This is a genomic window from Sulfidibacter corallicola, assembly GCF_017498545.1.
Lineage (GTDB): Bacteria > Acidobacteriota > Holophagae > Acanthopleuribacterales > Acanthopleuribacteraceae > Sulfidibacter > Sulfidibacter corallicola.
Map to the genome: position 1 here is coordinate 10,867,079 of NZ_CP071793.1, position 57,671 is coordinate 10,924,749.

The following is a 57,671-nucleotide window of genomic DNA, read 5'->3' on the forward strand; positions in this document are numbered from 1 at the left end:
GGGCGGCTCCGCCGCGGGGGGCAGCATTTGGCCGTAGTTGAGGTCCACCGGCGTGAAGTGATCGGTCCGCGCACGCCAGACACTGGTGCCGGCGGCGTAGAGTTCGCCCAGGTGGCGCCGCTCTTCGTCGCCGATGCCCAGTTCCTTCAGGGCGGCGGCATCGGCGGCCTGGCCGCTGCCGTCCAGATCCACCTGAGCCAAACCGCTGTCGGCATCGGTGCTCAGGATCTCGATGATGCGGCCGTTGTCCATCGCGATCCAGGCCTGGCGCTCGCGGTCGAAATAGCCGACCGGCACCAGGATCCCGGTGGGCAGATCCAAGAAGTTGTCTACATAGAAGGTGACGTCGCGATCGAAGCGAACCGTCTTGGCGTCTTGTTGGACCGCCTCGTCCACGCTCAGCTCGACACAGTAGGTGTAGGCACTGGCGGGCGGCAGGTTGGCGGGCATCGCCTTGGGACCGTCGGGTCCGACGGTGTACTCGGTGGCCCGCACCGAAAGCGAAGAGAGCGCCCGGGTGCTTCCGTCCGGCAGTACCATTTCGGCTTTGGTTTGGGGTGCGAACAGCAAGGTCGCCTGGCGCGGACCGTCGCTGTCCTCGACACGGCTGCCGCGAGCGACCTGGTAGCTGTCCGAAGTCAGGTCGATCTGCGTCACCCGCGTGTCGAACGCGGTCATCACCACGTCTTCCAACCACTGGAAATCGTTGGCGGGGGGGCTGATTTTGCGAAAGACGGGAATGTACCCCGGTTTCTCGAAACGAAGCGAAAGAAGGTCTCCGGCGTTGATTACCAGATCGAAGACACCGTCGGCGCGCGAACGGGTCTGTCCGTAATCGGGCTGACCCTGCACGCGAACCACGACGCCTGGCAATGGATTGCCGGCCGCGTCGCGCACGGTCCCGCGCATGACCGCCATGTAGCGGGCATCGAGCGCACCTTCGGCGACGCCGGTCTGCACGGCCTGCGGACCGGAGAACAAAAAGCTCACGGAAGACGCGAAGGGCGTGATGATGGTGGGATCATTGGGCGTGGCGATGCTGGCCGGATCGATCGGGAGGTAGCCGTCTCCCCGCTCGATGGCGGCGATGACACACACGATGTCGGCCACCGTGACCGAGCCGTCGCCGTTGCAATCGGCATCGCCGACGGCACTGGCATTCCCCTGAATGATGTCGTTCAGCAAGCTGACGTCCTGCATGTCGAGCCGGTCGTCGCCATTGGCGTCGCCGGGCTCGGCCCACAGGGCTGGAGCCGCTAACAGCATAAGAAATAGAGAGATACGTAATGTCGAGATCATCATGGACAAAACCTTCCTTTGAATTCCTCTCGAGATGGAATGAATGGGGGTGATCGCTTTCGGATCGTTCGATTTTCGGCAGGTACGCCCCCGAAACGGGATGGGAGACGCACCGCCCTAGGCATCCGGGCACACCATGGCCGGACCTCGACGGGGCCGGCACTGCGCATGACGTCGGTCACCGTAGGCACACCCGATCGGGTCGAGCGCAGGCGGAACGCGGCCAGGCGCAACGATGTCGGACGCTCGGCGTCACGAAGGTTCAGACCGTCGCGGGAATCTCGGACGGCCGAAGGATCGGTGGGAGCGGATGCGAAGCTGTGTGGAGCACGTGGTGGGTTGGCTGATCTGGCAGGTCCATGCCAGGAAAATGGGAAAACCAGGCCGCGGGATTGGGTCTAAAAACCAAGAAAGGACTGAGTCATTAAAAACACTTCAGTCACGAAAATGAACAAAATTGAATTAATGCAAGATTTTTGAAAACCTATTTTTTGAGATACGGGCTCATTCAGAATAAAATCGCACCCCAAAGCGGGGACAACTCTAGCATCGGAGTCGATCAAAACCAATAGGGTTTCGTCTAAAAAACGTCTCGGCGCGCCAAGGAGGACCCCAACACAATGATTTTAAATGAGTTAAAAATGAACAACGAACCAGAAGACGATCGCGGTGTGACGGGAATCACCGGGATTCGCTTTTTATGTATCTCTACACCGCCCGGTTTCATCGTAGACAAATCCAGGTTGGCGGCCCGCTCCTTCAACGCCTCATTTCGGAAAGTAAGTGCTGCATGATGCCCGAATCGCGATGCTTCGAAACATCGCACCCGTTTGTAGAAATCTTCACGGCGCGGCATATTGCTTTTCCCATCGAACTGATCGACAATTCAATGTAAAGCAAGCGATTTGTGCGCATGGGATGCGCCGTGGATTTGAAGCGCGATGGTTCGGGGCACGTGGCGCCACGTCACCGCCCGGGCGAGCCGGAACGCCCGATCCGGTGCCGAGGTCTCGACCACAAATCGCCTCGGTCGACGTCACACGTGCTACCGAACTCTTCGCGATCCATCCGCCGGCGCAGCCCGAGCCGTTCGGGACACGCCGATGCGCCGCGTTTCGATCGCGACGTCGCATGTTCGTCGCCAGGACCATCGATACCATGGAGGATGTCATGCCCAAAAAGCCCAGAATCTACGGCGGCACCAGCAAAGCGAACGCAGGTCTCAAGAAGGCAAAGAAAATCAGCGCGCGCGAAAACCTAGGGACCCTGATGCGCAAGCACCGGGATCTGGAAGACCTGCTCTACAGTTATTCGTCGCGGGCCGACCTGGTCTACGAGGACATGGATTTTTCCATCGAAGAATTCTCGGACATCACCGGCGCCGACCTGGAAGAACTGCTCGAAGAAATCAACGAAATCGTCAAGCGCCGCTGAGCAGGGTTCATGATCGGCATCCATCACGACAACGTCATTCACCTGGATCACACGGCCTCCACCAACGACGACGCGTTCGCGGTCCTGGGCCAGGCGTCGAGTTGCCTGGTCTGGACGACCGACCAGCGGGCGGGTCGCGGTAGTCGCGGACGCGAATGGCTGACGCCGCGAGATCACGGCCTGGCCCTATCGCTCGGTTTGCACAGCGAAGCGGTTCCCTCGCCCGGGACCTGGTGCTATCCCCTGTTCGCCGGGGTGCTGCTCTTCGACGCGTTGGCCTCGCTTCGGCCCGAGGCGTCGCTTTCGCTGAAGTGGCCCAACGACGTGCTCTTCGAGAACCGCAAACTGGCCGGGATTCTCTGCGAGTCTCGCTGGTCCGGGTCCCTGCCCTCGATCGTGCTGGGCATGGGCGTCAACCTAAAGCATCACCAGGCCATGGACGACCTGCCCAAATCCTACGCGGCGCTGTCGGAATGGCCCGAACCGCCGAGCCCGCTCCAGGTGGTCGATGCGATCAAGGTCCACCTCGGCGAAGTCATGTCGCGCTACACCGACGCCGAGGCGCTCAACGCGGCTTGGCTGTCCCGATCGGCGCTTTCGCCGGGCCAGGGTCTGCGACTCCACGCCATGGAGCGCGACTACACGGGCACGTTCGTGGGATTGGACGCCTTCGGTTGCCTGCTGTTGCGCGACGCCACCGGCACGGTGCACCAGATCCAGCAAAGCTGCGACGACTTCCAGTTCTTGGGGTGACAGACTCCCCCGCGGCGCCCGCATCCACAGAGAGGCGCATGCCGGCAGTACCCGCATGCAGAGAGAGGCGTCGTCGCGGTAGGTTGGCCGGCCCGGCCGACATTTCGGAGTCAAGAACCTGCGCAGTACCCGCATCCCAAGAGAGACGTGATGCCGCTATCCTCGATAGTGATTTAAGTTTGCAGTGCCAGCATCCCAAGAGGGGCGATTAGCCTGTAGGTGGAGCAGCTTGCTCCACCAATCGAAGCAACTTATGTCCCATGAGAAGCTTAGGCTAAAGAGCGGAGCGGAACACCAAGAAAATACGAATGCTCGGTGGTTCAGTAAATCCACGAGGAATGTCGCGCCAAGTATGATCATCAGGAGCCTTAAGCCCCCCGATGAACACTTCGAAATGATCCATGCAAGGGGTGCCCGCGAATTCACGAAAAATGCCGCGCCTGTAGGAGGAGCCATCAGCTCGGGCAATCGAAGCAACAAGCTGAAAATAAACGTACTATCTTGTGAGCTGAGCCCTTTCGTTGGCCTTTTCTCCACCATCGCACGTGACTCCCATGTCACGAGAGAATCGTCGTGCCGGTCGACTTTGATGGGAGGGTAGTTGCAACGCATTCGGTTCGCCTGCAAGCGTTACTTGGTTCTTTCCTTCGATTTATGGTTCTGGAAAGGGCTTCGCTTCGCTCTTTGGCGCAATCCACTCCCGTTGCTTGAGTTACTTCGATTAGTTGAGCTGGCAGCTCAACCTACAGGCTTAACGCCTCTCTCGGGATGCTGGCACTGCGAAGAGAAATCACTTTGAGGATAGCGGCATCACGTCTCTCCTGGGACGCGGGCACTGCGTGGCGACATCACTTCGTTGGGGAATCGAGCAGGGCTTCCACGATCCGGGCGTTCTCCGACAGGTGCGGCGGGGCCAGCATCATGGAGTGCGGTCCCGCGCCGTCGACGACGCGCAGGCCAGCTCCCGCCAGGTCGCGCCACAGCGCCAGGGCGCCGTCGCCCTCGGGCAGGTCCTCGGCGGCGATGAAGGTGATTCGGGCGGCCAACGGCTCGCGCGGCACGCGATGGTAGTAAAACCGCAGATACCCCCGCAGGCGATGCACCACCGTGTCGCGGATGAAGGCGTCGCGCATCAGCTCGGCCACTTGTGCATCCTCACGGCAAAGCGCCAAGTGATCGGCCACATCGGCCTCGATCCGGCGGCGCAGCGCATTGGGGTCGTCGTGCAGCTCCCGGTCGGGGCGGCGACAGTCCAGCAGGATCAAATCCGCCACGTCCCGCCCTCGTTTCTCCAGGTGCGCGGCCAACGCATAGGCCAGAAAACCACCCGCGGAAAAGCCCAGCAGGCGAACCGGCCCCGAGGGTTGCAGCCGTGTCATCTGCACCGCGTAGCGCTCCAGGCGGTCCTCCTCCTCGATGTAGTCGAAGGCGTGCACCACGCGCCCGGGCATCGCCTCCGCCAATCCGGCGTAGACGGCGCCAAACCCCAGGACCGGCGGCAACGCGAACAACGGCGCCGCATCCGATTCGCCGAAGGTCAACACCCGCTCTGCGCCGATCAGGGTGCGGTAACGCGTCAGGGTTTCCAGGCCCGCGGCGAGCGCACGGACGGTCGGTGCTTGGAACACCAACATCAAGGGTACTTCCAGACCCAGTTGGGCCCTGATTCGGGCGACGACCTTGACCGCCAGCAGGCTCGTCCCGCCCAGCGCGAAGAAATCGGCGTCGGGCGCGACGGGCTCGACCCGCAAGACTTCGCGCCAAATGGCGGCCAAGGCTTCGACCAGCGGGCTGTCGATCGCAGGCGCATCGCCCCCTTCGGCATTCCCCGTTTCCGGTACCGACACCAGACGTTCGGTCGCCAACGCCGTGAGCGCACATCGATCGAGTTTGCCGGTAGCCAGGCGGGGCAGCGAGGGCTCACACCAAATTCGGTCGGGCAACAGGTAATCGGGTAGTTCGCGCGCAAGACCTTCCCGCAATGCACGTTCCCGATCCGATTCACCGGCGACGAAGGCCACCAGCCGCGGTCGGGTGTCGCGGTCGACCGTGACCACGGCCACCTGGGTCGTGCCGGTGGCCCGAGCCAGGACGGCCTCCACTTCGCCGGGCTCGACGCGGTAGCCGCGAATTTTGACCTGATCGTCCATGCGACCCAGAAACCGAAAGCGATCGTCGAAGTCGAGCATGCAGCGATCGCCGGTGTGGTAGGCGCGCTCACCCTCCCGGAAGGGGTGTGGTCGAAAGCGATCGGCGGTCAGGCCCGGTCGATTCAGGTAACCCAGGGCCAGGTGGTCCCCCGCCAGCACCAGCTCGCCGGAAACGCCTCGCGGGCAGAGCGCGCCGAATCGATCGACGATCCACATGCCGCAACCGGGCAAGGGCTCGCCCAGAGGCGGCAGCGCCTCGTCGGTCGAGTCACCTGGCGCAAGGGTCCAAGCGGAAACCACGTGGGTTTCCGAGGGGCCGTACTGGTTGTGGAACGCCAGGTTGGGGTGCCGCGCGAGAAAGGCGCACAGATCGGCATCCATGCGCGGTTGCTCGCCCGACGTGATCAAGTGGCGCAGCTCCGGCAGAAAGGCGTCGCCGGCTCCCTCGAGGAACAACCGCAAGGCGGAATAGGGCATGGCGAGCACGGCGATGCGCTGGACCTTCAATCGCCGGCACAGGGTTGCGAGTTCCAGGCGATCGCGGTCCGACAGCGCGACCAGGGTGCCGCCGCCGACCAGGGCCGCCAGCATCTCCTGGACCGAGACATCGAAACTGGGCGAAGCGTACTGGGCCCAGGTCAGGCCCGGGCCCAAGGTGCGGATCGACCAATGGGACAGGTTGGCCAGGCAGCGATGGGTTCCCCACACGGCCTTCGGCTCGCCGGTCGACCCGGAGGTGAACACCAGATAGGCGGGCGCCGACGGATCGGGTACGGGCAGGCCGCGAGGGACGACCTGCTCCTCCAGCCAGGGTGTTCGACCCACGTCGACCCAGTTGGTTTGCGGCGCGAGCGTATCATCCGGGTCCGTCAGGACCAGCGCCGGATCCGCAGTGCGAAGCAATTGTTCTTGGCGGCGTTCGGGCATCTGGGGATCGAGGTAGAAGTAGACGGCGCCGGCTTTCAATATGGCCAGCAGGTAGAGCGGCAGGGTAGCGGTTCGCGGCAATCGCACCGCCACGACCTGACCCACCCGGACGTCTCGGTGATCGCGTAGCCAGGTGGCCAACATCTCGACTTCGCGGGCGAGCCCGGCGTAGGTCCAGGACGCCGTGGGCTCCACCCATGCGGTTCTGGTCGGATTCCACCGGGCCTGTTCCTCGAAACGCGCCACGATGTTGGCCTCGATCCGCGCCGGATGCCCCGTGCCGCGCGCGGTCCATGCGCGGGCCCGCGCATCCGGAACCATGGCCAGGTTTCGGATGCGGCGCTTGCCCGAACGCGGCCATTGCGCCAACACAGCCTCCACCTGTTGGAGCAGATCCTCGATACGAGACGGCAGGAACAGGTCGGCGCCGTACTCCAGCTCCAGCATCAAGCCCGACTCGACCGCGGCGAAATTGAACAGCAGATCGAACTTGGCGGTGCGTCGTGGGATCGGGAACGCATCCATCGCCAGCTCGCCGAGGTCGAGCCGGCCACCGTCGCTGTCCTGAAGGACCACCATCACGTCGAACAGCGGTTGGCGCCCCGGTTCCCGGGCCAGGTCGAGCTCGTCGATCAACTGGTCCAGCGGCATCATTTGGTGAACCAGGGCCTCGCGAACGGTCTGCGCCACGCGGGCGAACCAGGCCTCCAGCGTGAGGTCGGGGTCCAACGAGTCCCGCAAGACCAGGGTGTTGGCAAAAAAACCGACCTGATCTTCCAGATTCGGGTGGGGTCGCCCCGCCACCGGCGAACCCACGATCAGGTCGCGTTGATCGGCCATCCGACCCAACACCAGCTTGACGGCCGCAACCAGGAGCGCGAACAGACTGCCGCCTTGCGCGCGGGCAAAGCCTTCCAGGGCGGCCAGCAAGGGTCTGGAAAGCTGGATGTGGGCGGTCGCACCTCGAAACGAGGCGACGCCGGGGCGCGGGAAATCCAGCGGAAGATCCAGTCGCGGTAGCGGGCCTTCGAGTTTGCGGTGCCAATAGGCGCGCAGGTCCCGCCACAGGTCCGGTCGCTCTCCCAACCAGACCGCATAATCGCGGTACTGCATGGGTAACGCCGGAAGATCCGACGCCAAACCCGCGTGGTGGTGGCGATAGTATTGACCGAAATCGCGAGCCAGAATGCCGGTGGACCAGCCGTCACCCACGATATGGTGCTGGTTGACGAAGAGTAGATGGTCCGCATCGCCGAGACGGACGACGTGCACGCGCAACAGCGGTGCGCAGGTGAGGTCGAAGGCAGTCTCCGCGTCGTCGGCGAGAAGCTCGCGCGCGGCGTCTTCGGGCCGCTCGGCCTCGCGAAGATCGGTCCACCGGATGGGCACCTCGACCGAGGGCTCGACGATCTGCCAGGGTTCGCCATGGAGGGCGACGAACCGCGTCCGCAGGCTCTCGTGCCGTTCGGCGAGGTCCGCGAAGGCGGATTGGAGCGCTCCCTCGTTCAAGGAGCCTTGCAGCCGCAGCACCATGGGCATGTTGTAGGCCACCGACTCCCGTTCCAAGGCGCACAGCACCCAGAGGCGCCGCTGCCCGGGCGACAGCGGCCAGTGGTTTTCGGGCCAGCCGGCGCGCGGCGCCGCACGGGGGATTTGCGAGAAGCGGTCACGCGCCAATTCGGCGATGCGCGCGGCCTGGGTGGCGATGGTCGGGTTCTCGAACACCACGGCGAGATCCACCGGTCGCTCGAAGCAGGCGCGCAGCCGGGCCACCAGCCGCGTCGCACGCAGGCTGTGCCCGCCGATGGTGAAGAAATCGTCGGTGACGCCAAAATCCCGGAACCCCAGGATGTCGACCCAAATGTCGTGAAGCCGTCGTTCGAGCGGGAACCGCGGGGCCACCCGCGTCGCCTCGCCGTCGGTGGTAAAAACCGGTTCGGGCAACGCGCCGAACTCGACTTTCCCGTTGGCGTTCAGAGGGAATCGGTCCACCTGGACGAACCGTTCGGGCACCATGACGTCCAGCAGACGGGTGGACAATTGCCGGCGCAGGTCGGCGGGGTCAAGGGAGCCCGAGCCCACCACATAGGCGCACAGACGCGGCTCGCCGGCGCAATCGAATTTGAGCAGGACCACGGCGTCCTCGACCCGGCCCAGCTCGCGCAACACGGCCCCGATCTCATCCAGTTCAATGCGGTTCCCGCGAATCTTGACCTGTCGGTCCAACCGGCCCAGATACACCAGATCGCCGTCGTCGCACCACCTGGCCCGATCGCCAGTGCGGTACATGCACCGGCCGGAGGCCAGCGGATGCGGCACGAACTTCTCCTCGGTTTTGCCGGCATCGTTCCAGTACCCGCGAGCCACCCCATCGCCGGCGATGCACAGTTCGCCCGCGACGCCCCGCGGTACGGGATTGCCGAACAGGTCCAACACCAGCACCTCGGTGTTGGCGATCGGAAGGCCGATACTCAAGGAGCCGCCTTCGAGGGCCCTCGGTTCCAGGCCGATCTCGGCCATGGTGCACCCGACCGTGGTTTCGGTGGGCCCGTATTCGTTGAAAATGCGCATCGCGGGGTTCAACCCGCGCAGGCAGGTGACGTGTGCCGGTGTGAGGGCCTCGCCGCCCAGGATCAATCCCTCCACGGCCACCGCGGGCAAGGCCAGATCGGCCAACAGGCTCACGTGGGAGGGCGTGAGCTTGACGAAATGGGGCACCGGCCGCTCGGTGAATACGGCCGTCAGCACCTGGCCCGGGTCGCGCTCCGGAAACACCGCCACGGCACCGCCGCACAGAAGCGGGGCGAACAGCGAGGTGATGGTCAAGTCGAATCCGATGGAGGTGCAGAGCGCCATGTCGCGCGGTCGCTTGTCGAAATAGGTTTCCACGGCCCAAGCCAGGTAATTCATGAGGTTGCGATGGCTGATGGGTACGCCCTTCTGGCGTCCCGTGGTGCCCGAAGTGTAGATCAGGTAACAGGGATCCTCGTGGGTCGCCGAGCCGTCGATGCTACAGAAGGGTCCCACCGCATCGTGCTCCAGAAGGTGACGGCGTTCCCACAGGCATTTGAGAGGAGATCCCTCCCCCGCCCCGCCGGCAGTCTCCCGATCCAGTCGCAGGAGCGCATCGAAACGGTAGTCGGTCAATTCGTTGCGCAGGTCGCCCCGCTTCTCGGTGCAGGTGACCTGGGCGATTTCGGGGAACAGGTGGGGCAAATGTTCCAGGCACGTGCGGCTGAGAAACAGTTCCTGGGACCAATCGGTCTTGATGGTCGCATCCGGCCCGGCCGCTCGCTGGGCCGCACACAGATCGCGTTCCAGGGCTTCTTTGCGATCGAGATCCATCACATCGCCGATGAAGACGTGTCCGCCTGACGTGAGCAGGGCCATGGCCTTTTCGAGCACCGCATAAAAGGTGTTGAGGCCCGCAAAGCTCTGCACGACGCTGTTGATGACGATCAGGTCGAAGGGACCGCGGTCCGCCAGCCGGTCGATCTCCTCGGCGGCGAGACATTCGAGCTGCACGTGGTCCCATCTTTTTCGTTGCACCATCTCCCCGGTTTTTTTGAGAATGGGGGCCGAGAAATCGATGCCCAGGTAACTGCCCACCTCGGGCGCCAGCCGCAGCATGGTAATGCCGGAAGCGCAGCCGATTTCCAGGACGCGTGTGTTCGGCGTGAGCAGGGCCGCCACTTTGGCGTGGGCGTTGTCGGCGTATTCGCGCATTTCTTCTTTGGAAAAGGGTTCACCGGTGAAGCTGCTGGTCCAGCCGCCACCCTGAATGTCGTCCTCGGCGCGGGCACCGATGAATTCCCACAACTCGCGTTTGGCCAACTCGCTGGGTGGATCGGGGAGGAGACGTACCCGGTCCACTTCGGGACAGATCAAATGGCGAAGCTCGGTGCACGACCAATGGAACCGATTGGCGAGGTGGGTGTGGCGGGCGGAGAAGACCAGCGCCCGCGCGCCCGAATCGCGCAGCATGTGGGCCAGGCGGGGTTCGGGAAGATTCGGTTCCAAAGGGACCCACACACAGCCGGCTCGGGCGATGCCGATCAGCCAGGCGGGGAGATCGAGGGTTCGGTCGTAGAGCACGCCGATGCGATCTCCCCGTTCCAGACCCAATCGTCCCAACAGCGCGGCCAGGCGATCGGCGTTGTGATCCGCGTCGGCGTAGGTGCATACCTTTTTGCCGCATCGAACCGCCACCGCGCGGGGCGTTCGACGCGCCTGGTCGGCCATGGCGCGATCGAGCGTGGTCGTGGGATAGGGCCGCTTGGGACCGGTCACGGTGGGCGTGGACGAAGGATCGGCATCGATCAACTTGAAGCTCGAAAGTTTCATGGCGTCACTCGCGGGGAGAGCAGGTTTTCAGGGCGTGGATGATTGATTCTAATCCCAGCACCGCGCTTTTTCCCCTAAATTGTCCACTAAAAACACGAAAAAACACGAAAACCATGCTCCCTGTTCCGACCTTCAACCCGGCATGGCTTCGAGTCGGTGTTGGGGACATAGCGGGGACAGGCACGCACAATCACTTCTATGAACACGAAAAGCCACGAAAAATCTCCCCTGCGAACTCGGGAGTAACTTCCTGGTTTTCAGAGGTTACCTACTGAGAAACAACAGATCAGACTCCTGACACCCATCGAATAAGCGATCTCTTCACTGGGCAGGCAATGCCTGGCGTATCCTGTTCGTGTTTTTTCGTGTTTTTCGTGGACAAAAAAAGCCCCCCGAGGGTTCGGGGGGCGGTACGAAGGGCTTCTTCGAGGTAGAGCCAAGGAGTGCTTCGTGGAAAAAAGGGTGCGGCGCCGTTGGCGCGACGCCGCACGTGAGGGGGGCTTCAGTAAACGTAGATGCGACGGCCGCACCAGCTAGAGTTGTTGTTGCCGACGCTGTCGGAGCTCATGCCGATCCAGGCGCCGATGTAGTACCAACCGGTCGGCGTGGAGGCGGGAATGGTCAGGGTCCGTGAGGTCAACCAGTAGCTGTTGCTGCTGAGCGACGAGTGGGTGGTGGCGCCCACGTAGCGCGCACTGCCCCAGGAGTTGATGTTGGGTACGAGGTACCACCGTACCTGCGGCGAGGAGATGGTGGTGGTGCCCACGTTTTCCAGCATGAAGTTGCTGATGGTGACGGTGGAACCCTTGGGCACGAAGGTGGCGCTCAAGGTGGAGTCACTGTAGTTCTGGTAGCCGTTGGCGTAGTAAAGGGCCACGCCCAGGTCGGTGCGGGATACGGACTTGCTGCTGAAGGCGGCGCGGACGGCCATGGTGTCGTCACCGGAAAGAACGGTGTAGGCGCGGTATTTGTGCGGTGCGTAGTTCATGACCGACAAGGCGTTGAACTGGTGGTTGAGACCCCAGGCGTGACCGATTTCGTGGAGCAGGGTGCGGTCGGCGTTGTAGAGGCTGCTGTTGCTATAGGTGTCGTAGTCGTTCACGGTCCAACTGAAGGCGGGGTTCATGGCGATGTCGGCCTCGATGCTGAAACCGGAAGAATCCCAGCGCAACCAGCAGACGGCGAGCGTGGAGGAACCCCAGCCGGAACCGAACTGGCTGATCATGGTCGCGTTGTTCACGAAACCGGCGATGTCGTAACGGTTGTTTTTCCATGCCCAGGAACCGGTGGAACTCATGACGCGGAAGATGTCGGCGTAGGTGTTCCAGTAAGACATTTGGTATTGGTCGTGAGAACCGATCAGGCCACCGGAGGGCAGCGGGTTGAACACGATGGGCACGTTCTTGGCGCGGTGAGAGTAGGACCACTCGTGCGTTGGCAGATCCGCCTGACGGCCGTGCTGGTCGAGGCCCATCTGGCTGTCGACGCCGTTGATGCGACGGGCGCCGAGGCTCAAGGGACCGGCCAGGTCTTCGGCAGATGCGGGGTGATCGGCGTCGCGGGCATCGGGGGTCAGTTCATAGACCGAATCGGGATCGTAGGCCTGGACCGGCAGGTCACGCAACACCAGGTGCTCCAAGTCCGCGGGGACTTCGCGGCGGGGCAGCGGCTTGGCCTTGGCCTCGGGGATCTCGCGACGCACCCGCTCGACGAAGGCGTCGAACGGGACCTTCTCGCCTTTTTCGACGACCAGGTGGCCCTCGCCGTCGAGCACCAAGGCGGCACCGTTCTCTTCGATTTGAGATGCCACATAGCTGCCCTGATACATGCCCGTGACCGGGCTCAGCAGCGGATTGCGGGTGTCTTCAACCATCAACAGGACGCGTTCTCCGACGAAATACTCGGGCACCTCGGAAACGGATTGTCCCTCTTCCGCCAACTGCCCGCCGGCGAAGGTCAGGGTGACTTCACCCTTGATATTGCCGAAAAGGACATCGGAAGACGTGAACACATAGTCCGTGACAATCATGTTCCCTTGATCGTTCCAGCGCACGTTCTTCTTGGCGACGGTCGCCACGAAGATGGCCTCCGAACGCTGAATCACTTCTTCGCGATCCATGGGCACGACAGCGGCCACGAGGCTTTGTGCACTGAACAGGCAAAGCAGGGCACATAGGTAAATCATCTGGGTCAAACGGCGTTCCATCGTTGATACGGTTCTCATTCGAAATGCTCCTAAAGATAGTGTTCTTCAAGGTGATCTCATAGTGTGTGACATATCGCGGCACACGCCTACGGATCACCGCTCGATAACGGGGTTTCTCGTTATAATCCGGTCACGGCGAATCCGGGCACACGATTGTGACTCCCCCGGACATCCGTCCCCTATCGGGACGGCCTGCCTATAAGCACTGCCGGAGGATGGGTTCGGCACCCGATCCGTTGAAGGAACCGTAACGCGGTGGTGAGGTGAATGGTCGTCGCTTCGTCGAGTAACAGCGTTCCACCACTCACGTGTGTAGTATAGAAGTCCTATATGATACGAGACACATGCCAAGCCTATACATCATTATCGATTGCCCATAGACAATAAGCGATGGTGATCCAAATCGTGAGATACGTTTCGCGCATGAGGTAGCACGAGACGACGACGGCTCTTCGTTCAAGGTTTTTCTCAGTTTCTTGCTTTGTCGTCGTCTTTCGCTTGGTTAGTGATGATCGTTTTTGTCAGGTTTCGATTTTTTTGTGATTTTCTCAAATCGAATATTGCATATTAACAGGGGACAAAAAAAACACAAGCCGGTCGCCGCATAGCGCAGGCGGTGAATAAATATTCCCGGCTTGTGGTTTAGTACCGTTCCACGGAGTTCGGTGCTGGAACATCCAAGCAGCTCCGGATCGTTCGATGGTGCTTTCGGCTCCGTCCCGGGCTTCACGGGAGCGAGGAGCGTCCGCACCGTTCGGCTGAGTGCGGGGCCGAACGGAACGATGGGAGCTGTCGAGCATGTCGAGGTGATTTCCAACCCGTTCCAGGCACTAAGGCGGCAAAACGCGAAAAAAGGGGCCAACAAAAAATTAAAAAAAGACCGCTTCGCGAAATTTCGTTGAACGCCGGGCATGCGGGGTCCACGAACCCGGGAGGGCACTGCATTCGAGAAGGGTCCAGGAATCACAGGAACCACACGAATCCTCGAGTTAGACGGGAGCCCAAAAGGCGGTTCCCCATCCCGACAAACGGGGACTGCAAAGTCTAAATCGCTCTAAAAAAGGGAGAAACACTCGGGGGTTTCTCGTGACGGGACCATTTTGTCCACGGATCACACGAATTGACACGAATCAATACAGTTCCGTGGATGGGTTCCCCCAGTACCATCGGTCATTCAAAAAATCTGGAACGCGGGGCCCGAAGTTTCGTTTTCGTGTTTTTTCGTGTTTTTAGTGGACAGTTTTTGGTGGACACGCTTTTGGTGGATCAGCGAGTTCGCGTGATGATCACCACCACCTGGGGCTGATCCGCGCACCACATCCCCTGGCGCGGGCCCGGTTCGTCGTCCCGCCGCAGGCCCACCTCGGCGCCGTGGCGACTGAGGAACTCACCGGCCGCGACCAACTTGTCCAACTCGAAGGGTTCGTCATCGGCGCCGATCAACTCGCCGACCAGGGACATCGCCGCCAAATCGGCCAAGGTCTTGCCGTAAAACATCGAGGGCAGGCGGTGGACCTCGATTTCGGCCGGCCGATCGGGATACTGAATCGCCAATTCGGGCACGATCCCGCCATCGGCCAACAACGAGTTCCGCGCACGATAGATGCGGGCCAGGTCGCGAGCGAGCGAAGGGTCCTTGGCCCAACGCGTTCGATAGAAATACAGGCCGACCAAGCCCGCGAGTGCGCGCGTCTGATCGGCGTAGACCAAAAAGAGCCGGCCCCCCGGACGGAGCAGCCCATAGGAAAAGCCGACCATGGTGCGCAGGTCCTCGGCCGGGTCGGCGCTGGCACAACGCCAGTCGGTGAGGTGGTAGACCATGTGGATCGCCAAAACCAAATCCTGCTCGGCCGGCAAATCGAGGTGGTACATGCTCTGTACGTCGCCGGGAAACACCTCTCCGAGCTGCAACCGCTGGGACCGTTCGATGCGATGAACGTAGCGCTGCATCAAATTGGGGTTGGGCTCCTCGATGGAAACACGCGTACCCATGGGTGCCCGTTCATCGAGAACCAGGTCGACGATCTCGCCCTTGCCCGCGCCCAAATCGAAAATGCGACGGGTGGGGCCGTCTTCCCGCAGGGAGGACACCATGTCGACGAGATGCGGCAGAAAGTCGCGCCGCTGGGTATTGCCCAAAAAGGGATCCTCGAAATCGGGATCGGGATTGAGCAACAAAACGCGATCCGTAAAGGCCCGCAGAAAGGCCTCGTTATTGGTGAGCCCGGAAAATTCCTCGATAAGTCCATCCATGTCAATCATCGTCGCCGATCCTCAATCGTGGTTGGCCGAATTCGAGCCACACAGCATAAATATTTTGGTCACAGATAGTTGAAGATCAAGAACGGCAGTGAGAATCCTGATCGAATCCATCGCGATTCGCACACGATGGGAGTGCTGCAACACATTGTCTCTCCAAATGACTTCGGCCTGGGTCATTCCTAGAATAGGTCATCGGCCAAACGATGGAAGGATATGAAAATTTGATGTGGTGGGAGATCCGCTTCGACAACTCCTCACGGCACGGTGGTCCCCATTCGGGTTAAAATGCCGGGGATCGAATCCAGGACGAACCCAACCGAATTCGAATCCGGCACCTCGCGGCAATCGGTCACCACGAGGCGATCGGCGGAAGTCGGTTCGGCCAAGGGTTCGGGCTCCCGCCCCGATCCATCGGCGACCGCTCCCCAGAATCGCCTGGCCCCGTCCTTCCGGCCCGGTTCGCGTGCTCGAACGATCTCTCGATTATATTTAAAGGAAGAAACCATGAAGCAAATCGCTTTGTTCGGCCTCGGCCTTCTGATCCTCATGTCGGCTCCCTCGAAGAGCCACGCCAAAACCGACGGCGCGTCTCTCCACCCCAAAGGCGGTACCTTGCAAAACGGGACATTCTCCTTCGAACACGACGATGTCACCACCCATTACGCCATCTACGGCAAGGGCCCGGTGTGCATGGTGATGACCAATGCCTGGGGCATCACCCACCAAGGATTGCGGGAGCTGTTCCGTCCGCTGGAGAAACACCTGACGCTGGTGTATTTCGATACGCGCGGCATGGGCTCCTCGGGTCCGATCCACAAACCGGAGGATCACTCGATGGCGACCGTTCGCGGCGACTTGGAAGCCCTGCGCCGCCATTTGGGCCTGGAAAAGGCGGTCTTCTTGGGCTGGTCCAACGGCGCCATGAACCTGCTGGTCTACGCGGCCGAGCACCCGCAGGTCATCGACAAGGCAATCTTCATTTCGGGACTCGACCGCAACCGGGAAGAGGACATGGCCAAATTCGTGGAACAGTACCCGGAATTGACGACCCAGTTCGGTACCTTCACCCAGGAGATGGCCCAGGGTAAGGCCAGCGAAACGGCCAAGAACGCGCGGACCAAGGATTTCATCATGCGAGTCTGGTTCCCCTACCTGTTCGCCGATCGCGAGGCGGGCAACGGGCACCTGAAAAAATTGTTCGATGGTGCGGATTTCAGTTGGGCCCACCTGTCCTACAACCTGACCGCGGACGGTCCCGCCTTCAACGCCGAGCCGTTGCTGCCCAAAATCGACGTGCCTTCGCTCGTGTTGGCCGGCGCCCATGACCTGTTGCCGCCGAAGCGCATCGGGGACATGGCCAAACGCATGCCCAACGCCGAATTCGTGGTGTTCGAACGAAGCGGCCATTTCTGCCAGGTGGAGGAAACCGAAAAGTTCGTCAAAACCGTCACAACCTTCCTGAAGCGCTAACGTCCCGACATGGTTTTCCATCAATCCAAGCACCGCGCGGGCGGCGACGCGAAGCCCCCGCCGGGTGATCGTCGTCAGTTTTTCGGGGTCTATCAGTACAGTGGCCGCGCCCTGGCCCTGGTCTGGCAAACCAGTCGCGGGCTGACGATCACCCTGGGCCTATTGACCCTGACCGCGGGCATCCTGCCCGCGGCGGTCGCCTACGTGGGCAAACTGATCGTGGACAGCGTGGTGCTGGCGATCCAGAACGGCAGCGAAACCGAGTTGCAGCGTCTCCTGGGCTGGGTGGCCCTGGAGGGATTGATCGTGGCCTTGCTGGCCGGCGCCCAACGCGGGATCGAGATGTGCCAATCCCTGCTGCGGGCACTGCTGGGCCAAAAAGTGAACGTGATGATCCTGGAAAAGGCGCTGACCCTGGAGCTGGCCCAGTTCGAGGACAGCGAGTTCTACGACTCCATGACGCGTGCCCGTCGCGACGCCTCGAGCCGCCCGCTGAGCCTGGTGACCCGCACCTTCTCCCTGATCCAGAACGGCATTTCGCTGATCACCTACGGCGGCCTGTTGATCCAATTCTCGCCCCTGGCGGTGCTGGTCCTGTTCGCGGCCGGGATTCCGGCGTTCATCGCCGAGACCAAATTCTCCGGCGAGGCCTTCCGCCTGTTTCGCTGGCGGGCCCCGGAGACACGGCGGCGGGCCTACCTCGAAATGGTGTTGGCCCGCGAGGATTACGCCAAGGAAGTGCAACTCTACGATCTGGGGCCCCTGCTGTTGGATCGATACAAACACATTTTCGAGAGTCTGTATCGCGAGGATCGCAACCTGACCCTCAAGCGTGGATTCTGGGGTTACGGCCTGGGGCTGTTGAGCACGCTGGCCTTTTACGGCGCCTATGCATGGATCGCCTGGGAGGCGGCGACCGGTGTGATCAGCCTGGGCGACATGACCATGTACCTGTTGATCTTCAAGCAGGGCCAATCGGCGTTCAGCGCCGCCATGTCGGCCATCGGCCAAATGTACGAGGACAACCTGTACCTCTCGAATCTCTACGAGTTCCTGGAATACCCGTCGCAGGCGAGGACCGGCATCGAGACCACGGGTTCCCGACCCGGGGATGGCGTTCGCTTCGAAAACGTGACCTTTACCTACCCCGGTTCCGGCGAGCCGGCCATCCAGAACATTTCGTTTCACCTGGAGCCCGGCCGCAAATTGGCCCTCGTGGGCGAAAACGGAAGCGGCAAGACGACCATCATCAAGTTGCTGACGCGCCTCTACGAACCCGAATCGGGACGCATCCTGCTGGACGGGCGCGACATTCGGGAATGGGACCGCGACGTGTTGCGCAACCGAATCGGCGTGATCTTCCAGGATTTCGCCCGGTACCAGATGTCGATCGGTGAAAACATCGGCAGCGGCGACGTGCGCGCCTTCGAGGATCGCGACCGCTGGTCCGTCGCCGCCGAACGGGGGATGGCGCACGACATGGTCGAACGGCTGCCCGATCGCTTCGATACCCAACTGGGCCGATGGTTCGAGAACGGCCGCGAGCTATCGGGCGGTCAGTGGCAAAAAGTGGCGCTGGCCCGGGCCTTCATGCGCGAGGACGCCGACATCCTGGTTCTCGACGAGCCCACGGCGGCCATGGATGCCGCGGCAGAAGCCCGGATTTTCCAGCACTTTCACGAAATGACCACCAATCGGATGGCGATCCTGATCAGTCATCGCTTCTCGACGGTACGCATGGCCGACACCATCGCCGTGCTGGAAGCGGGCCGAATCGTGGAGCTGGGCGATCACGAATCCTTGATGGCCGAACAGGGCACGTACGCCTATCTGTTCCAACTCCAGGCGCGCGGTTATCGCTGAGCAGAAACCCGACGATCGGGTCTCCTGAAGGGGGTGCGCGCCACGCGGGGAAGCCGACACTTTCGTCGTTGCGCGCCTTTTGCCAACCCGACACCGATTTCCACCAAAATTTTCATTCGCAAAAGTCGCCTTTTTTCACTATGATAGACCAAGATCTCAACTTGTTTCGTCTAGGATCGTAGGATCGGATCCCGATCCCCGAGGTTTCGCTTACCGCGCTTGGGGATTCGGCCGAGACGCGACGAAGGTCCGATCCCTTCCCCTCGTCCTTTCCCCGTCAGCGCCGAGAAGCAGGGGTCGAGACTGGTTTGCGATCACCGAATTGGCCTTCCTTCGAAGATGTCGCAGGTTCCTTCGTTCATCTGTGACGAACCGTGACCACGCCGATGAGGAGCTCGATGACGCAAGAGCCCAAGGGAATCCTAATCGTTGACGACGACCAGGATATGCGCGAACTGCTCGAACGGCGGTTGCGACGCTGGGACCTGGACGTCGTCTCGGCCGAGAACGGCGTCGATGCGCTCGAAGTCCTGGAGCGCGAAGGTATTCAGTTGATGATCACCGACTGGATGATGCCGGAGATGGACGGCCTGGAGCTGTGCCGCGCCATTCGTTCGCGTGCCTTCTCGCGCTACATCTACATCATCCTGTTGACCGGCAAGGCCGAGCGCCACGAATTGGTGGAGGGCATCGAGGCCGGTGCCGACGATTTCATCGTCAAGCCCTTCAAGAAAGAGGAACTGCACGTGCGTATCCGCGCCGGCATGCGCATGATTCAGTTCGAGCGCCAGAAGGAAACGGCCATCCAGGCCCTGCGCAAGAAAAACCTCGAATTGGAGCAGGCGGGCGCCACGATTCGCGCCCACCTGGAAGCCGCGGGCAAGCTGCAGCAAGCCATGTTGCCACTGGACGTGGAGCATCTGGGCGGTGTCCACTTCGAGTCGCTGTTCGTGCCCTGCGAATACGTGGCCGGCGACATGTTCAATTACTTCGAACTGAGCGACACCAAGATCGCCTTCTTCCTGCTGGACGTGGCCGGACACGGCGTACCGGCCGCCATGCAGTCGGTCACCATCAGCAAGGTCATGAATCCGCTCACCTTGCGGGCACGCAAGGCGCCGACCGAGTCGAGCGGGGAGGTCAAGACACGCCTCCTGAATTTCCAGGATCCGGCCGAGCTGGCCGCGAGCCTGAACCGCATGTTCATGGGCCCCAAAACCGGAACGCAGTACTTCACCATGATCTACGGCGTCATCGACACCGAGAAGAACCGCGTCCAATTCGTTCAGGCCGGCCATCCTTCGCTGATCTTGCTCAAGAGCGACGGCGAGCTGAAGGCGATCGGCGAGGGCGGATACCCGATCGGCCTGTTGCCGAAGGCCACCTATTTCGCGATCGAGCTCGACGTGGCACCTGGCGACCGCATCTTCATCCATTCGGACGGCATCACCGACTGCCGGGACGCCAACCGCAAATCGTTCGGCTTCGAGCGCCTGCACGAGATTCTGTCGGCCAAGCGGCAATGTTCGATGCGGGAAACCCTGGAAACGATCCACCGCGAGCTGATTAGCTGGACGGAATCGGCGACTCTGGAAGACGATCTCTCCATCGTGGCCATGGAATTCAAGTGAGTGCCGAAGCACGCAAACCCTCGGCTTGCGCGCCTCGGTAGAAAAGCAGGCGTCAGGGGTTGAAGGCCCCGCCGTTGATCAAGCTGACCAGGTCCAGCACATCGATAATGCCGTCCTCCACCTGATCCGGCACATCGCCGCCGGCGAGCTGGTTCCAATGCGCCACGTAGGCACCCCACTGGGGCGGCGTCTCCACCGCGATCCCGATGATTTCGGCCATGGCGGCCACGTTCATCTTGAGAGTTTCGCCACCCATGTCCAAATCGACGTTGTCGATAAGATCGTTGGTGCGGTGGTAGCCCGGATAGGAGTCCCAATCGTTTTCGATCGTCAACAGGGCCGGAAGCCCCGCGTTCAGGTAAGGCATGTGATCGGAGCCGAAGGGATTGAAGCTGGTCACCGACCGCAGGGTCGTGTAGTCGGTGGCCGCCGCCGCAAAGATATCGACCATCCACGAGACGCTGCTGGACGTTTCCAAAAGGACGTCCAGGTCGGCATCCCCGGTGTAGCCGATCATGTCCATGTTCAACATCGCCTTGATCTTACTGGCGTGGCCGTCGGCCTGTAGGCGCTCCACGTGGTCGCGGCTCCCCCACAATCCCTGTTCCTCGCCTGAGAAACAAATGAAAATGACGGTGCCCTGCGGTCTGGCGGGCACCAGGATCCGCGCCATCTCCAGAACCCCGGCACTGCCGGACCCGTTGTCTTCGGCGCCGGGCGCGGCGCTGGACGGACTCTGGGAGGTACTGTCGTAATGACCCCCGATGATGTACCAATCGTTCGGACGGGTGGTGCCCTCGATCCGGGCCACGACGTTGTGCAGGGTCGAATCGCCCAGTTGGAATTCTTCGATGGACACCTGGAGTCCGGCGATCTTCTGAAACTCGGAAACGAGCCAATCGCGGGCCTGGGCAATCTCACTTCCATAGGAATAGCGGTTGAAACCGGCCAGGGTGTCCACGTCGTTGTGCCAACGCTGCTTGTCGACCCCATCGACCAGGGCCTGAATGGCGGGATCGGCGCCGCGCTTGCGCGGGATCCGGTGGTTTTCCATCTGGGCCGCCAAGATTTCGTTGGCGCGAAAACCCTCGAAGACCAGGCGATGGGTATGGGCCCCGTGACTGTGGTACTTGGGCGGGGCACTTCTCATTTGCAACAAGGCGTAGCGGCCGCCGCGCGCCAGCACCCAGCCGTCGATGCGATCCAATTCGCGAAAATGATCCATTCTCAAAAAGTAGAGACTGGACGGATCCACCGGCACGTCGTACAGCACCTCGACCCGATGGGTGCGACCCAGGTCGGCCAGGATGTCGGCGTCGGCCAGGACGACCAGCGTGGCATCCATTTCCACCCACCAGGCCAGGTCTTTCGTCTGTTTCAACTGGGCCAGCCGCGCCGGCCCGATTCGATGGATGTCCACCCGAGCGTAATGCGAGTCAGCGGCCCATACAGGCATCGCGATCAAGGTCAATGCAGACCATAAAACGAAGTGCCGGCGAGAAACAGTTCGCGTCAGCAACTTCAAACCAAAAACCATGGGGCTCATGGTTCCTCCCAAAGTGTTCATAAAAGAATGTAGACCGAGGCCGGAATCCAATCCACAGATACGCGCCCCATCCGGCCAGCCCCTACCGGGAACGGATGTGACGGACACGTAGACGCGGCAGCACGCCGCGCGGGCATTGAAGGAAAACCGGCGCGCCCGCCCTGCCGACAACGTGGGATCGAAAGATCCTGCATCCATGCCATGAGATCCATAAAAAAGAGAAGGGCGCGGAAAAAGGCGGGACAACCATTCAAAAACTATTAACAACCTAACAGATTTGGGCCCAAAGAGACAGGGCTGGATAAAGGGAAGTGACTGGGATTAACAATTTTGGAAGGAAGATGTCGCGAGCGGTCGCATCAGAAGTGATGTAAAGAGAGGGTAAAGGAGGAGATGGGCGGGAGGCGACGGAAGGGAGAAGGACGGGAAGAAAAAAGGTGGAGGGACGGGGCGGAACAAAAAAGGGATTGTCAAGCAAGGAAAAGAAATGCAAAATAAAACACCACTGATATATCAATTAATTATTACGCCTCTACCTACTTTGCTTAGGAGTCGTCTACATGAGCCCTTCCCCTACTTTGCTGCTCGTCTTTCTACTTTTCCCTCATTTGGCTTTTTCACAAATCGACGGTCCCCAACCGCTGCCCTCTCCCACACCGGCACCACCCTGTGCCCTCAAACTCCAGCAACCCGACGCCCGGAAACTCCGGCCGCTGTTCCCCTCACCCGCCGCGCCGCACCACCTCGAACAGGCTCGCGGCAAGGGCGGCAGCCCCTGCACCCCCGAGGAGTTCGCGGCCCTATCCGGCAGTGACTTCGCCAACGCCGTCGCCGAGGCCAGCGATAGCTGCCTCTATCCGTTGTGGACCTATGGCTCGACCGTGAGACAGGTTCTCGACGGGGACCGAATCACGGCGGTCCTGGACTTGATGGATCAGCAGAACACCGATCCGGTGACCAACGCGTCCACGCTCAAACAAATGCTATATTTCCTGCAGATCGCCTTCTACCACGAGTGGTACCAGACCGACCTGAACTACAGCGGCACCCTCTCCGAGCGGGCCGCGACATCGGTGGCGGGCGTGGGCAACGCCACCGGTTTCGACACGGAATCCGGTGCCATGAACGAACTGCGCTACCAGTGGTCGATCACCATCGACAGTACCGCCGGCACCCACCTGGCGACCAACATCATTTTCGTGCTGATCGAGCGGTTCCATCGCAATCCGGCCTTGGCGGCGGACTGGTACGAACGCGCGGCGGCCTTCAACTACTTTTTCACCCTGTCCCGCCAGGTGGCGATCGGCAACGGTCTGGGCGCCAACAATCCCTGGCTGAACCTCATCACCCCCGAGCAGTTGGCACTGGTCCGCGAGATCGCCACCTACACCGAATACGACGAGAACACCGAGTCCATCGTCAACAACGCCATCTACGCGCTGGGCAACTTCAGCGTGCTGGACGAAGCCACGGCCACGGCCGCCCACGAGGCGATCAGCGCCGCCTACAACACCCAGACCCGCTACACCGGTCCCTGGTTCCGCGCGCTCCAGGACATCGACAACTACTACAACGGCATGCTGGCCGACGGAACCGAACTGGACATGGAAACCGTGCGCGCGGAAGCCAAAGCCTTCGCCCTGCCCAATCGCTACGTGTTCGACGACGGCAAACTGATCTTCGAGACCGCCATCTCGCGCGAAAAGGCAGAGCTGCTCTACGATGCCATGCAGGAAGTGGAGGCCCAGTTCTTCCGCAAGACCACCTTCCTGGACCCCACCCCGGGTGACGACAACGCCATCCTGACCCTGGTCGTCTACGGCAGTCCGGCCGACTACGAAACCTTCCAGCCGTTTCTCTACAACCTGAGCACCGACAACGGCGGCATCTTCATCGAATCCTGGGCGACCCTGTTCACCTACGACCGTACGCCCCAGGACAGCTACCTGAGCCTCGAGGAATTGCTGCGACACGAGTATGTCCACTACCTGGACGGCCGCCACGTGGTGGTCCCCGAATTCGGCGACGGCTCCATGTACCAGAACGGGCGCCTGGACTGGTACGCCGAAGGCCTGGCCGAGTTCCTCGCCGGTGCCACGCGCACCGAAGGCGTTCTGCCGCGCCGCATCTACGTGGACATCATCGGAACCGACAGCCAACGCATGACGGTCAGCGAAATCGTGTACGCGACCTACAGCACGGGCTGGAAGTTCTATCGCTACGGCGGTCTGCTCTTCAATTATATGGATGCCGAGCGCCCCGAACTGCTGGTGGAGCTCTTCAACAGCATCCGGGCCAACGACCCGGGCCCGGTGGACGCGCTATACGCCCAAATGGCCAACGACAGCGCCATGCAAACGGCCTATGACGCCTTTCTGGACACCCAAGTCGCGGGCCTGAACGACGGCGAAACGGTCTTCGCCGAAGACGTGCCCACCAGCAGAACCCCGACCGACCTGCCGTTGAACAACGCCGACCAGATCCGAGAAACCCTGGAAACCGAGGTCACGGTCGATATCCTGGATTTCACGGTCTGGACCGGCCGCTACCAGGCCAGCTTCGAAACGAGCATGCCGACCAACGGCGACGACGAAGCCACGATTCGCGACCGCTTCGAAGCGCACATGGACCAGATCCTGGCCGACCTGGCCGACAACGGGCTGAACTTCACCACGGCGGCGTCCTGGTTCGGAAATCTCGACACGGCGGGCGACACGGTCACGGCATCTTGCCGCATCGAAGGGCCCTTCGCCGAGGAGTCCGAATTCGCACCGCCCATCATTTCGCCCGCTTCCATCGCCCAGGGCCTGCGACCGGTGACCTTGAGGGCCATCATGCCGAACGTGCCCAGTTGGACCTGGAGCTGGTACATGATCGACGGCAGTGGTCAGCCCATGGGCCAAGACGAGCTGGAAATCACCTTCGACACCCTGTTCGAGGAATCGACCTGGGTGGAACTGGTGGTCAGCGACACCCAAAGCGGGGCGGAATACCGCGCGCGGGCCATCGTACTGGTGCCGATGGACGATCGCTACGTGGACGCGAACGGCGACGGCTGCAACACGATGGCCGACCTGCACAGCCTGCTTCCCGAATGGGGCCTGACCGGACCCGACCCCAACGGGAACAACCTGATGGAAATCCTGGATTACCTGTACATCAACACCCAAGACACCGTTTGTCCGTAACCCAAGCGTTCCGTCATCACCCGACAGGGCGTTGCGCATCGGCGCAGCGCCCTTTTTTCGTAGTATGCCAGGCAGAAGGCAGCCAGGTGGGCCGACAGGGGCACATCGTGGAAGGGGCCGACAGCGGCCTGACGGCTTGACTAAATTATGCCGGCTGGCGTTCCTCGCCGGCCGTTTCATTTTCCGGTTCGGCGGCGGTCTCATCCGATTCCAAAGACACCGTCAAAAGTGAAGGCGAGGCTTCGTCTTCGACCGGTTCGGGCTCCGCCAAAATGGCGGCGGGGGTCGCTTCCTCCGCCTCGGACGCCTGCGGCTCCGGCGGGGTCAGCCGAGGTTCTTCCGTCACGACACCGAGCACGGCGGCTTCCGTCCCCTCTGCATCGGCTTCGACGGCGACGCCTGATCCCGCTTCGGGCTCATCGGACTCGGAGGCCGACGCGCGCGCTTCCTCTTCCGTCTCGAGCTCGGCCCGATCGCTTTCCTGCTCGGCCAAAATACGGGCAAGGTCACTGATGACGACCGAATCGAGTACGCTCTGGGCTTCCTCACCGTCCTCCCCAACTTTGGCCGTGGGGGGCAGTGGTTTGAAAACCTCACGCAGCAACTGAATAGGGTTGGAATCGACTTTCAATGCAGGCTCCCTAGAATGCGGTCAATTGCTGAAAATGTTTGTTCGTGGCTCGGGAAAAGAAGCGGATCCGAGAAAAATAGAATCCGGGTGTCGGTCGTTAACTGGAAATTCTAACACAGGTTGCCAGCCTGAATGTTTCACATGTCTACACTTCTCGGCAAAATCAACAAGTTCTAAACATAACGTGTCATTTTTCACATTTCCCAGATAGCATCGGGCCATTGACCGAGTGACAATGGGTTTTGCCGGAGTTCTTTGGGCGCATACGACGGAAGTCGTTTTAACGGATGCTTTACGACCCTTTAATCTACCTTTGACTTTCGCGGGTGCCTTGCCTTAAGATCGGGCCAACTACTTCGGCGAATTGCAATAGATTGCTGCCTTGCGTCAATTTTACGTCTTTGGCCGATGCACATGGCTCCGTCGTAGCTGATTCTCCCCAGGACCACCATCACCGTTTGCTTCGAACACACAGGTACCGTCAACCGAGGTATTTTCATCGATCGCTTAGAGCTTGCACCTTACATACCGTCAAGTACCTGGTTGGAAACCTGTTGCATAGAGGCCCCGCCCAAAGCCTCCCTTCATCTCTCCTTTTCTACCGGATTGACACGAGAAGGCGGGTTTACTCCATATCGGGTCCGGCTACCCATGGGCCGCCCTTCGGCGTCCAAAGCTCGAATCCCCGATGCCGCGTGATGGCTCTTGCGGGTGGAATGTCATTTCACTAGAGGAGGACCTCTTTGGTTCAGTTTCTCAAGCCTTTGACGTCTCGTTGGGTGTACTGTCTGCTTGCTGCCTTTCTCACTGTCACAACGGCCACGGCCGGTTCGGTCGCGCCCCATCAAGCCAGCAGTACCTTTCACAAAGACCACCGACAAACCGCGAAACTGTTGATCAACCCCAGCTTCCAGGCGCCCCGAGGCAAGGTCGGCGAAGCGCTCGCCCGAACCTACCTCAGCCAGGAAGCCCCGCGATTCGGTTTTTCATCCGACCTGGCCGATCTGGTTCTGGTCAAGGTGCAATCCAGTCTGCTCGGCAAGCACTACCGCTTTCAACAATTCCTGAACGGCGTGGAAGTCGAAGGCGGCCAGATCGTCGTTTCCGTCTCTCACGCGGAAAACGAAATATACCGCGTCTACAACAACACCTACCCGGTCATCTACGACCAAAACCAGCCCAAGGTGATCCTTTCCGAAGACGACGCCTTTGAAATCGCCTGGCAGAACCTCAAGGTTCACGGGCCGCTCTTCGATCCCCCCCAAGCCAAACTGGTGTATCAGCCGGTGGGTGATCGCTTACAACTCGTTTACGTTACCAACCTTCCCGTCAACGCGCCTTACGGCTATTGGGTGAGCCGCGTCGACGCGGTGACCGGCAAGGTCATCTCCATCAAAGACGACCGCATCACCCGCAAGGGACTGCCTGCCGCGGCACCCGCGCCCTACGACGGTCCGGTCAACGACCGCCTGACCGAATTCGAGAATTTCCGCGCCTATCTCGCCGAGCGCGAAGCCGAGGCCTTCAAGGCCGGCAAACGCGCCGACGGGACCGCCATCGTCTTCGATCCGGACCCGCGCACGACCCTGAACGACGGCAGCCTGGTGGACACCAGCCCCGCCGCTGCCTTCACCGACGCCTATATGCAGCGCAACCTGCTGGGCCTGACCCTGGACGGTGCCAATTACACACTCACCGGTCCCTACGTCAACCTGGAGGACTGGGACAGCCCCAGCAACACGATTTCCACCACCACCGACGGCAACTGGACCGCAAACCGCGGCGACGGTGCCTTCAACGACGCCATGACCTATTTCCACCTCGACCAGAACCAGCGCTACATGCAGTCGCTGGGCTTCGTGGGTGACACGGGCATCCAGGAGCTCTCGATCCGCGTCGATCCCGACGGCGCCAACGGCGATGACAACTCCTTCTTCCAACCGGGCTCCAACTCGCTTTCCTTCGGCCACGGCTGCGTGGACGACAACGAGGATGCGGACGTCATCCTGCACGAGTACGGCCACGCCATTCACTGGGGTATCAGCAACGGCACCTGGTCCGGCGGCGACACCGGCGGCATGGGCGAAGGTTTCGGCGACTACTGGGCGGGCTCCTACAGCTACAGCACGCCCAACGGTCCGGTCTTCAACCCGGCCTGGGTCTTCACTTGGGACGGCCACAGCAGTTGCTGGCCCGGTCGCGACATGGACGTGCTGGACGCCCAGTACAATCCCGACCGCAGCTACGGTGCTCACGCCACGGTCGACGGTGTGCTTTCCGACGAACTCTGGTCGACACCGCTCTTCCAATCGCTGATCACCCTGATCAACGACCACAGCCGCACCCGCGAAGAAGTGGACCAAATCATCCTCGAATCGCATTTCGGTTTGGCCTCCGGTCCCTCCATGCGCGATTTGGGCAACGTGACCATTCAAACCGCGGCGCGATTGCAGCCGGACGGCCCGCATGCCGACGTCTTCACCACCAACTTCCTGCGCCACAACATCGTGGAGATTCCGCGCGCCATTCTCGGTCAGGCGAGCTGGGAAATCACCTCCGACCTGGGCGCCAACGGCGTGCCCGATCCCGGTGAAACCCTGAGCTTCCAGATCCAGGTCGGCAACGAAGGCACCCGCGAAGCGACCTCGGTTTCGGCCGAGCTCACCACGCGCACGGACGGCGTCACCGTCACCGTGGGCCAATCGGACTACCCGAACCTGCCCACCAGCGGCAACGCGGTCAACGCCACCGCCTTCCAAATCGCCCTCGGTGAGAGCCTCACCTGCGGCGATCCGATCGACCTAACCCTGACGGTGACGTTCAACGACGGAAGCGATGCACGCGGGGCTTCGACCGCGACCTTCGACTACAGCTTCAGAACCGGTGTGCCGCAAGGCTTCACCGAAGCCGATAGTCCCGCGCTCGCCATCCCCGATGACGATTCCAACGGTGTGACGACCACGCTGGAGATCAGCGGTGTCGAAGCGACCGTGACCGAAGAATTCAACGTCGACCTCAACCTGACCCACACCTACCAGGGCGATCTGTTGGTCCGCCTGACCTCGCCGGAAGGCACGGCGGTCGTCCTTCACAACCGCACCGGCGGCACGGCCGAAAACATCATCGGCAACTACCCGGGCACCCTGACGCCGGCCGAAACGCTGAGCGCCTTCCTGGGCGAAGATCCCAACGGGACCTGGACCCTGTTCGTCAGCGACAACGCGGGCCAGGACACGGGTACCATCAATAGCTGGGCCATCAACGACGTTTCGGGCTACGAGTGCAGCTCGTCCTCCTGCAGCGCGACGGCCACGGCCACCGCGGCCAACGAGGGCATCACCTGCGCGGGTCTGGAGATCCAGCTCTCCGCCAACCACAGCGGCCTGGGCGAAAACCCCACCTATAGCTGGGACAACCCGGCCCTGCTGGACGATCCCTCCTCGGCCACGCCAGTCGCGACCGTGACCGAGACCACGACCTTCCAGGTCACGATCAGCAACGGCGGCTGTCAGGCGCAGGGCACCGTGACGGTTCGCGTGTACGCCGGCATTTTCGAGTTGCTGCCCAACTGGGCGGGCATGTCGGGTTACAACCCGGACATGGACCTCGACAACGACAACGGGCACACGGTTCTCGACATGATCGTGCTGCGCAACATCTGCGACGTTCCGCTTTAAGGGCTAGGGACATCGAATGAAAAGGGCGATCCTCGGGTCGCCCTTTTTTGTTCCGTCGCTCTCCGCATGCGGGCACAGCCTGCGCTCACACCAAAGAGCGAAGTCCAACCTCCCCGCCACCCACCGAAGTGATACCCTCCAGAGTACCCGGCTAGCGAGAGAGGCGTCGTGCCAGGTAGGTGGATCCGCCGGATCCACTTTCGAAACAACCCATCTCGCGCCGGCATGACACGCCAAAGAGCGAAACAGGTACATCGGGCACGTTGGGAAGGGCTTGGCTCACGAGTGTAACCTGGTTTCGTGGCTTGGGTTGCTTCGATTGGTGGAGCAAGCTCGCCTGGGCGGCCCCCTCACCTACTGGCCTCGCGGCTCTCTCCGCTTGTGGACACTGCCGGCGGGCACCCTTCGATGGGCGGGATTCTGCATGGCACTTGCTTCGCTCTTTGGCGTAACTTGGTTTCGTTGCTTGGGTTGCTTCGAGGAGTCGGCCGGGCCGGCCAACCTACTGACCTCCGCCATCTCTCCGCATTCGGGCACTGCCGGCGGGCACCCTTCGATGGGCGGGATTCTGCATGGCACTTGCTTCGCTCTTTGGCGTAACTCACTTTCGTTGCTTGGGTTGCTTCGAGGAGTCGGCCGGGCCGGCCAACCTACTGACCTCCGCCCTCTCTCCGCATTCGGGCACTGCCGGCGGGCACCCTTCGATGGGCGGGATACTGCATGGCACTTGCTTCGCTCTTTGGCGTAACTTGGTTTCGTTGCTTGGGTTGCTTCGAGGAATCGGCCGGGCCGGCCAACCTACTGACCTCCGCCATCTCTCCGCTTGCGGGCACTGCCGGCGGGCACCCTTCGATGGGCGGGATACTGCATGGCACTTGCTTCGCTCTTTTGCGTAACTCGCTTTTGTTGCTTGGGTTGCTTCGAGGAGTCGGCCGGGCCGGCCAACCTACTGACCTCCGCCCTCTCTCCGCATGCGGGCACTGCCGGCATTTTTGCTTCGATGGGCAGGCGGCGCCGGTATGGGCGCGTCTAGGAGAAGGCGGCCCGCTCGCAGGAGCCGCCTTCGGGGCGAAATCAGCCCAGGCAGGTGCGGGCCAGCTCGGCGTAGATGTCGACCGCCGCTTCCAAATCGGCGATCTCGATTTGCTCCCGTGCCGTATGGGCGTCCATGATCGAACCCGCCCCCCACAGGAAGGCGCGACCGTCGAATTTCAGGTAGGGAATGTCGGTGTTGAAACTGACGACGCTGGTCTCGTAACCGTCCAAGGTGCTCAATTCGGTGGGGTCGTTGCTCGCGATGACGGATACCTCCACCGCGTCGCCCGCCATGGTCCGCACCTCTTCCAGGAGCTCGGCCTGATGGGTCACCACCCGGAAGAGCACCTCGGCATAGGCCTCGTCGGGGACCACGTTGGCGGCGCGTCCGGAACGCAACACCCCGATGTTGACCGTGGTTTCGCCCAACTGCGCCTCGCTCGGCCAAGGGTGGCGGCGAATGCGCTCGAGCAGGTCCAACATGGGATCCAGCGCGTTGATGCCGGTGTGGGGATAACCCGAATGGGCGGCCTTGCCCTGGGTCGTCAGTTTGAGTTTGAGGATGCCCTTCTGGCGCCGGGCCAATTTGGATTCGGTGGGCTCACCGACGATCAGGAACTGGGGCGACAAACCCAATTCGTTGGCTTTGATCATGCCGATGTGATCGACTTCCTCGCCCACCACATACAAGTAGCCGAAATCTTCGCGCCCCTCGGCCAGCAGTTTCTCGCCGGCCAGCAACTGGGCGGCGATGAGGCTCTTGGTGTCACAGGCGCCACGGCCGTAGAGCGTGGTCTCGTCGCGGCGCGCGGGAAAGTACGGCGGTACCGTGTCGATGTGGGAATTGTAGATCAAACGCGGCCGGCAACCGGGTCGATGGGCATAGATGTTGGGGCGCCCCTCGGCCACGAGCTGGTACTGGACCTCCCAGCCCCGCGGGCGAAGGTAGTCGGCCAGAAAATCGGCCATCGCCTGTTCGTTTCCCGAGATCGATTCGATGTCGATCAGGGTCGTAGCCAAATCCACGACCGCACTGGATGAATGCGAACTCATGTCTTCCTCCCTTCCGTAAACACACGCGGAACGTCCGAACGCGGCATACCTGACGGGCGGCGATCGGCCCACGAGGGACACTTCTCCCCGGTGTCCCTCGATCTCGCGACCACCCCGTCGCCGGGCGCTCGGTTGGTACCGAATCTCCTCGAAGAAGGCCGCCCCCGGGCCTTGGGACCGTCTCCCACTCGGACACCGCAACAGCGGCGCCGCCATGTTCGCGTTCCGCGATGAACTCGCTTGATCCCATTCTTTCAGTCCCGGCCCAAAAAAGAAAGGGGTGCGGTGTCGGGCGGTGCCGCCGGGGTCGGCGGCGGGCCGGCGCGGCCATGGACGGCCCGACCCCGTGGCCGCGATTTCGGTTACTGCAGAAGCCTGAATAAAACCAGTTTATTACGCGGCCAACCGGCGACATATATCGCGAATTTTAACCCCAAAAGAAAAACGCCATGAGTTAAGATAGAGACAAATCATTCACATGGCACCTCGTAGCCACTCAACCCCGTTTGGTTTCCAACATGCCGCATTGTCCCGGTTCGTAGAATTCGGGTTGTCTCGTCGCAGAAAAACCTGCAGTTGCATGAATTGCGTTAATGGAGGATTCGTATGACTTGGCTCAATAAAGACGCCGATCTTCAGATTGCAGCTCAGTTCAAGTTGCAATTCACCAAAAAGAGTAATTTCGTGCCGTGGTTCATCACGATCTCGCGGGAATACGGCTGTGACGGCGCCGGTCTGGCGCAAGGCCTGGTTGGCGGCCTCAACGAGGGCGAAAAAGAGCATCCATGGTACGTGTTCGATCGCGAGACCATGCTCAAGGTCGCCGATCCGGAGGAACTCAACCAGGAAATGCTCGAGTTGCTGGAAGAGTACGGGCACTCGGAATTTCAGGGTTACGTCCAGGAAGCCATTTTCGGCAAGAAGAGTCAGTACAAAGTCATCCAGAACATGGCCAAACTCATGCAAATCCTGGCGCGTCGCGGACATGTCATCTTTCTCGGAGGCGGCTCCACCGTCCTCACCCAAAACAATCCCCATGGGATCCACTTTCGCCTCTACGCACCGGAAGACTGGCGCGCGACCAATCACGGCCAGCGCCACAAACTGGATTTCGATACGGCTCACAGCCGCGTGCAGGAACGCGAAAATCAACGCTTCAAGTACTTGAAAACCTATTTGGCGGAATCCATTGACAACCGCTATCTCTACGACCTCATCATCAACAACGCCAAGGTCGGTACCCAACAAGCCATTGAGTTGGCCCTCGCCACCGTGAAACGAAAGTTCAAACAGAAAAAGTGACGTACCGCCCGAACCCCGCCACATCCAGAGGGCTCGTGCGCTCAGTAGATCCGTGTAGGAGAACGTCTTCCTTGTCCATCGGCGTCCCTCACCCTGAACGAGGCATGGAACCAAGGCGCGCCCGATGCCGGTCCACCGCCCATCGGCATCGGAAGACGTCCTCCCTACGCGCCTGGATCGGGTTGGGTGAACGGAGGACTTCGGGCGAACGCATTCACGTAGACTGGGACACCGCTGGGGACCCCCCGCCAGGAGGCCGCCAAAACGAGTGGCGCCCATGAAACGGGCGCGCCTCGAGGCCCCGCGGTCGGATCCCGTCCGCATCCTCCCCCTTTTGGGGTTGTGGGTATGGGCCGTGGTCGCGGGATCCTCGCCGAGCCTGGCCCAGGAGCCCAACCTGGCGTTCGAACGCATTTCGGCCAATCAGGGGCTTTCCCAGGTGACCGTGACCTGTATTCTCCAGGACCGTCTCGGTTGGATGTGGTTCGGCACCCAAGACGGCTTGAACCGCTGGGACGGCTATCAGTTCACCTGGTTCAAGACGCGCCACGACGATCCCCACTCGCTTTCCGACAATTACATTCGATCGCTGGCCAACGGCGACGACGGTGCGATCTGGATCGGCACCTCCCTGGGCCTGAACCGCTTCGATCCGCGAACGGGCCGCTTTCGCGATTACCATCACGACCCGGACAATCCCGAGAGCTTGGGCTTCGGCTTGGTTCAGGCCATGGTCAGCGACGGTGCCGGCGGGCTCTGGGTCGGCACCCTGGGCGGGGGCCTCAATCATCTGGATGTCAAGAGCGGCGTTTTCACGCACTATCGCGCGGCCGAATCGGGGCCGAGCCAACATCACCCGATTCACGACGAGATCCGGGCCCTGCTTCGCGACAGCAGGGGCCACCTGTGGATCGGCACCACCGGCGGTTTGAGTCGCTTGGATCCGGAGACGAAGCGTTTCGACCATTTTCAGGCGGCCGAAGCCACGGCCGGCTCGGCGACCACCTCCGGCCAGGGAACCACCACCCGGCTCAGCCACAACCGGGTGATGAGCCTGTACGAGCACGACGGCTTCATTTGGATCGGAACCGACGGCGGCGGCCTCAATCGGCTCGACCCCCAAAGCGGTCGTATCAAGCACTACCGCCACCTTTCCCAGGCGACCGGTTCACTTTCCGACGATCGGGTCCACGCCATCACGGGCGACAATTGGGACGTCCTCTGGATCGGCACCTATGGCGGCGGCCTCAACCGCTTCGACCTGGCTTCGGGCACCTTCACCACCTATCGATACCAATCCACGGATACCTTCAGCCTCAGCCACAACGACATCAACGCCTTGGTTCGCGACCGCACCGGGGTACTCTGGGTGGGAACCTACGGCAACGGCATCAGTCGCCTCTATCCCTACAGCGAGCAGTTTCACGCGTTCAAGCACGGATCCCCGTCACCCACGCCCCTGAGCTCCAACGAGGTGCGGGCGGTGTTGGAGGATCCGGACGGCACCCTGTGGGTCGGCAGCCGCCTGGGTCTCGACCGGATTTCGGCCGATCGCCGGTCGGTACGCAACTTTCGCCACGATCCCGCGGACGCCGGCAGCCTCGGTTCCGATCGCGTCGACGCCCTCTATCGCGATCCCGACGGTCGCCTTTGGGTGGGCACCCAGGCCTCGGGCCTCCACCACTTCGAACCCGAAACGGAAACCTTCGTGCGTTACCCGTTCGAACCCGAAACGCCCGGCGGCTTGAGTCACCCGTACATCCGCTCGATCTACCCGGGTCGCGATGGACGGTTCTGGATCGGCACCTACGGCGGCGGCCTCAACCACTTCGATCCGAGCACCGAGACCTTCACCCACTTTCGCCACGATCCCAATCAGCCGCGTTCGCTGCCGGACAACCTCGTGTTCCCGATTCGCGAGGAACCGGACGGCACCCTGTGGGTCGGCACCCTCGGGGGCCTTGGTCGCCGGCGTCCGGGCGGGGTCGATTTCGACATTTTCCTGCCCGATCGCAACCAACCGGGATCGATCAGCCACCGGCGCATCACTTGCTTTTTTCGCGATCGCAAGGGCCAACTCTGGATCGGCACCCAGGGGGGCGGCATCAACAAGGTCCTGGAAGACGACACGTCGGAGATTCGTTTCCAGTCGTGGACCTCGGTCGACGGCCTGGATGCCGATGCGATCGGCGGCATCCTGGAGGACGAGCGCGGATACTTGTGGATGAGCACCACTCGCGGCGTTTCGCGCTTCGACCCCGAAAGCGGCACCTTCTTCAATTTCAACCGAGCCGACGGCGCGCTGGACGCCGGTTACTTCATCGACGCCTACGCCATGGGCGGCAAGAACCGAATCTACTTCGGCGGCATCTTCGGGCTCACGGTGTTTTCGCCGGGATCCGTTCAAACCGCATCCCCGCCGCCAAAAACCATGATCACCGACTTCTATCTATCCAGTCGCCCGGTCCCACTTCGCGCCGAGTGGGACCAATCGCCCCTGAAGAAACCGATCTACGAAACCGAATCCCTGGTCCTGCCTCACTCGCGCAGCAATTTTTCGTTTCGATTCACGGCGCTGGACTTCGGCGATCCGGCCAAGCACCGGTTCGCATACCGAATGGAGGGCTTGGACGACACCTGGATCGAAACCGACGCCCAGAACCGATTCGCCAACTACAACAAACCACCGCCGGGGACCTACAGTTTCCAGGTGAAGTCGGCCAATCGCGAAGGCGAGTGGGAAGAGCCCGGCGTGCGCATCGAAATCAAGCTCCTCCCGCCGCCTTGGCGAACCTGGTGGGCCTACTCGATCTACAGCCTGTTCCTGGCCGGTTTGGCGGGCGCCTACACCCGCTTCCAGGCCAACAAGCTCAAACGCGAACGCCAAATCGCCGAGCGCGAGCGCCTGGTCGCCAAGCGGTTGCGCCAGTTGGACAAATTGAAGGACGAATTTCTGGCCAATACCAGCCACGAACTGCGTACACCGCTCAACGGCATCATCGGCCTGGCCGAATCCCTCATCGACGGCGTCACCGGCCAGCTTCCCAAGACCACCACCTACAACCTCCACATGATCGTTTCCAGCGGGCGCCGGTTGGCGAGCCTGGTCAACGACCTGCTGGACTTTTCACAGTTGCGCAACGCCACCATCGAACTGCGCAAGACACCCCTCGACCTGGCGAACCTGGCCGATATCGTGGTCAACCTGTCCCAGCCGCTGATCAGCGGGAAGGAAGTCATCCTGGAGAGCCGCATCGACCCGGAAACCCTTTTCGTGTTGGCCGATGAAGACCGGGTCATGCAAATCCTCCACAACCTGATCGGCAATGCCGTCAAATTCACGGATCGCGGCTCGATCCGCGTGTTCGCGGAACCGGAGGGCGATTTCGTGGCTGTCAGCGTGGCCGATACCGGCATCGGTATCACCCCAATCCAACAGGAACGCATTTTCGAGTCGTTCGAGCAGGCCGACGGCTCCACCGGCCGCCACTACGGCGGTACCGGCCTCGGGCTGGCCGTGACCCGCCAACTGGTGGAATTGCACGGCGGGACGATTCGCGTGAACTCGACTGTGGGCGAGGGCTCCATTTTCACCTTTACGCTGCCCGCTTCCGAGGAGACCGCGGAAGCCTCCGACAAGGCCCTCTCCTCCGTCGTGGCCGATCCCTCGAGCGAAGATCAACTCGAACTGGTGGTGACCGAATGGGCGCGCAACAGCCACCGCGGTTCGACCTTCAACATCCTGGTCGTAGACGACGAACCGGTCAACCGCCAGGTGCTCATCAACCACCTCTCCCTGGAGAGTTACCACGTGGTTCAGGCCTCGAGTGGCCCGGAGGCGCTGCGCATCATGGCCAACGACCATGCGTTCGATCTGATTCTCTTGGACGTGATGATGCCCCAAATGACGGGCTACGAAGTGTGCGAGGTGCTGCGCCAGCGGTTCACGGCACAGGAGCTGCCCGTGCTGTTCCTGACCGCCAAGAATCGGATCAACGACCTCGTTCGCGGATTCTCCGCGGGTGGAAACGACTACATCACCAAGCCGATTTCCAAGAGCGAGCTCATCGCCAGAGTGGAAACCCAGCTCAAACTGCTCGAAAGCCACCGCGGCCTGGAACGCCAGGTGGCCGAACGCACCCAGGAACTGAAACTCAAAAACGATCAGTTGCGCGATACCAACCAGGAATTGCGCCAGAAGAACAGTGAACTGGAAACCCTGGACCAGATCGTTTGCGCCATCAACCGCGAAGTGATGCTCGAAACGCTGGTGGAGTCCCTGTTGGAAAAGGGCTTCACCCTGTTTCCCCAGGCCGAGAAGGGCGCACTGCTCCTGCGCGAGGATACGGGCGATCTCTACAAGATCGCGGCGACCTACGGCTACGATCCCGGCGACCTGGAATCGGTGGTCTTCAGCGAGGAAGAGCTGTGGGCGCGCTACAGCAGCGGCGAAGAGAAGGAGGACGGTGTCTGGTTGGTGCGTCACGCGCCGCAACTGCCCGGCTGGGAAAAGTTGACGAACCTGCCCAAGCCCCAGGCGATGTTGTCGATGTCCCTGGTTTCCGAAGATGTCATGGTGGGCGTCCTGATCTTGGACAACTTCACCGATTCCGAGGCCTTCGACCACATGGTCGATGTAGGCAAGCTGAAACGCTTTCGCCAGCACGCCATTTCGGCCGTCAACAAGGCGCGGTACGTGCGCTCGCTGGAGAATACGACGCGCCAACTGTCGCAAACCCGGCGCGAATTGCTGGAGGCGGCCCACAAGGCGGGCATGGCGGAAATCGCCATCGGCGTGCTGCACAACATCGGCAACACGCTCAACAGCATCACCACCTCCACGACCCTGATGCAGGAATACCTGGCCGAACCAAAACCGATGCGCACCCTGAAACGCATCGCCGATCTCATGGAAGACCACCGCCACGACCTGATTCGATTCCTGGCCGAAGCCAAGAAGGGCGACGCGGTGCCGCCCCTCATCATTCAGGCCACCAAACACATGACCGATCTCCTCGATCAATTGAACAAGGAGGCCAGGCGCGTCAGTGGCGGCGTCGCCAAGATCAACGAATACGTCCAGGCCCAGAACGAGTATACCGACGCCGAAGACTTCATCGAGGAGGTCGATGTCAACGGCATCGTGGAACACGTGGTCTCGCTGCAGCGGGACATCGTGGATCAGCGGCGAACCAGCCTCAAGCTCCAGTTGAGTCACCTGCCCCTGATCATGAGTCGACGCAACAAAATATCGCAGATCATGACCCACCTGCTGTTCAACGCCATCGACGCCATTCGCCACCTGGAAGACGTCGGCCAAATCCGCGTCCAAACCGCCCACGACGCGACCCACATCCAGATCGAGGTGAGGGACAACGGGGCCGGTATTCCCAAGGAAGAACAGGCCACCCTGTTCAGCCAGGAACAAGCCACCAAAAGAGGCGGGCGCGGTTTCGGCCTGCACTATTGCGCATTGGCCGCCAAGGAGCTGGGCGGCCAGCTCTGGGTGGAGAGCGAAGCCGGAGAAATAGGGACAAAATTTGTCTTTCGGTTACCGCGGAACAATATTTAAGGCGAGAACCAGTCGCACATAGATGGAAACCTGGTCAGGAAACGGCGCCCGCAAAGGCGATTCCGCTCGTTCACCGGGCTCGGAGCACTTCTGATCGAACCCGCCGGCAGATCGCCGAGTGACACTTTTTGTCAACCCGAAGATGATTCGGTGCGAGAAAATGCCAACCGCCCCTTGAGAAAGCACTACCGAAACTTGGCAAACCCAAAAACCGAGCCGCCACCTCGACCCGCTGCCACACGCCTAATCAACTGGTTTTAAACTGGAAGGGCCCGCTTTTTTTTCATTTTACCAACTTGCCACAAGTGGCACTCTATTCTGGCACCACATTTGAAGTATGCTCCGTGCATAAGCGGCAGCAACTCCTCGGATTTAAAGGCTTTTCAGTGAAACGCAAAGGTTTTAGTTTAGTGGAATTGATGGTAGTCGTCGCGATTATCACCATTCTTTCGGCCATCGCACTCCCGATGTATTCTTATTTCCGCCAAAAATCACAGGCCATGAATGCCATCGGTGCTGCGGCGGATGTAAGGGACACGTTGAACAGTTGGTACAGCACCAACGACTCCTTTCAGGGGCTCGCCTTTGCCCAGGGTACCTGGGGCATGTTGGAAGCGGCTTCAGCACAAACCGGCGGTCAAGTCGCTCTAGGCAACGGCCTTCCAGAAATCGTCAACCTGACGTGGAACCTGAACGTGTCATCCAGTATCGGCACCGACGATACGGTCGTGATCGGGTTCACCTGGGCCCAAGGATGCCAGATGTGTGACGGCCAGTGGTGTTTGCTATGCAATTCCACCTTGGGAGCCTGCAACGTCGAAGTAGAGATTACCGATCCGGACGGCACGATTTTGACCAGCCTCAATCGAGGGCAAGGCACGGCCTGTCCCTGATCAGCCACAACCAGTTGACCTTGACTTCCATTTGACCCTTCTTTGAAGGGTCTTTTTTTTTGCCTCCACGTTACCGAAAGCCCAACCCAATATTTTCATGTCAAAAATTTTACTTTAACGTCCGTGGAAAGCGAAATGCCCCCGTATCCTACCTGAAATGCCGGCACCGCCAACCGACATGCGGCCCCTCGGGCCATGGAAACTCAAGTTGATTCGCCTTCGTTGCGAAGGAACCCATAACGAAACGTTTGTCTTTCCACAGCTCAGGTGTGTCTGTCCGAAACCTTCGGAAGGCGCTGTCCATCCGTGCCAACGAGCCTTGCAACCCCTTCGGCCCCTTTTCACGACGAGCATCCGAGAACCCAAGAAACCACGCCCTTTCGGCACAACCCGACCACTCCCAAACAAGGAGATCGGTCTATGTCGCAACGGTTTTTCTCCCTATCGACTCGGCTCCTGGTTTTGTTCCTGACGACCCTTCTTTGGCCGAGCCGGCTACACGGCGGGCTCGAAGTGCTCGAGGAGGCCAAGCACCGGGGATCCTTCGGACTGCGTGTCACCACGGGCACTGACGAGACCTCGGTGGCCACGGCGGTCGGCAGTTCCTTCTCCCGACTGCGCGTTCGCTTCTACCTGCGCCTGGACGGGCTCGACCTCGCTGAAGCCACATCGGCCACGGTGTTCTCCGCCGAAAACGACGGACCGGCCAACATCGCGATTCAGGTCACCCGCATCGACGGGCAACTGCGCCTCGGCTGGCAGGTTCGCCTCGACAACGGCTCTTTCGCCGAAGTTCTGCCGCCATCGGGCCCGGCCCTCACCGCCGCCTGGCACGCGATCGAGCTACGCTGGCAGGCCGGATCCGGCGACGGCTCCTTGCACCTGCTTTTCGACGGTCAATCGCAAATGGACCTCGATGCCCTGGACAACGACGCCACCCTCATCCAATCCTGCAGGCTGGGCCTGATCGACGGCGATCAGGGTACTTATTCCGGCCACGCCGATTTCGACGATTTCACCTGGCGTACGGAAGGCACCATCGGTTTGCTTTCCCTCGACCCGGCCGAGTTGACGGAGCCGGCCTCCCAATGGCCCGAGCGCCATTCCATTCTCTACCTGATCGGCCTCGTCAGCGAAATCCGCACTTCACCGTGAACCCGCAACCGCCACGCCGGCACCCATTAAGATTAGGATGGTAGTCATGTACCTGCGTTTGTTCAGCTTAATCAGTATTCTCAGCCTGGTTCCGTTCCTCTTCGCAGAAGACGATCCGCACGCGCATTCCGTTCACTCCGGTTCGTCGGCGGCCACCGGGATACAGGTTCACGGGCACTGGACGATTCGGGTCCTGGATCCCGATGGCTCCCTGGTGCAGGAGGTTTCTTTCGAAAACGCGCTCACGAGCCCGGCGACCCTCACTTCGCTGCTCAACGGAGACGCGGTTTCCGGTGGCGGATACGTGGTGGCCACCAATCAAAACGCGGTATCGTCGGGGGTCGGCCCCTGCAACCCGGACTGCGAGATCGGCCCGACGGGGCTCAATGCCGGTATCACCTTCGATTCGAGCAATCTGACGCTCACCCTGATGGGCACCAATTTCGAGACCCTGCGCATGGCAGGCAGCTTCACCGTGACGACCACCTCGACGATCGACCTGGTCCAAAGCTGGTTCTGCGTCTGTAACGGCACCACGAACAACGCCACCCAATGCAAGGCCAGTCCCGACTCCTGCGGCGTCTTCACTTCCAAGATCTTGGGCTCCGCAGTCTCGGTCACCGCCGGCCAAATCGTTCAAATCACCGTCGATCTCACCTTCAGCTAACGCAGGGAGCATACCGTGAAGGCCAACACCGCTTCACGAGCCGTCCAGGCGCTGACCCTGCTTTGCCTCGTGCCCTGCGCGGCGTTGGGTCAAAGCGCCGATCTGGCCGTGTTTCAAAATATCGATCCACCGCAACCGGTACTCGACGGCCAGGCGACCTATACGATCACGGTCGAGAATCTGGGTCCCGACCCGGCCGACAACGTGACCCTCACGGTCACCCTGCCCCCGGGGACCGTGCTCCAGAGCCACGAGCCTACGGGCAATTACGACGAACCGTCCCACACGTTGTCGTGGGATCTGGGAACCGTGACGTTTCAGGAACAACGCATGGTCGAGGCGGTTCTCGATCTGCCGTTGACGGCCCCGGAAACCCAGTTCGACGTGTTCCTCACCGGCGCGGCGCCCGCCATGGACTCATCCGCGCTGTTGCGAGCGGGGGCCGAAGCGGAAGAAATTGTGGTGGTGGCAACACTCGATGCCGAAGTGAATCCGTCGGGCCTGACCTTCACGCCGGAAGGGGTGATGATCTACACGGACATGGCGGATCCGAATTTGATGAACGGTGAGGACCCGATCATCGACGGCCGCATCGTGGTGAACACACCCGGCACGCCCACGGTATTGAGCAGCGCCGGATTGTTGGTGAATCCACGCGCGATCGTGCCTTGGCCGAACGGCTACCTGGTCGCCGATCCCGACGGGTTTCCCGCCGGTTTGGCACGCGGACCGACCTCGATGGGTCGGCTCCTGGCCATCGACGGAACCACCGGCCAACAAACCGTCTTTTCCGAGAACGGTCATCTACTGCATCCGCTGGACCTGGCCCTCGACGCGGAGGGTTCGGTCGTGGTCATCGACAGCAATACCAACCTGGTTCGCGTCGACAAGGACTCCGCCCAACAGACCCTGCTGACCAGCGGCAACCTTCTCGTGGAGCCGGTGGCCGTGGCGGCCGACAGTACGGGCGACATCTGGGTCGCGGATTCGACGAGTGGCATCGTCCGCGTCGATGGCGGCGACTTCGGTCAATCGGTCCTGACACCGATTGGCGGGACGCCCACCTTCGAAAACCCCTTCGACCTGATCATGACCCGCAACCAGCACTTGATCGTGAACACCCATGCGACCACACCGGAGCGGGCTCTGTTCGACATCGACCCCCAAACGGGCATGGTCGCCAATACGATCGAAGGCACGGACACCTTTTTCTATCGCGGCTTGGCCCCGCAATACAGCGTGACCAGCACAGCCACGGTGGAGAGTGCCACGAGCGATCCCAACAACGCCAACGACCTGCTGGCTCTGAACACCGTCGTGTTGCCGCCAACGACCATCACGACCACGATCAATGTCAGTGAACAGATCGGCGTGGCGGATCAGGTCACGGTCACGCTCGCTCCCCAGTTGATGGTCGTCGAGTCCGTCAGCGTGGCCGATACGGTCACCGTTTCACCGGCACCGCAGATCACCGTCAACGAAGCCGTAACCGTCGGTGATACCGTTCAGGTCTCGCCGGCACCACAAATCACAGTCAACGAATCGATTTCGGTGGCGGACGGTACCTCGACCACACCCGCTTTGCAACTCGCGGTGTCCGAGCAGGTACAGGTCGCGGACGGCGGTGTATTCCAGCCGATGAGTGGAGCGCCCCGGGTGGACCTGGTGTTCGCACCGGGACAGACGGATCTGTTTTTCGCGGAGGGTGTCGCCACCAGCATCACCCAACTTCGCATCAAGTTCAACGAAGCCATGGCCGACCCGCCAGGGGACGAGGAAGACCAGGACGTCACCAATCCCCAGCATTACCGGCTGATCGGGTCCGGCAGCGACGGCGAGTTCCAGACCGAGGTCTGCGGCACGCAACTGGGCGGCGACGATCAACTCATCGACATCCTGCGGGTCACCTATGCGGAATTCGGCGAGACGGCGACGCTTCACCTGGACCCGACCATGGCCTTGCCCGCGGGGAGTTACCGAATCCTGGTATGCGGCGACCTGGGGCTCGTGGATTTGGAATCACTGGCCCTGGACGGCGACGGTAACTCGAGCCCCGGCGGCGATTTCCGCGGCGACTTCAAGACCCTGGCGGATAACCTGCTGAACAATCCCCACTTCGACGAAACCCTGAACGGGTGGACGATCGACGGCGGCACATCGGGCACGATCCAACGCGACGACACCGATGCCGATGGCTCCGCCACCTCCGGCTCGGCCGCGATGCAGGCCGGCGAACCGGAAGAGACGCTCCAACTCAGCCAGTGCCTGCCCCTGGAAGCCACTTCCTGGCTTCAGGTGGGCGGTCGGGTCCAGGTCCGCGGCGCTTCGGGCGCGGCCAATCTCGAAGTGTCGCTCCAATGGTTTGCGGAAGCCGGGTGCAGCGGCGCGCCGATCGACGAACACGTGAAGCCGCAAACCCTGGGCGACACGGAGTCGCGCTGGGTCGCGTTCGGCTTTACGGCCGCCGTGCCCGAGAACGCCGTCGCGGCACTGCTGACGCTTCGATGGCAAACCGCCGAGAACACCCCGGACACGGTCGTTTGGGACCAGCTCTTCGTGAATCGGGACACGCACCTGCTCTTCGAGGACGGCTTCGAGTCGGGCGACACCAACATTTGGCAACCGCCGGATTGAGAAGGCTCGGTCTCGAAAAAGGAACGAGCCGGCCGTGCCCGCTTGCGCGACACACGACCGGCCCGTTCCCGCCAGACAAAGGATGGAATCGAGCGTTCGGCTCGCATTCCGCATAGGTTTAGATCGCCGCCAGGTCCGGCTCGCGGATGCCCACGCCCGCCGGCAGCGAGTGATACTTGAGGTGCTGGAAGAAGACCAGCGCCTCGCTGTACGCGGCGTTCCAGGAATCCATGTGACCGAAACCGCCCAGTTCGCTCGCGAAACAATTGGGATTGGCGGTGCGGGCCAAAACCTGGGCCTTGGCGCCCTTCACCACCAGGTCGATGGTGCCCTGGGTTTCGGCGAAAAGCGCATCCGTGGCAGCCTCGATCGCGTGCTGCACGGGATGCTGCCAAATGCCCTCGTACAAAAACTTGCCGTAGGTTTGGCCCATACCCTCCAGAAAATCCAGGGACGGCTTGGCTAACCAACATTGGCTCAGCGCGGTTCGCGCCTCGTAGAGCAGGGTGCCCGCCGGCGTGTGGTAGATGCCGCGCGACTTGAGTCCGTTCGTACGGGTCTCCAATAGATCGAGCCAGCCGTAGGCGGTTGGCGCGAGTAATTCGTTCAACGCCGGAATCATTTCCGCGAGCGGCATGTCGCGGCCGTTGAGCGCTACCGGCAATCCTTTTTCCCAAACCAGTTGCACTTCCGCCACGCCTTCCTTGTGCATCTCTTCGCGGAAAAATGGCGGAGGGGCCTGGCTCAGATCCTCGAGGGAACCGCCCTCGTAGGAGGTGTGCCACAGGTTGGCGTCGATCGAATAATCAAACGACTTGGCGGGGATCGAGACGCCGGTGTCGGCGATCAAGGCCAGCGCCTGCTCGCGATCACCGCAGGCCCACTCACGCCAGGGCGAAATGATCTGAATGCCCGGCGCCAGCACCTTGATGCGCTGCTCGAAACGCAGGTAGTCGTTGCCCTTGCCGGTGGCGCCGTGACAGATCGCACCGGCCCCGGTTTCCAAGGCGGCTTCGACCATCGCGTCCGCGATGAAGGGGCGTGCGATGGCCGTGCCCAACAAGTAAGAACCCTCGTAGGTGGCGCCAACCTTCAACATCGGCGCAATCCCCTGTTCGCACATGGCGGATTTTTGATCGACCACCACCACGTCGTCGGCGCCCAACATCAAGGCGCGCTCGCGCAGGGCGTCGAAATCGTCGCGCTGGCCCACATCCACCAAGACCGCCACCACTTGATCGAACTTCTTGACACGCTTCAACCAAATCACCGAAGCGCTGGTATCCAAACCACCCGAATACGCCAAGATCACTTTCATTGCCTGTCCTCCCGTCGAACCCATTCGCGGTTCCGATTGGCCGCGATCGCACTCGAATAATATTCACAATATTCGGCATTTTATTCTTTTTTATTCAAATAGCAATGCCTTTTTTGAAAAACTTGATTTCATTTTCGGCTTTGGGGGAGAATGGCCCCATGAACGAAGACCAACTCATTCTCGATCTCGTGGCGAACCGAGATCTGGACACGCAATCGGCGTTGTTGGATGCCCTGAAAGATTCCGGCCTGAACATGACGCAACCGGTGTTGTCGCGCCTTCTGCGAAAGTTGGGCGTCCGCAAGATCGGCGGATACTACCGGCCGCCGGCACCCAACCGACCGGCATTTCCCAATCTCAAGTATTTTCTTTCTCCCCCCAACCTCATTGTCATCAAAACCTTACCCGGGCACGCCAACGCCCTCGCCTATCATTTGGACGCACTGAAGTTGCGAGCGGTGGCCGGTTCGGTCGCGGGCGACGACACGGTCATGGTGGCGATCGCCAAAGGTTCCAAAATCGGCGAAGTCCACGAAATGTTGCGCCGCATCTTCGAGGGCGACGGCCGCCCGGAATGATCGGGGCTCGCCACCCGCATGAAACGCCCGAGAAAAGCGACCAACCGGACAAAAATCACGCTTCGCGTTGCAGGGTGCGCGTTATGCTTGGTTTCAGGCAAGTTCCCGACGTCAACCCATGCGCTGCATCAGCCAACCCACTGCCCGCACAGGGGTTCCTGTTCAGTTTCCGGCCCCGGCCGCACGAGGGGAACGAAGTTCCGGAGCCAGATCGTTCGGTTTCGCCATATTTCTAACCACAATTTGATGGAAGGCGCCCACCCGAGCCCGGTTGATTAGGTATAATGCCCACAAAGCAATCGATTTCGAAATGAAGAGGCGAATCATGACAGCGATGTGTCTGCTTTTTTTGGCATTGTGGATGCCCCAAGCGGCAGCCGAAACGCCCGATGACGAACCCTACGTAGTGGTTCTCAACAACAACCAGATCATGCGCGTGAAGCAACCGCCCCTGTTCGACGGTCGCCTGGCCCACCTGGTCTTGTTGGATGGACGTCGGACCACGATGCCGACAAAGATGATCGATCAGCGCAAGACGCTGGACAAGAACCGTCAACTGGCCATGCAACGCCAGGCGGAGGCATTCGCGGCCGAGCAGCAAGCAGCCGAAGAGGCTCAGAACCCGCCCGAGAAGGAAGAGCCCAAGGAACCCAAGAAAATCGTGCTGACCTCCAGTGCGGAGCTTCCCGATTACAGCCGTAGCGACAACAATATCGCCAGGGAGGAAGTCCCGCAGGAAGAAGCGGCGGAAGGCGAAGAGGCGACGCCGGGCCTGCTCCCGAAAGAAAGCATTACGCGTGCGCACGCCAGCGACGATCCGGTATATGTCTCGGAGGAAGTGATTACCTCTACCGACACCGGTTACCAGATCAAGTGCACCCTGGCGGTCAACGAACCCACCGGCGTCGCGGACGTGCAACTGCGCATGACCGTCAAGCTCGAAGACGGCCAGACCATCGAGAGACAACAGCGGACGGTACCGAACAAGATCAACTACGGCGAAACCAACGTCATCACCTTCGATTTGCAGACGGACCGTCGCATTCAAAGCATCAATTACACCCTTGCCAGCTCGGTATTGAAGAAAAATTGATTTGCGATCGGCATGCCGTCGGTGGCCATTCATCGATGAACCCCGTTGCGCCCGATTCCGGAAGAACCCAACCGCCTGGGCACCCATTCACCGGCTAAGCGGTCTTGGTGTGCGATATGGCGCGGGCACCCCGATCACCTTCGTCTCGTGGAGGGGACCCGCGAATGCGCCCCCCCGAAGGGGTCCGGAACGCGCCACCTCGTCGGAACGACCGAGCATCGCTGACTTACATTCCAATATCACCCTGCATCAAAAAGGAGTTTTACACGCATGGAAACGCTACTCATCGACCGGCGGGAGGGCGTGGCCCTGATCACCATCGAACGCCCCGAGGCCCTCAATGCCCTCAACGATCGTGTCTTTCGCGATCTGGACCAGTGTTTGGACGAATTGGCCGATGACGCCGAGATCGGCGCGGTCATCCTCACCGGATCGGGCGAAAAAGCGTTCGTGGCGGGCGCCGATATCAAAGAACTGGCCACCTTGGATACCCTTTCCGCAAAAACGCTTTCGGCCCGCGGCCAACGGGTCTTCAACAAAATCGAGACGCTCCCCAAGCCGGTCGTGGCCGCGGTCAACGGTTTCGCGCTGGGCGGCGGCTGTGAATTGGCGATGGCCTGTCACTTCCGGGTGGCGTCGGAACGGGCGAAGTTCGGCCTGCCCGAGGTGGGTTTGGGCCTGATTCCGGGTTACGCCGGCACCCAACGCCTTCCCCGTCTGGTAGGCAAGGGCGTCGCCATGGAGTTGGTGCTTACGGGCGATATGATCGATGCCGCCCGAGCCCACGCGATCGGCCTGGTCAACCACGTGGTCCGGCCGGAAGACCTTGTTCCCTTCACCCTCAAACTGGTCGGCAAGATTTTGAAAAAAGGACCTTTGGCGGTGCGTCACGCGCTGGAGGCGGTGACCGCGGGGGTAGAAATGTCGCGCGAGGACGGCGAGCGCCTGGAAGCGGCCCTGTTCGGCATTCTGGCCACCACCGAAGACACCAAAGAAGGCCTGGCCGCCTTTATCGAAAAGCGTCCGCCCCAATTCAAGGGACGCTGAGGGATTCGATTCGCAACCACATCGACGGCCGAATTCGGCTACGGTTTCCATCGGGGAAACGGTCGAATTCGGCCCCGAAGCATGCCATGGGTTTTGCCCGAGGGAGCCACACATGACGAAACTGGATTGGTACTTCGATTTCATTTCGCCCTTTGCCTACATGCAGTGGGTCAAGCTTCGCAGAGACCACGCGGACATCGACCTGAATCCGCGTCCGGTTCTGTTCGCCGCCTTGCTCAATCACTGGGGCCAGTTGGGGCCCGCCGAGATCCCGGGCAAGCGGGAGTTCACCTACCGCCACGTCATCTGGCGCGCCGAGCAAGCGGGATTCCCGCTCGTCTTCCCGCCGGCTCATCCCTTCAATCCCCTAAAAGCCCTGCGGTTGTCGGTAGCGGCCGGAAACCGGCTCGAAGTGGTGGACGCCCTGTTCCAATTCATTTGGGGTGAGGGACGCAACATCGAGGACCCCGCCGAATTCGCGGCGGTGGCCGAGAAGCTGGGCATGGCCGATGCTGCCGAGCGCATCGCGGATGCGGCCGTCAAGGACCAACTGCGCCGCTCCACCGAAGCCGCGATCGAGGCCGGTGTCTACGGCATTCCCACGCTGGTGGCGGGTGGCGAGTTGTTTTGGGGCGAGGACGCCACCGATCTGGCGTTGGCCGTCGCGGCCGATCCGGGCGTGCTGGAGCGCGGCGAACTGGCCCGAGCGACCCGCATCCCGGTGGGCATCCAGCGCAAGGGGTGACGGATCTTCACGGGCGGGCCTTGTTCCGCCCGTTTCGTTCCCTTCACGCGCTTCGCAGCTTCGTAGTCCCGCCCCTCCAGGGCTGGGGTCCGGGTACTCAGGGGGGCTTCGTAGTCCCGCCCCTCCAGGGCTGGATGCGGGAACCTCGAACAACCAGGGTTGCGTCGCCGTCGGCTCCTTAACCGGATCGCCGGACCGCCTTCGCTGTACTGTGTGACCCTTACAGGGTCCCTGCTGGTGGCGCACCAGAGGTGCGCGTTCTAAATAAGTTGTGGTCCATAGCGACGTCCGGTCGCACCTACAGCGCGACCCGGGGCAAACCCATCCCAGCCTTGTGGTATGGCGGGATGCGCATCACCCGCGGTCAACCGAATACTTGGATGGTCACCGTTCGCGGCCAATCCTGAAGGGATGGCCGGCCGTATGTTTGGACCACCATATATAAAAATGCGTGCCGTAGGCACGCCACCAGCGGGCGTCCTGAAGGGACGACACAATACAGCGAAGGGTGAGGCGCCGGGACGGCGGCGTAACCCTGGATCTCCGGAGTACCCAAAACCCAGCCCTGGAGGGGCGGGACTACGAAGCTCCCCGGAGTTCCCAAACTCCAACCCTGGAGGCGCGGCTCCGCAAAGGGCCTACGGACGTGGCCCGGCTCCGCCAAGGGCCAACAGACGTGGCGTGAAGCCCGCGCTGGATCTTCGATGGCGCCGTCGGTTCACCGCTGCGGGACCAGGTGGCGCACCCGCGGCAACGCGACGATCTTGAATAGCTGGACCAGGTCGCGGTCGAGCTCGCCGTTCTCACCCTGTCGCTCCAGCAACGCCACCGTCTGGTCCACGTCCAAGGGCGAGCAATAGGGTCGGTCCCACGAGGTGACCGCGTCGAAGATGTCGGCGATCGTCAGGATCCGCACCCGCGCGGGGATGTCGGACGCCGAAATACCGCGCGGGTACCCGCTGCCGTTCAACTTCTCGTGGTGCGCACCGGCGATGTCGGGCACGTTGATCAAATCGCAGCTCCAGGGAATGCGCTTCAGGAACTCCTCGGAGCGGGACACGTGCGACCGCATGTCCTCCCACTCGTCCTCGGTCAAGCTGCCCACTCGGGTCGTCAAGTGCTCCACTTCGACCGGGGTCAGAAAATCAAGGTGATGTCCGCCCGGTAGGCTGATGCGTTGGCCGCCGATCTTGCGAACCGCCACGATGTCTTCGTTGGTCAACGTCCATTTGGAGCTGATCTCGCGAATGAACTCCAGATCTTCGTCCAACTGGCGCGAGAAATGGCGTACGCGCATGTCGATGGTCGCGTATAGCTCCGGATCGGGCGGCATACATTGGGAAAGCGCATCGCGGACCAGATCCTCCAACAGGTTCTGGCGGTAGATGCCGCGGATGTAGGCGAAACGTTGTTCGATCAGCGCCATGCGCTCCGGCGTCAGGCGCTCGGATTTGCTCAGCACGCCCTCGCGGACGCCGACCTTGCCGAAATCGTGGAGCAAGGCCGCATAACGCAGCTCGGTCAATTCGGCCGAGGAAAAGCGGAGCCGACCGTATTGGCCGCTGCGCGCCTGGTTCACCGCTTCGGCCAGGGCCAGGCTGTATTTCGCGACGCGCTCCGAATGACCGGCGGTAACCGGATCGCGCGATTCGATCGCCACGACCGAGGCTTCCACGAAACCCTCGAACATGCGGTAGATGTCCTCGGTCAGCTTGGCGCGCTCCAAGGCGAACGCCACGTTCGATGCCAACACGCAAAACAGGTCCAGGTCGTTTCGGTTGAACCGACTGTTGCTCTGGCGCGTGTCCACCATCATCACGCCCAGCATGTTCTTTTGGCCCACCAACGGCGCACACATGCAGGCCGAAATGTTGGCCTGGACGATCGATTCCGTCAGCTCGCCGCCATCGGCGGTTTCCTCTTCCTCGCCGCGGAAGAAAAGCACCGTCTCGCGGGTGCGCACGACCCGCTCCAGCATGGAACGGCTCATGGCCACTTCGCGCGGGCCCTGTTCCGCCAGATCGCGGGTGCGCACCAATATCGGCTGAAGCCCGCGCCCGTCGTGCAATAGGCTGATTGCAAACAAGTTGGCCTGGCCAAACGCCTGAAACGCGGCATCGCTCACCAATTCGAGGATTTTGTCCAAATGGCTGAGCCCGTTCAATTGGTTGGCCAGCTTGAACAGCACGCGCAGCCTCTTGTCCTTGGCACCGAAATGGTGACTGAACGCGTCGCGCGGCGTGGAGGAGGCCATGAACTGATCGTCGGTCGCCTGGGTCAGGGTCATGCCGCTGGCGCCCCGCTCGCGCTCGCTGTGGTAGACGCGCTCCACCTCGAAATGAATGCTGGTGGCGCCCAGGCGGAGGACCCCGTGGTCGGAAAGCAGCACCGTCAATTGTTTGCGATCGCGGTGCAGATGATAGCCGAGCCCGCCCATCTCCAATTGCGTGCCGTGGCTGCTGTTGAGGTCCTTGTACCAGAATCCCTCTTCCGAGCGCAAAAACACGCCGTGGTTTCCGGAGACGTAGAGATCGCGAACGGTGAAGTCGTTGTGCGCGGCCCGACCCAACGTGATGCGCGGTTGATCGAATCGAATCGACTTGCCGTAATCAGGTCCACTCTCGACCGTCAGGGTCAGGACGGGGCGGTCGAGGAGCGTGGCGAGGGTCGAAGGGGCTTGTCGCGTCACATACGGCTCCAAGAAAAGCGATGGCGGTAGCAAGGTACCTGTCCATTCTACCTTGTCGGAATCACGCCGTGCGTCCGAAAGTGGTTTCATCGCCGCGGAGACGCAAACGGAAAATCCACCGAGCTCCGACAATCGAACCGGACAAGGCATATCGAAGAGGCTCAGAGGCACAATGTTCTCAACAGTTTAAACAGGAAACACGCAGTCCCGACACGATATGCACCACAAACGTTCAAGAAACCATTCGGGGATCGCTGACCCAAGAGCGCGAGGTGAACACCGAGAGCCCGTCAGATCAAACCGGTCTCGCTGTCTTCGAAAACAACATGAAGCCAATACCGAGGAAACCAGAGAGGTCGACCGGATCTGCCTCTGCGTTCTTTGGCACGCTGCGATCTGGCATTCTCTCACCTACTCGGGAAGGGTAAACCGTCACTTTTCGGATCACTCTTGGCCAAAAGAAGTTTGTCCACGAATCACACAGATTGACACGAATTCTAGAACTTCCCTTGGATCCAACACATCCGGTTTCTCCAGAGGCATTGCCGGAAGGCGCATTGCGGATTGCGGGGACAGTCACCTGTGGGGATTGCGGGGATTGCGGGGACAGTCACCTGTAAGTGCTTTCCCTGTGGGGATTGCGGGGGGGGGTGGGATTGCGGGGCATTGCGGGGACAGTCACCTGTAAGTGCTTTCATTCGTGCCAATTCGAGTGATTCGTGGGCAAAGTCTTCCTTTTCGAAGATACCATCCATGGTTTTTTCCGTGGTTGATGAGATTAAGCCATTGCACCGCCAAATCCCGACGGGGTCATGCACACCACTTCCACTAGGTGCAGGGTTTTCTACACGATTTGGGGGCATATTACCTGTGCGGCTCCGGACAGGCTGCCGGCACGCCCGCACGGAACCCAAACCGAACGCCTTCGCCGTATCAGGCGTGTTCCGCCACGAAGCGATCCAGGGCCGCCAGGCCGGCATCGACGTCAGCCGAGGCCACCCCAGAGGCGCGCAAGTTCCAACCCACCAGAAAACGGCTGATCTCGTGCGGATCGCGGTCGATGTCGCCAGTCACCGCGGCCTCCAGGACCGCCGCACAGCCGCCCAACCAGGCCTCCACCAACAATTCCGAATCCATTTCAGGCAGTAGGTTGGGGTGCTCTTCGAAAAAGCGCAACAGCGCCGCGGTGTAATAGGCGAACGTGGCCTCGCGCAGGGTCGGTTGGGCCAGGCCCAGCAAGATCAGCCGGGAAATGGCCGAATTCTCCAGGACCTTGGCGAACAGAATGTGGAGCGAGACCGCCAGCCTCGGAACCACCGCGCCGTCCATGCGGGCAACGGCCTTTTCCGCATCGACCTTGATCTCGTGGGTGATCTCCTCGACCAGAGCCCGCAACAACGCCTCTTTATTATTAAAGTAAAAGTAACAATTCCCGATCGAGGTGCCCGCCTCGCGAACGACCTGCTGCATCGTCGTTTTCTCATATCCCTGCGAGCTGAACAGCGTCCTCGCCGCCGCCAATATCGCACTACGGCGCTCCGCCGTTCCTCGTTTCTTGTCCACCGGTTGTGACGTCAAAGCGGCTCCTCTCTCGTGGATCGGTCCCGCCGATCCCTCTGTTCCTGCGCCCCGCGTTCGGCCGGCCTCATGACCTTCCGCGGTCGCTCCTGTCGGTCTCTTCCCCATCCCACGGGCCTCTGCCACAGTCTAGCGCAGTTGGCGCTGAATGCGAAAACCTCTTGACCCCTTCTAGAATACCATTCTATAAATTCAAAAGACCTCGAACACCCCTTCGAGCCGCGCCGCCGTGGTTCGGGTAACTCGATCCGAACGCCGCGCAGCGCGCGCGTTCCGCAACTGGCCGAACACCGATGGCGATTCCCGATCGTACGGGCACCCGGTGACTCGATTACCTTTGCGGACCCATCGTATCGGTCCACGGACGCCGCCGATGCGACCGGCCCGGTCGCGAGCCGATGGACGCGCCCTCGCGGCTACTCTTCCGGATGCCCACCCAATCGAACGACCCACTTTTCCATCGAACGCCCGAGCGCCGACACCCGGCGAGGATTCACGCGTTCGCCACATACGGAGATGTCATGACCGAAGCCTACATTTACGACGCCGTCCGCACCCCGCGCGGAAAAGGCAAAAAAGATGGGAGCCTGCACGAGGTGAAACCCATCGACCTGTTAACGCCGCTGTTCGGCGCACTGCGCGAACGAAACAACCTGGATACCGCCAAAGTCGAGGACGTGGTGCTCGGCTGCGTCACACCGATCGGAGAACAGGGCGGCAACATCGCCCGCATCGCGGTGTTGTACGCCGGCTGGGACCAGGCTGTACCGGGCCAGACGCTGAACCGCTTCTGCGCCTCGGGTCTGGAAGCGGTCAACCTGGCCGCGGCCAAGGTCGGCTCCGGCCAGGAGGATTTGGTCGTAGCCGGCGGCGTCGAATCCATGTCCCGCATCAAAATGAGCAGCGATGGCGGCGCCTGGTTCCTGGACCCGCGCATTAACGGCGACACGGCGTTCATTCCCCAAGGGGTTTCGGCCGATTTGATCGCCACCTTGGAAGGCTTTCCCCGCGCAGAGCTCGACGCCTTCGCGGCACGGTCCCACCGGAAGGCGGCACACGCCCGCGACAACGGCCATTTCGACAACAGCCTGATTCCCGTCCGCGATCTCAACGGCCTGCCGATTTTGGAAGTCGACGAAACCATTCGTCCCGAGACGACCCCCGAATCGATCGCCAAGCTGAAGCCGTCGTTTCAAATGCCAGGCGAGATGGGGTTCGATCTGCACGCCCGCCGCAAGTACCCTCAACTGGAGCGCATCGAACACGTCCACCACGCCGGCAATTCGTCGGGCATCGTCGACGGCGCGGCCCTGACCCTGATCGGCAACGGGCGCATCGGCGAGGAATTGGGCTTGCGGCCGCGAGCCCGAATCCGGGGTTACGCCGCGGTAGGCGACGAACCCACCATCATGCTGACCGGCCCGGCACCCGCCAGCCGAAAAGCGCTGGGCAAAGCCGGGCTGACGGCCGGGGACATCGATCTTTGGGAAATCAACGAGGCCTTCGCGGCAGTGGTCCTCAAGGCGCAACGGGAATTGGGCATCGACGAGGACCGCATCAACGTCAACGGTGGCGCCATCGCCCTGGGTCACCCGCTGGGCGCCACCGGTGCCATGCTGCTGGGCACGGCTGTGGACGAGTTGGAGCGACGCGACAAGCAGTTCGCCTTGGTCACGCTGTGCGTCGGCGCCGGCATGGGCGTAGCCACGGTCATCGAGCGCATCTAAGGTCCGCGGCACAAGCCCCTCGCGCCCCCCGCCCCCCAGGCGGCGGCCAAGAACAATCCAAGACCCGTTCGGGTTTTATCAAGTTGATCATCAGGTGACCCATATGGCAATTCGATATGAAATAGACGAACGACAGATCGTGACATTGACCCTCGACATGGAGGGCCGCTCGGCCAACGTGCTGGGCCGTGAACTCATGGAACCCTTCAGCAAGGCCATCGCCGACCTGGAAGCGGAGCAAGCGCTGGCCGGCGTGATTCTGACCTCCGCCAAAAAAGATTTCCTGGCCGGTGCCGATATCGACCAAATTTTCGCGATGACGGAGGCCGCCCAGGTCATGGAGATGGCCGAGGCGTTCAAAAGCCTGGCGCGCCGCCTGGAAACGCTGGGCAAGCCCGTCGTCGCGGCGCTCAACGGCTCGGCGCTGGGCGGTGGCCTGGAATTGGCCCTGGCCTGCCACCACCGCATCGTGCTGAGCAACCCGCGCATCAAGATCGGGCTGCCGGAAGTGAAGCTGGGCTTGTTGCCGGGCGGCGGCGGCACCCAACGGCTGCCGCGCATGTTGGGCCTCAAGGAAGCGTTGCCGCTGCTGTTGGAAGGGCGTGAGATGAATCCGGAAGCGGCGTTGCAACGGGGACTCGTGGACGAGATCGCCGAGACGCCCGAAGCCATGATGGCTGCCGCACGCGCATGGATCGAAGCCAATCGCCATCCTGCCAAACCCTGGGACGTCAAAGGGTTCCGTTGGCCCGGCGGCGATTCCAAGAAGCCCGACAACGCGCAGATGTGGGCCATCGCGCCGGCCATGCTGTATCAGAAATCGCGTGGTAACTACCCTGCCGCCAAGAACATTCTCTCGTGCGTGTACGAGGGGAGTTGGGTCGATTTCGACACGGCGTGCCGCATCGAGTCGCGCTACTTCACCCACTGCGTCGTGAGCCCGCAAGCCAAAAACATGATCACCGCGCTGTGGTACCAGCTCAACGGCATCAAGAAGGGCGGCAGCCGTCCGTCCGAACCGGCCCGCCAACAGGTACGCAAGGTGGGCGTCCTCGGTGCCGGCATGATGGGCGCCGGCATCGCCGATGTGGCGGCCCGCGCGGGCATCGACGTGGTCTTGAAGGACGTCACCAAGTCCCAGGCCGAAAAAGGCAAGGACGTGGCCCGGGCCCAACTGGAAAAAAGGGTGCGCCGCAACAAGATGACCGCGGAAGAACGGGAAGCGGTGCTGGCTCGCATCCTGACCACCGACCACGCCGCGGATCTGCAGGGCTGCGATCTGGTGATCGAGGCGGTTTTCGAAGATCGCGAGTTGAAGGCCAAGGTCACGGCGGAAGCGGAGGCCCGCATCGACGAACAAGCGATCTTCGCCTCCAATACCTCCACCCTGCCGATCACCGGCCTGGCCAAGGCCTCCAAGCGACCCGGCAACTTCATCGGCCTGCACTTCTTCTCGCCGGTATCCGCGATGCCGCTGGTTGAGATCATCAAGGGCGAGGAAACCTCGCAGGAAACCCTTGCCAAGGCCTTCGACTTCGTCCTCCAGATCCGCAAGACCCCGATCGTGGTCAACGACAGCCGCGGTTTCTACACCTCCCGCGTCTTCTCCACCTACGTGCAGGAGGGCATGGCCCTGTTGCGCGAAGGTCAGCATCCGGCGGCCCTGGAAGCGGCCGGGCTCGACGCGGGCATGCCGGTGGGCCCGCTGGCCCTGACGGACGAGGTCAGCCTTTCGCTGATTCACCACATCCTCGAGCAGACCCGACGCGACTTCGAGGCCGAGGGTCGCGAGGCGCCGGAGCACCCGGCCGACGCGGTGGTCTACACCATGGTGGATCGCCTCGACCGCGTGGGTAAAAAGGCCGGCGCGGGATTCTACGACTATCCCGAAAACGGCGCGAAACATTTGTGGCCGGAACTGCGGAAGCACTTCCCCCAAGCGGAGCAGCAACTGCCCCAAGCCGAGGTGATCGAGCGCCTGATGTTCATCCAGGCGATCGAAACCGTGCGTTGCATGGAGGAAGGGGTGTTGAACAGCGTGGCCGACGCCAACTTGGGCAGCATCTTCGGTTGGGGTTTCCCGCCCTTCAAGGGCGGCACCCTGCAGTTCATCAACGACTACGGCCTGTCCGAATTCGCGGCACGCGCCGAAGCGTTGGCGGCCCGCTGGGGCGATCGTTTCCTGCCCCCCGCGTCGCTGAAAGAAAAAGCGTCCGCCGGAGCGACCTTCGCATGATCGTCGCGGCGCGCAGGCCGGCCCGGTGGGCGTCCCGATGCCCACGACACATCCCGGTCGGCCTACGCCCGCACCGGCCGGCACTTGGCGCCGGCCGGTCGCCTTCCGGCAGACGCCGCACTCCTTCGACGCCGCACCTGGCATCAAACGGGGAGCCCATGACACTGATGCGCCCCAGCCAGCACCAGAATGTGTACAATACAAGAGCATCGTATGTGCCCATCCCCTGCCACGTGTTCCCTTTCACCAGGCCTACCACACATGGACCAACCACATCCCCACGGCTCGCGGAAGCCGGATCGCGCTTGCTCCTTTCTCATTCCGCGCCTTCTCGAACACTTCGAACATCTGGACCAACAACCGGCACTTCGCTTCAAGAGCGAGGGCGAGTATCACGACCTGAGTTACCGCGGTCTCAAAAGCATTCTCTTCGCGGTGGCGACCGGGCTGATGCGGCTGGATTTGCGCCCGGGCGACCGCAGTGTGATCCTCAGCAATTCGTGCCCCGATTGGGTCTATGCCGATTTGGGTTCGTTGCTGGCCGGTGCCGTGACCTCGGCGATCTACCCGAGCATGCCCTCCACGGAGATCGCTTTCATTCTCAAAGATTTGGAAGCCAGGTTCCTGTTCGTGGAGGACGAGGAACAACTGGAGAAGGTGATCGCGATTCGCGAGGACTTGCCGTTCCTGGAACGGGTTTTCGTCTTTCGCGGCAAGGAAAGCTACGGCGAACCCTGGATCATGCCCCTGGGCAATCTGCTCTACGTGGGCAGTGCGCCGTCGCGCTCGGAGGTGCAAACCATTCGCGACCTGGCGGCGCGGACCACGGAGGATCAGACGCTTGCGGTGGTCTACACCGGCGGGGCGGCCGACACCCCGAAGGGCGTCATCCTCACCCACGGCAACTACGCGGCGACGTTCGCCATGGTGGAACGCCACCTGGGCAGCTTTCAAGGCCTGGACACCAC

31 protein-coding genes (2 of these 31 running past the window's edge) are annotated in these 57,671 nt (G+C 61.5%); 21 read left to right on the forward strand and 10 right to left on the reverse strand.

Annotation, left to right across the window (positions count from 1 at the left end):
- A protein-coding gene (locus J3U87_RS32260; protein WP_237379926.1) for an NHL domain-containing protein crosses the window boundary here: on the reverse strand, positions 1–1,302 show its 5' portion. 5,187 nt of this gene lie to the left of the window's left edge; the window shows 1,302 of its 6,489 coding nt (coding positions 1–1,302); it begins with the start codon at positions 1,300–1,302; its stop codon lies beyond the left edge, outside the window.
- Positions 1,303–2,469: 1,167 nt separating this feature from the next.
- On the opposite strand from J3U87_RS32260, the gene J3U87_RS32265 reads away from it, so the two are divergent.
- Together J3U87_RS32265 and J3U87_RS32270 are read left to right on the forward strand one after the other, a co-directional pair.
- Positions 2,470–2,733 (forward strand): hypothetical protein, encoded by a 264-nt coding sequence (locus J3U87_RS32265; protein WP_237379927.1) that lies wholly within the window; start codon positions 2,470–2,472, stop codon positions 2,731–2,733.
- A 9-nt stretch (positions 2,734–2,742) separates the two neighbouring features.
- Entirely contained in the window at positions 2,743–3,486 is a 744-nt protein-coding gene (locus J3U87_RS32270; RefSeq protein ID WP_237379928.1) for a biotin--[acetyl-CoA-carboxylase] ligase, read from the forward strand.
- Between the two features lie 848 nt (positions 3,487–4,334).
- Here the strand turns inward: J3U87_RS32270 and J3U87_RS32275 are convergent.
- Positions 4,335–10,907, reverse strand: coding sequence for a non-ribosomal peptide synthetase (locus J3U87_RS32275; protein WP_237379929.1), 6,573 nt, complete (start codon positions 10,905–10,907; stop codon positions 4,335–4,337).
- Positions 10,908–11,409: 502 nt separating this feature from the next.
- Positions 11,410–13,131 (reverse strand): matrixin family metalloprotease, encoded by a 1,722-nt coding sequence (locus J3U87_RS32280; protein ID WP_237379930.1) that lies wholly within the window; start codon positions 13,129–13,131, stop codon positions 11,410–11,412.
- Positions 13,132–13,778: 647 nt separating this feature from the next.
- Here J3U87_RS32280 and J3U87_RS32285 point away from each other — a divergent pair.
- Positions 13,779–14,015, forward strand: coding sequence for a hypothetical protein (locus tag J3U87_RS32285; RefSeq protein ID WP_237379931.1), 237 nt, complete (start codon positions 13,779–13,781; stop codon positions 14,013–14,015).
- Positions 14,016–14,379: 364 nt separating this feature from the next.
- On the opposite strand, the gene J3U87_RS32290 is transcribed toward J3U87_RS32285, so the two are convergent.
- The gene (locus J3U87_RS32290) at positions 14,380–15,375 is read right to left on the reverse strand and encodes a class I SAM-dependent methyltransferase (protein WP_237379932.1); all 996 of its coding nucleotides are present in this window, start codon (positions 15,373–15,375) and stop codon (positions 14,380–14,382) included.
- 504 nt (positions 15,376–15,879) lie between these two features.
- On the opposite strand from J3U87_RS32290, the gene J3U87_RS32295 reads away from it, so the two are divergent.
- The 3 genes from J3U87_RS32295 (at position 15,880) to J3U87_RS32305 (ending at position 20,339) form a co-directional block, all read left to right on the forward strand.
- A complete protein-coding gene (locus tag J3U87_RS32295) occupies positions 15,880–16,845 on the forward strand; it encodes an alpha/beta fold hydrolase (RefSeq protein ID WP_237379933.1) in 966 nt (321 codons plus the stop codon).
- A 9-nt stretch (positions 16,846–16,854) separates the two neighbouring features.
- A complete protein-coding gene (locus J3U87_RS32300; RefSeq protein WP_237379934.1) occupies positions 16,855–18,708 on the forward strand; it encodes an ABC transporter ATP-binding protein in 1,854 nt (617 codons plus the stop codon).
- A 398-nt stretch (positions 18,709–19,106) separates the two neighbouring features.
- Positions 19,107–20,339 (forward strand): PP2C family protein-serine/threonine phosphatase, encoded by a 1,233-nt coding sequence (locus J3U87_RS32305; protein WP_237379935.1) that lies wholly within the window; start codon positions 19,107–19,109, stop codon positions 20,337–20,339.
- Positions 20,340–20,391: 52 nt separating this feature from the next.
- On the opposite strand, the gene J3U87_RS32310 is transcribed toward J3U87_RS32305, so the two are convergent.
- A complete protein-coding gene (locus J3U87_RS32310; RefSeq protein ID WP_237379936.1) occupies positions 20,392–21,885 on the reverse strand; it encodes a M28 family metallopeptidase in 1,494 nt (497 codons plus the stop codon).
- A gap of 560 nt (positions 21,886–22,445) precedes the next feature.
- Between J3U87_RS32310 and J3U87_RS32315 the strand changes: the two genes are divergently transcribed.
- Positions 22,446–25,073 (forward strand): collagenase, encoded by a 2,628-nt coding sequence (locus J3U87_RS32315; RefSeq protein ID WP_237379937.1) that lies wholly within the window; start codon positions 22,446–22,448, stop codon positions 25,071–25,073.
- A 145-nt stretch (positions 25,074–25,218) separates the two neighbouring features.
- On the opposite strand, the gene J3U87_RS32320 is transcribed toward J3U87_RS32315, so the two are convergent.
- Entirely contained in the window at positions 25,219–25,704 is a 486-nt protein-coding gene (locus J3U87_RS32320) for a hypothetical protein (RefSeq protein ID WP_237379938.1), read from the reverse strand.
- Between the two features lie 743 nt (positions 25,705–26,447).
- Between J3U87_RS32320 and J3U87_RS32325 the strand changes: the two genes are divergently transcribed.
- Complete coding sequence (locus J3U87_RS32325; RefSeq protein ID WP_237379939.1) at positions 26,448–29,381, forward strand: proprotein convertase P-domain-containing protein; 2,934 nt, start codon at positions 26,448–26,450, stop codon at positions 29,379–29,381.
- A 1,074-nt stretch (positions 29,382–30,455) separates the two neighbouring features.
- Here the strand turns inward: J3U87_RS32325 and J3U87_RS32330 are convergent.
- A complete protein-coding gene (locus tag J3U87_RS32330; RefSeq protein ID WP_237379940.1) occupies positions 30,456–31,469 on the reverse strand; it encodes a M20/M25/M40 family metallo-hydrolase in 1,014 nt (337 codons plus the stop codon).
- Positions 31,470–32,075: 606 nt separating this feature from the next.
- Between J3U87_RS32330 and J3U87_RS32335 the strand changes: the two genes are divergently transcribed.
- The 6 genes from J3U87_RS32335 (at position 32,076) to J3U87_RS32360 (ending at position 43,692) form a co-directional block, all read left to right on the forward strand.
- Positions 32,076–32,771: a cytidylate kinase-like family protein gene (locus J3U87_RS32335; RefSeq protein WP_237379941.1), complete on the forward strand. Its 696-nt coding sequence runs from the start codon at positions 32,076–32,078 to the stop codon at positions 32,769–32,771.
- Positions 32,772–33,048: 277 nt separating this feature from the next.
- Positions 33,049–38,343, forward strand: coding sequence for a two-component regulator propeller domain-containing protein (locus J3U87_RS32340; protein ID WP_237379942.1), 5,295 nt, complete (start codon positions 33,049–33,051; stop codon positions 38,341–38,343).
- A gap of 344 nt (positions 38,344–38,687) precedes the next feature.
- The gene (locus J3U87_RS35095; RefSeq protein WP_272932440.1) at positions 38,688–39,236 is read left to right on the forward strand and encodes a type IV pilin protein; all 549 of its coding nucleotides are present in this window, start codon (positions 38,688–38,690) and stop codon (positions 39,234–39,236) included.
- A gap of 420 nt (positions 39,237–39,656) precedes the next feature.
- Positions 39,657–40,391, forward strand: coding sequence for a hypothetical protein (locus J3U87_RS32350; protein WP_237379943.1), 735 nt, complete (start codon positions 39,657–39,659; stop codon positions 40,389–40,391).
- A 46-nt stretch (positions 40,392–40,437) separates the two neighbouring features.
- Positions 40,438–41,058 (forward strand): hypothetical protein, encoded by a 621-nt coding sequence (locus J3U87_RS32355; protein ID WP_237379944.1) that lies wholly within the window; start codon positions 40,438–40,440, stop codon positions 41,056–41,058.
- A 15-nt stretch (positions 41,059–41,073) separates the two neighbouring features.
- On the forward strand, positions 41,074–43,692 hold the full coding sequence (locus J3U87_RS32360; protein WP_237379945.1) for a hypothetical protein: 2,619 nt from the start codon (positions 41,074–41,076) through the stop codon (positions 43,690–43,692).
- Positions 43,693–43,810: 118 nt separating this feature from the next.
- Here the strand turns inward: J3U87_RS32360 and J3U87_RS32365 are convergent, their stop codons facing one another.
- A complete protein-coding gene (locus tag J3U87_RS32365) occupies positions 43,811–45,010 on the reverse strand; it encodes an argininosuccinate synthase (RefSeq protein ID WP_237379946.1) in 1,200 nt (399 codons plus the stop codon).
- Between the two features lie 158 nt (positions 45,011–45,168).
- Here J3U87_RS32365 and J3U87_RS32370 point away from each other — a divergent pair, with 158 nt between their 5' ends.
- The 4 genes from J3U87_RS32370 (at position 45,169) to J3U87_RS32385 (ending at position 48,473) form a co-directional block, all read left to right on the forward strand.
- Positions 45,169–45,588: an arginine repressor gene (locus J3U87_RS32370; protein WP_237379947.1), complete on the forward strand. Its 420-nt coding sequence runs from the start codon at positions 45,169–45,171 to the stop codon at positions 45,586–45,588.
- A gap of 325 nt (positions 45,589–45,913) precedes the next feature.
- Positions 45,914–46,681 (forward strand): hypothetical protein, encoded by a 768-nt coding sequence (locus tag J3U87_RS32375; RefSeq protein ID WP_237379948.1) that lies wholly within the window; start codon positions 45,914–45,916, stop codon positions 46,679–46,681.
- A 270-nt stretch (positions 46,682–46,951) separates the two neighbouring features.
- Positions 46,952–47,728, forward strand: a complete 777-nt coding sequence (locus tag J3U87_RS32380; RefSeq protein WP_237379949.1) for an enoyl-CoA hydratase/isomerase family protein — start codon at positions 46,952–46,954, stop codon at positions 47,726–47,728.
- 112 nt (positions 47,729–47,840) lie between these two features.
- On the forward strand, positions 47,841–48,473 hold the full coding sequence (locus J3U87_RS32385; protein ID WP_237379950.1) for a 2-hydroxychromene-2-carboxylate isomerase: 633 nt from the start codon (positions 47,841–47,843) through the stop codon (positions 48,471–48,473).
- A gap of 718 nt (positions 48,474–49,191) precedes the next feature.
- Here J3U87_RS32385 and J3U87_RS32390 read toward each other — a convergent pair.
- Both J3U87_RS32390 and J3U87_RS32395 read right to left on the reverse strand, forming a co-directional pair.
- Entirely contained in the window at positions 49,192–51,162 is a 1,971-nt protein-coding gene (locus J3U87_RS32390; RefSeq protein WP_237379951.1) for an HD domain-containing phosphohydrolase, read from the reverse strand.
- Positions 51,163–52,095: 933 nt separating this feature from the next.
- Positions 52,096–52,740, reverse strand: a complete 645-nt coding sequence (locus J3U87_RS32395) for a TetR/AcrR family transcriptional regulator (protein ID WP_237379952.1) — start codon at positions 52,738–52,740, stop codon at positions 52,096–52,098.
- A 521-nt stretch (positions 52,741–53,261) separates the two neighbouring features.
- On the opposite strand from J3U87_RS32395, the gene J3U87_RS32400 reads away from it, so the two are divergent.
- From J3U87_RS32400 to J3U87_RS32410, 3 genes are all read left to right on the forward strand, one after another.
- On the forward strand, positions 53,262–54,467 hold the full coding sequence (locus J3U87_RS32400; protein WP_237379953.1) for an acetyl-CoA C-acetyltransferase: 1,206 nt from the start codon (positions 53,262–53,264) through the stop codon (positions 54,465–54,467).
- 103 nt (positions 54,468–54,570) lie between these two features.
- Complete coding sequence (locus J3U87_RS32405; protein WP_237379954.1) at positions 54,571–56,703, forward strand: 3-hydroxyacyl-CoA dehydrogenase NAD-binding domain-containing protein; 2,133 nt, start codon at positions 54,571–54,573, stop codon at positions 56,701–56,703.
- 261 nt (positions 56,704–56,964) lie between these two features.
- A protein-coding gene (locus tag J3U87_RS32410; protein WP_237379955.1) for an AMP-dependent synthetase/ligase crosses the window boundary here: on the forward strand, positions 56,965–57,671 show its 5' portion. Its footprint extends 1,129 nt past the window's final position; the window shows 707 of its 1,836 coding nt (coding positions 1–707); the start codon lies at positions 56,965–56,967; its stop codon lies off the right edge, out of view.

Bases quoted from the DNA above. Each gene is read 5' to 3' on its own strand.
- J3U87_RS32265 (WP_237379927.1), top strand. From the start codon at position 2,470: ATGCCCAAAAAGCCCAGAATCTACGGCGGCACCAGCAAAGCGAACGCA.
- J3U87_RS32270 (WP_237379928.1), top strand. From the start codon at position 2,743: ATGATCGGCATCCATCACGACAACGTCATTCACCTGGATCACACGGCC.
- J3U87_RS32275 (WP_237379929.1), bottom strand. From the start codon at position 10,907: ATGAAACTTTCGAGCTTCAAGTTGATCGATGCCGATCCTTCGTCCACG.
- J3U87_RS32280 (WP_237379930.1), bottom strand. From the start codon at position 13,131: ATGAGAACCGTATCAACGATGGAACGCCGTTTGACCCAGATGATTTAC.
- J3U87_RS32290 (WP_237379932.1), bottom strand. From the start codon at position 15,375: ATGATTGACATGGATGGACTTATCGAGGAATTTTCCGGGCTCACCAAT.
- J3U87_RS32295 (WP_237379933.1), top strand. From the start codon at position 15,880: ATGAAGCAAATCGCTTTGTTCGGCCTCGGCCTTCTGATCCTCATGTCG.
- J3U87_RS32300 (WP_237379934.1), top strand. From the start codon at position 16,855: ATGGTTTTCCATCAATCCAAGCACCGCGCGGGCGGCGACGCGAAGCCC.
- J3U87_RS32305 (WP_237379935.1), top strand. From the start codon at position 19,107: ATGACGCAAGAGCCCAAGGGAATCCTAATCGTTGACGACGACCAGGAT.
- J3U87_RS32310 (WP_237379936.1), bottom strand. From the start codon at position 21,885: ATGAGCCCCATGGTTTTTGGTTTGAAGTTGCTGACGCGAACTGTTTCT.
- J3U87_RS32315 (WP_237379937.1), top strand. From the start codon at position 22,446: ATGAGCCCTTCCCCTACTTTGCTGCTCGTCTTTCTACTTTTCCCTCAT.
- J3U87_RS32330 (WP_237379940.1), bottom strand. From the start codon at position 31,469: ATGAGTTCGCATTCATCCAGTGCGGTCGTGGATTTGGCTACGACCCTG.
- J3U87_RS32335 (WP_237379941.1), top strand. From the start codon at position 32,076: ATGACTTGGCTCAATAAAGACGCCGATCTTCAGATTGCAGCTCAGTTC.
- J3U87_RS32340 (WP_237379942.1), top strand. From the start codon at position 33,049: ATGAAACGGGCGCGCCTCGAGGCCCCGCGGTCGGATCCCGTCCGCATC.
- J3U87_RS32350 (WP_237379943.1), top strand. From the start codon at position 39,657: ATGTCGCAACGGTTTTTCTCCCTATCGACTCGGCTCCTGGTTTTGTTC.
- J3U87_RS32355 (WP_237379944.1), top strand. From the start codon at position 40,438: ATGTACCTGCGTTTGTTCAGCTTAATCAGTATTCTCAGCCTGGTTCCG.
- J3U87_RS32365 (WP_237379946.1), bottom strand. From the start codon at position 45,010: ATGAAAGTGATCTTGGCGTATTCGGGTGGTTTGGATACCAGCGCTTCG.
- J3U87_RS32370 (WP_237379947.1), top strand. From the start codon at position 45,169: ATGAACGAAGACCAACTCATTCTCGATCTCGTGGCGAACCGAGATCTG.
- J3U87_RS32375 (WP_237379948.1), top strand. From the start codon at position 45,914: ATGACAGCGATGTGTCTGCTTTTTTTGGCATTGTGGATGCCCCAAGCG.
- J3U87_RS32380 (WP_237379949.1), top strand. From the start codon at position 46,952: ATGGAAACGCTACTCATCGACCGGCGGGAGGGCGTGGCCCTGATCACC.
- J3U87_RS32385 (WP_237379950.1), top strand. From the start codon at position 47,841: ATGACGAAACTGGATTGGTACTTCGATTTCATTTCGCCCTTTGCCTAC.
- J3U87_RS32400 (WP_237379953.1), top strand. From the start codon at position 53,262: ATGACCGAAGCCTACATTTACGACGCCGTCCGCACCCCGCGCGGAAAA.
- J3U87_RS32405 (WP_237379954.1), top strand. From the start codon at position 54,571: ATGGCAATTCGATATGAAATAGACGAACGACAGATCGTGACATTGACC.